General features: G+C 61.0%; 57 protein-coding genes, 3 pseudogenes and 1 other annotated feature (1 of these 61 cut by a window edge). Of the genes and pseudogenes, 21 read left to right on the top strand and 39 right to left on the bottom strand.

Features of this window, described 5'->3' with window-relative positions:
* On the top strand, positions 1-113 hold the final stretch of the coding sequence (locus tag L1F31_RS18915; protein ID WP_265420532.1) for a phosphonate dehydrogenase. Its footprint begins 922 nt before the window's first position; only the last 113 of its 1,035 coding nucleotides appear in the window; the start codon falls outside the window, past its left edge; the stop codon is at positions 111-113.
* Positions 110-865 (top strand): GntR family transcriptional regulator, encoded by a 756-nt coding sequence (locus L1F31_RS18910; RefSeq protein WP_265420531.1) that lies wholly within the window; start codon positions 110-112, stop codon positions 863-865. The genes L1F31_RS18915 and L1F31_RS18910 overlap by 4 nt, the downstream gene beginning before the upstream one ends.
* A 98-nt stretch (positions 866-963) precedes the next feature.
* On the opposite strand, the gene L1F31_RS18905 is transcribed toward L1F31_RS18910, so the two are convergent.
* Positions 964-1,692, bottom strand: coding sequence for a DUF6642 family protein (locus L1F31_RS18905; RefSeq protein ID WP_265420537.1), 729 nt, complete (start codon positions 1,690-1,692; stop codon positions 964-966).
* On the opposite strand from L1F31_RS18905, the pseudogene L1F31_RS18900 reads away from it, so the two are divergent.
* A pseudogene (locus tag L1F31_RS18900) lies at positions 1,594-2,909 on the top strand (ISL3 family transposase). The gene L1F31_RS18905 and the pseudogene L1F31_RS18900 overlap by 99 nt on opposite strands.
* 68 nt (positions 2,910-2,977) lie before the next feature.
* On the opposite strand, the gene L1F31_RS18895 reads toward L1F31_RS18900, so the two are convergent.
* From L1F31_RS18895 to L1F31_RS18775, 26 genes are all read right to left on the bottom strand, one after another.
* Positions 2,978-3,790: an abortive infection family protein gene (locus tag L1F31_RS18895; RefSeq protein ID WP_265420530.1), complete on the bottom strand. Its 813-nt coding sequence runs from the start codon at positions 3,788-3,790 to the stop codon at positions 2,978-2,980.
* 113 nt (positions 3,791-3,903) lie between these two features.
* Complete coding sequence (locus L1F31_RS18890; RefSeq protein WP_265420529.1) at positions 3,904-4,275, bottom strand: hypothetical protein; 372 nt, start codon at positions 4,273-4,275, stop codon at positions 3,904-3,906.
* 352 nt (positions 4,276-4,627) lie between these two features.
* Positions 4,628-5,149 carry a hypothetical protein gene (locus L1F31_RS18885; protein WP_265420528.1) on the bottom strand — a complete coding sequence of 174 codons (522 nt, stop codon included), beginning with the start codon at positions 5,147-5,149 and terminating at the stop codon, positions 4,628-4,630.
* Entirely contained in the window at positions 5,142-5,387 is a 246-nt protein-coding gene (locus L1F31_RS18880) for a hypothetical protein (RefSeq protein ID WP_265420527.1), read from the bottom strand. Before L1F31_RS18880 ends, L1F31_RS18885 begins: the two co-directional genes overlap by 8 nt.
* 14 nt (positions 5,388-5,401) lie before the next feature.
* Positions 5,402-5,632, bottom strand: a complete 231-nt coding sequence (locus L1F31_RS18875) for a hypothetical protein (protein WP_265420526.1) — start codon at positions 5,630-5,632, stop codon at positions 5,402-5,404.
* A gap of 56 nt (positions 5,633-5,688) precedes the next feature.
* Positions 5,689-5,958, bottom strand: coding sequence for a hypothetical protein (locus L1F31_RS18870; protein WP_265420525.1), 270 nt, complete (start codon positions 5,956-5,958; stop codon positions 5,689-5,691).
* Between the two features lie 89 nt (positions 5,959-6,047).
* Positions 6,048-6,641, bottom strand: a complete 594-nt coding sequence (locus tag L1F31_RS18865) for a DUF6349 family protein (protein WP_265420524.1) — start codon at positions 6,639-6,641, stop codon at positions 6,048-6,050.
* Positions 6,642-6,701: 60 nt separating this feature from the next.
* Positions 6,702-6,974 carry a hypothetical protein gene (locus tag L1F31_RS18860; protein WP_265420523.1) on the bottom strand — a complete coding sequence of 91 codons (273 nt, stop codon included), beginning with the start codon at positions 6,972-6,974 and terminating at the stop codon, positions 6,702-6,704.
* Positions 6,975-7,654: 680 nt separating this feature from the next.
* Positions 7,655-8,005 (bottom strand): hypothetical protein, encoded by a 351-nt coding sequence (locus tag L1F31_RS18855; protein ID WP_265420522.1) that lies wholly within the window; start codon positions 8,003-8,005, stop codon positions 7,655-7,657.
* A 28-nt stretch (positions 8,006-8,033) separates the two neighbouring features.
* Complete coding sequence (locus tag L1F31_RS18850) at positions 8,034-8,954, bottom strand: CPBP family intramembrane glutamic endopeptidase (RefSeq protein ID WP_265420521.1); 921 nt, start codon at positions 8,952-8,954, stop codon at positions 8,034-8,036.
* Positions 8,951-9,526 (bottom strand): hypothetical protein, encoded by a 576-nt coding sequence (locus tag L1F31_RS18845; protein ID WP_265420520.1) that lies wholly within the window; start codon positions 9,524-9,526, stop codon positions 8,951-8,953. Before L1F31_RS18845 ends, L1F31_RS18850 begins: the two co-directional genes overlap by 4 nt.
* Positions 9,527-9,538: 12 nt before the next feature.
* Positions 9,539-9,748, bottom strand: coding sequence for a hypothetical protein (locus L1F31_RS18840; protein WP_265420519.1), 210 nt, complete (start codon positions 9,746-9,748; stop codon positions 9,539-9,541).
* A 58-nt stretch (positions 9,749-9,806) separates the two neighbouring features.
* On the bottom strand, positions 9,807-15,398 hold the full coding sequence (locus L1F31_RS18835) for a helicase-related protein (RefSeq protein ID WP_265420518.1): 5,592 nt from the start codon (positions 15,396-15,398) through the stop codon (positions 9,807-9,809).
* 42 nt (positions 15,399-15,440) lie between these two features.
* Positions 15,441-16,160, bottom strand: coding sequence for a hypothetical protein (locus tag L1F31_RS18830; RefSeq protein WP_265420517.1), 720 nt, complete (start codon positions 16,158-16,160; stop codon positions 15,441-15,443).
* Positions 16,157-16,417 (bottom strand): glutaredoxin domain-containing protein, encoded by a 261-nt coding sequence (locus L1F31_RS18825; RefSeq protein ID WP_265420516.1) that lies wholly within the window; start codon positions 16,415-16,417, stop codon positions 16,157-16,159. The genes L1F31_RS18830 and L1F31_RS18825 overlap by 4 nt, the downstream gene beginning before the upstream one ends.
* A 35-nt stretch (positions 16,418-16,452) precedes the next feature.
* Positions 16,453-16,731, bottom strand: a complete 279-nt coding sequence (locus L1F31_RS18820; RefSeq protein ID WP_265420515.1) for a hypothetical protein — start codon at positions 16,729-16,731, stop codon at positions 16,453-16,455.
* Positions 16,724-17,524, bottom strand: a complete 801-nt coding sequence (locus L1F31_RS18815; RefSeq protein ID WP_265420514.1) for a ParA family protein — start codon at positions 17,522-17,524, stop codon at positions 16,724-16,726. Before L1F31_RS18815 ends, L1F31_RS18820 begins: the two co-directional genes overlap by 8 nt.
* Positions 17,525-17,657: 133 nt before the next feature.
* Positions 17,658-18,047 carry a hypothetical protein gene (locus L1F31_RS18810; RefSeq protein WP_265420513.1) on the bottom strand — a complete coding sequence of 130 codons (390 nt, stop codon included), beginning with the start codon at positions 18,045-18,047 and terminating at the stop codon, positions 17,658-17,660.
* A 204-nt stretch (positions 18,048-18,251) separates the two neighbouring features.
* A complete protein-coding gene (locus L1F31_RS18805; protein WP_265420512.1) occupies positions 18,252-19,289 on the bottom strand; it encodes a helix-turn-helix domain-containing protein in 1,038 nt (345 codons plus the stop codon).
* A 300-nt stretch (positions 19,290-19,589) separates the two neighbouring features.
* A complete protein-coding gene (locus L1F31_RS18800; RefSeq protein WP_265420511.1) occupies positions 19,590-19,850 on the bottom strand; it encodes a hypothetical protein in 261 nt (86 codons plus the stop codon).
* 76 nt (positions 19,851-19,926) lie between these two features.
* On the bottom strand, positions 19,927-20,250 hold the full coding sequence (locus tag L1F31_RS19065; protein WP_429860977.1) for an ArsR/SmtB family transcription factor: 324 nt from the start codon (positions 20,248-20,250) through the stop codon (positions 19,927-19,929).
* A gap of 170 nt (positions 20,251-20,420) precedes the next feature.
* Positions 20,421-20,765 carry an ArsR/SmtB family transcription factor gene (locus L1F31_RS18795; protein ID WP_265420510.1) on the bottom strand — a complete coding sequence of 115 codons (345 nt, stop codon included), beginning with the start codon at positions 20,763-20,765 and terminating at the stop codon, positions 20,421-20,423.
* Positions 20,755-22,182 carry a MinD/ParA family ATP-binding protein gene (locus L1F31_RS18790; protein WP_265420509.1) on the bottom strand — a complete coding sequence of 476 codons (1,428 nt, stop codon included), beginning with the start codon at positions 22,180-22,182 and terminating at the stop codon, positions 20,755-20,757. Before L1F31_RS18790 ends, L1F31_RS18795 begins: the two co-directional genes overlap by 11 nt.
* Positions 22,179-23,639 (bottom strand): hypothetical protein, encoded by a 1,461-nt coding sequence (locus tag L1F31_RS18785; RefSeq protein WP_265420508.1) that lies wholly within the window; start codon positions 23,637-23,639, stop codon positions 22,179-22,181. The genes L1F31_RS18790 and L1F31_RS18785 overlap by 4 nt, the downstream gene beginning before the upstream one ends.
* A complete protein-coding gene (locus L1F31_RS18780) occupies positions 23,636-25,246 on the bottom strand; it encodes a VldE C-terminal domain-containing protein (protein WP_265420507.1) in 1,611 nt (536 codons plus the stop codon). The genes L1F31_RS18785 and L1F31_RS18780 overlap by 4 nt, the downstream gene beginning before the upstream one ends.
* Positions 25,246-25,611, bottom strand: a complete 366-nt coding sequence (locus L1F31_RS18775) for a hypothetical protein (RefSeq protein ID WP_265420506.1) — start codon at positions 25,609-25,611, stop codon at positions 25,246-25,248. The genes L1F31_RS18780 and L1F31_RS18775 overlap by 1 nt, the downstream gene beginning before the upstream one ends.
* 269 nt (positions 25,612-25,880) lie before the next feature.
* Between L1F31_RS18775 and L1F31_RS18770 the strand changes: the two genes are divergently transcribed.
* From L1F31_RS18770 to L1F31_RS18735, 8 genes are all read left to right on the top strand, one after another.
* The gene (locus tag L1F31_RS18770; protein ID WP_265420505.1) at positions 25,881-26,501 is read left to right on the top strand and encodes a DUF6668 family protein; all 621 of its coding nucleotides are present in this window, start codon (positions 25,881-25,883) and stop codon (positions 26,499-26,501) included.
* Entirely contained in the window at positions 26,501-26,779 is a 279-nt protein-coding gene (locus L1F31_RS18765; protein ID WP_181276464.1) for a hypothetical protein, read from the top strand. Before L1F31_RS18770 ends, L1F31_RS18765 begins: the two co-directional genes overlap by 1 nt.
* A 30-nt stretch (positions 26,780-26,809) precedes the next feature.
* Positions 26,810-27,511 carry a DUF8175 domain-containg protein gene (locus tag L1F31_RS18760; RefSeq protein ID WP_265420504.1) on the top strand — a complete coding sequence of 234 codons (702 nt, stop codon included), beginning with the start codon at positions 26,810-26,812 and terminating at the stop codon, positions 27,509-27,511.
* Positions 27,504-29,009, top strand: a complete 1,506-nt coding sequence (locus L1F31_RS18755; RefSeq protein WP_265420503.1) for a hypothetical protein — start codon at positions 27,504-27,506, stop codon at positions 29,007-29,009. The genes L1F31_RS18760 and L1F31_RS18755 overlap by 8 nt, the downstream gene beginning before the upstream one ends.
* Positions 29,010-29,014: 5 nt before the next feature.
* Positions 29,015-30,532, top strand: a complete 1,518-nt coding sequence (locus L1F31_RS18750; protein ID WP_265420502.1) for an SCO6880 family protein — start codon at positions 29,015-29,017, stop codon at positions 30,530-30,532.
* 250 nt (positions 30,533-30,782) lie between these two features.
* Positions 30,783-32,171 carry a hypothetical protein gene (locus L1F31_RS18745; protein WP_265420501.1) on the top strand — a complete coding sequence of 463 codons (1,389 nt, stop codon included), beginning with the start codon at positions 30,783-30,785 and terminating at the stop codon, positions 32,169-32,171.
* A gap of 2 nt (positions 32,172-32,173) precedes the next feature.
* On the top strand, positions 32,174-33,901 hold the full coding sequence (locus L1F31_RS18740; protein ID WP_265420500.1) for a type IV secretory system conjugative DNA transfer family protein: 1,728 nt from the start codon (positions 32,174-32,176) through the stop codon (positions 33,899-33,901).
* Positions 33,894-34,307 carry a DUF4913 domain-containing protein gene (locus L1F31_RS18735; protein WP_265420499.1) on the top strand — a complete coding sequence of 138 codons (414 nt, stop codon included), beginning with the start codon at positions 33,894-33,896 and terminating at the stop codon, positions 34,305-34,307. The genes L1F31_RS18740 and L1F31_RS18735 overlap by 8 nt, the downstream gene beginning before the upstream one ends.
* Before the next feature lie 81 nt (positions 34,308-34,388).
* Here the strand turns inward: L1F31_RS18735 and L1F31_RS18730 are convergent.
* Positions 34,389-34,766, bottom strand: a pseudogene (locus L1F31_RS18730) (IS481 family transposase); the annotation flags it as partial.
* 231 nt (positions 34,767-34,997) lie between these two features.
* On the opposite strand from L1F31_RS18730, the gene istA reads away from it, so the two are divergent.
* Genes istA through L1F31_RS18715 form a run of 3 tightly spaced genes read left to right on the top strand, consistent with a single transcriptional unit; the run spans position 34,998 to position 37,620 of the window.
* Positions 34,998-36,536 carry an IS21 family transposase gene (gene istA, locus L1F31_RS18725; RefSeq protein ID WP_265420372.1) on the top strand — a complete coding sequence of 513 codons (1,539 nt, stop codon included), beginning with the start codon at positions 34,998-35,000 and terminating at the stop codon, positions 36,534-36,536.
* Positions 36,533-37,363 carry an IS21-like element helper ATPase IstB gene (gene istB, locus L1F31_RS18720; RefSeq protein ID WP_265417432.1) on the top strand — a complete coding sequence of 277 codons (831 nt, stop codon included), beginning with the start codon at positions 36,533-36,535 and terminating at the stop codon, positions 37,361-37,363. Before istA ends, istB begins: the two co-directional genes overlap by 4 nt.
* Positions 37,360-37,620 (top strand): hypothetical protein, encoded by a 261-nt coding sequence (locus tag L1F31_RS18715; RefSeq protein WP_265417433.1) that lies wholly within the window; start codon positions 37,360-37,362, stop codon positions 37,618-37,620. The genes istB and L1F31_RS18715 overlap by 4 nt, the downstream gene beginning before the upstream one ends.
* A 175-nt stretch (positions 37,621-37,795) precedes the next feature.
* Here L1F31_RS18715 and L1F31_RS18710 read toward each other — a convergent pair whose 3' ends face one another.
* From L1F31_RS18710 to L1F31_RS18695, 4 genes are read right to left on the bottom strand one after another with little or no spacing between them, the layout of a single operon-like run.
* The gene (locus L1F31_RS18710) at positions 37,796-39,448 is read right to left on the bottom strand and encodes a hypothetical protein (protein WP_265420498.1); all 1,653 of its coding nucleotides are present in this window, start codon (positions 39,446-39,448) and stop codon (positions 37,796-37,798) included.
* 54 nt (positions 39,449-39,502) lie between these two features.
* Positions 39,503-40,558: a hypothetical protein gene (locus L1F31_RS18705; protein ID WP_265420497.1), complete on the bottom strand. Its 1,056-nt coding sequence runs from the start codon at positions 40,556-40,558 to the stop codon at positions 39,503-39,505.
* A 15-nt stretch (positions 40,559-40,573) separates the two neighbouring features.
* Entirely contained in the window at positions 40,574-42,187 is a 1,614-nt protein-coding gene (locus L1F31_RS18700; protein WP_265420496.1) for a relaxase/mobilization nuclease domain-containing protein, read from the bottom strand.
* Entirely contained in the window at positions 42,184-42,567 is a 384-nt protein-coding gene (locus L1F31_RS18695; RefSeq protein WP_265420495.1) for a MobC family plasmid mobilization relaxosome protein, read from the bottom strand. Before L1F31_RS18695 ends, L1F31_RS18700 begins: the two co-directional genes overlap by 4 nt.
* A 248-nt stretch (positions 42,568-42,815) precedes the next feature.
* On the opposite strand from L1F31_RS18695, the gene L1F31_RS18690 reads away from it, so the two are divergent.
* Positions 42,816-43,112, top strand: coding sequence for a hypothetical protein (locus L1F31_RS18690; RefSeq protein ID WP_265420494.1), 297 nt, complete (start codon positions 42,816-42,818; stop codon positions 43,110-43,112).
* Positions 43,113-43,171: 59 nt separating this feature from the next.
* On the opposite strand, the gene L1F31_RS18685 is transcribed toward L1F31_RS18690, so the two are convergent.
* The 4 genes from L1F31_RS18685 to L1F31_RS18670 all read right to left on the bottom strand — a co-directional run bounded on the left by L1F31_RS18685 (position 43,172) and on the right by L1F31_RS18670 (position 47,408).
* Positions 43,172-43,396 (bottom strand): glutaredoxin domain-containing protein, encoded by a 225-nt coding sequence (locus tag L1F31_RS18685; protein ID WP_265420493.1) that lies wholly within the window; start codon positions 43,394-43,396, stop codon positions 43,172-43,174.
* 277 nt (positions 43,397-43,673) lie between these two features.
* Positions 43,674-44,273 carry a recombinase family protein gene (locus tag L1F31_RS18680; protein WP_265420535.1) on the bottom strand — a complete coding sequence of 200 codons (600 nt, stop codon included), beginning with the start codon at positions 44,271-44,273 and terminating at the stop codon, positions 43,674-43,676.
* A 200-nt stretch (positions 44,274-44,473) separates the two neighbouring features.
* Positions 44,474-45,952, bottom strand: a complete 1,479-nt coding sequence (locus tag L1F31_RS18675; RefSeq protein WP_265420492.1) for a hypothetical protein — start codon at positions 45,950-45,952, stop codon at positions 44,474-44,476.
* A 10-nt stretch (positions 45,953-45,962) separates the two neighbouring features.
* On the bottom strand, positions 45,963-47,408 hold the full coding sequence (locus L1F31_RS18670) for an ATP-binding protein (RefSeq protein ID WP_265420491.1): 1,446 nt from the start codon (positions 47,406-47,408) through the stop codon (positions 45,963-45,965).
* 399 nt (positions 47,409-47,807) lie between these two features.
* On the opposite strand from L1F31_RS18670, the gene L1F31_RS18665 reads away from it, so the two are divergent.
* The 3 genes and pseudogenes from L1F31_RS18665 to L1F31_RS18655 all read left to right on the top strand — a co-directional run bounded on the left by L1F31_RS18665 (position 47,808) and on the right by L1F31_RS18655 (position 51,163).
* Positions 47,808-49,124: an ISL3 family transposase gene (locus tag L1F31_RS18665; protein ID WP_265420490.1), complete on the top strand. Its 1,317-nt coding sequence runs from the start codon at positions 47,808-47,810 to the stop codon at positions 49,122-49,124.
* Positions 49,125-50,185, top strand: a pseudogene (locus L1F31_RS18660) (IS3 family transposase); the annotation flags it as partial.
* Positions 49,205-49,336 (top strand) — a sequence feature (AL1L pseudoknot). It overlaps the preceding pseudogene by 132 nt.
* Positions 50,186-50,293: 108 nt before the next feature.
* On the top strand, positions 50,294-51,163 hold the full coding sequence (locus tag L1F31_RS18655) for a cation diffusion facilitator family transporter (protein WP_265420489.1): 870 nt from the start codon (positions 50,294-50,296) through the stop codon (positions 51,161-51,163).
* Between the two features lie 160 nt (positions 51,164-51,323).
* Here L1F31_RS18655 and L1F31_RS18650 read toward each other — a convergent pair whose 3' ends face one another.
* The gene (locus L1F31_RS18650; RefSeq protein WP_265420488.1) at positions 51,324-51,746 is read right to left on the bottom strand and encodes a hypothetical protein; all 423 of its coding nucleotides are present in this window, start codon (positions 51,744-51,746) and stop codon (positions 51,324-51,326) included.
* 192 nt (positions 51,747-51,938) lie between these two features.
* Here L1F31_RS18650 and L1F31_RS18645 point away from each other — a divergent pair, with 192 nt between their 5' ends.
* A complete protein-coding gene (locus tag L1F31_RS18645; protein ID WP_137319270.1) occupies positions 51,939-52,133 on the top strand; it encodes an antitoxin in 195 nt (64 codons plus the stop codon).
* 463 nt (positions 52,134-52,596) lie between these two features.
* On the opposite strand, the gene L1F31_RS18635 is transcribed toward L1F31_RS18645, so the two are convergent.
* Positions 52,597-53,163, bottom strand: a complete 567-nt coding sequence (locus tag L1F31_RS18635; protein WP_346732509.1) for a flavin reductase family protein — start codon at positions 53,161-53,163, stop codon at positions 52,597-52,599.
* On the bottom strand, positions 53,153-54,340 hold the full coding sequence (locus L1F31_RS18630; RefSeq protein ID WP_137319272.1) for an alpha-D-ribose 1-methylphosphonate 5-triphosphate diphosphatase: 1,188 nt from the start codon (positions 54,338-54,340) through the stop codon (positions 53,153-53,155). Before L1F31_RS18630 ends, L1F31_RS18635 begins: the two co-directional genes overlap by 11 nt.
* Before the next feature lie 169 nt (positions 54,341-54,509).
* Between L1F31_RS18630 and phnC the strand changes: the two genes are divergently transcribed.
* A complete protein-coding gene (gene phnC / locus L1F31_RS18625) occupies positions 54,510-55,307 on the top strand; it encodes a phosphonate ABC transporter ATP-binding protein (protein ID WP_265420487.1) in 798 nt (265 codons plus the stop codon).
* A gap of 105 nt (positions 55,308-55,412) precedes the next feature.
* Positions 55,413-55,741, top strand: a 329-nt coding sequence (locus L1F31_RS18620) for a PhnD/SsuA/transferrin family substrate-binding protein (protein ID WP_265420486.1), incomplete at its 3' end; no start/stop codon positions are given.

Here is a 55,741-nt window from a genome sequence, read left to right as displayed (position 1 = left end):
GGATCGAGGAGCACGCCGCCCGGGCGATTCTGCAGGCACTCGACGGTCAAGTGCCCGACGGTGCGGTCAACCAACCTCAGAGGGACGTTCGTGTCACGATGAACGCACTATGATCGACCCCATCGCCCCCACGCCGCCGAAGAAGCCGCCCTCCCGAGTCCCGGTCTACCTGGCGGCCGCGGACACGCTCGCCGAGCAGATCGCGGACCAGCCGGTGGGAACCCGCCTGCCGTCCGAGGAGGAACTCGCGAAACAGCTCGGCATCAGCCGTCTGACCGCGAGGGCGGCACTGGCCGCATTGGAGCGGCGCTACCTGGTGCGCCGGCGGCAGGGCAGCGGAACCTTCGTGTCCCGCCGCGTCGACTACCTCATCAGCCGCCACCACCCGCCGTCCTGGAGTCAGAGCGTCCGCAGCGCCGGGCTAACCCCGGACGTGCGCACCACGGGATGGCGGCTGGCGTCGCCGTCGCCCGATGTGCGCCGCCGCATGAGAATCGGCCCGAGGCGCCAAGTGCTCGCGCTGTCGCGTGACCGGTTCATCGACAACGAGCTGGTGGGCTTCGCTGAGTCCTTCTTCGATACCGCGGTTGTCCCGGACCTGACCCAAGTCCTCGATCCGGCGGCTTCGCTCTACGGAGTACTCGCCGATCATTATGGACTGCAGCCGGTCCGCGGGTGGTTCGGGGTCGCGATCGATCCTGCACCGCCGGAAGTCGCCGAGCACCTAGGACTCACCGGCCGACCACCCGTCATCTCGATCCGGTCGCGAACAGATGCCGCAGCACGGGACCACCGGCCAGTGGAGCTGACGGTCTCCTGGCTGAGGGCGGATGTGTTCCGCGTGGAGATCGATTTCGACACGTGAGCGACAGTTCAGAGGGCTCCTGCAGTCGGTCGTGCCAGTCATTCCTATCGCGCATCACGAACCGCGGAAACAGGTGGAGGACCAGCGGAACGTTAAGATCATCGAATGACCGTAAATCCTAACCTCTCGGAGAGTTCGCCGTAGTTCTTGTTCATGGAGCGAACAAAATTGCCGAGCCGCTGGTAGCCAGCGAATGCGTTGAACATCAAAAGCTCAAAAGCCAGCGATTCGAGCCAATCGACATCTTTGGTGAACCCGGTGATCGCCTGCGCACCGCTGGTGTCCAGAAGCGCTTTGCAGGCGTCTTCGTCGTGTAGTACCGAGCACGCGCTCAGATGCAGAAGCTTCGACTCTAGAATCCCGGCCTTTGGTAGTCTGCCTGCCAACTCGTCAAGCGAAAATGAATCGCCGCTGAGTTCGATGACGCCTGACGAACCGTGGCAGGCTAAATACGCAATATTGTACTTGTCCTGTTTTCGTTGTCCGAGCAGAGTCAGCCCATTGATGAGGTCGTCGACGTCGTTGATATGACGGTGGACATAATTCGCGATCTTGGAGTCGGCGAGGGCCTGCGTCATTGGTCGGACTGTTCGCACGTCATTAACGGGCTCTTCGTAAATGAGGGTGTAGAGCCTGCTCTGTGAGTCCGCACGTGTCGTTGCCCGGGTAGACGTCGAGGCCTCCCTGAAGATGGAAGTTCCTACACTCTCCATCCGGAAGACCTCGACATGGACAAGCCTAGCTTCACGACCCCTGGTCTCGACGCGTTCTGCCTCCTCGATACCCTCAACCTGACTGTCACAGGGCAAGCTGTCGACGTCGATCACGCGGTCCTCGAATGCCGCACCAGTACCGAGTTCCAGGACTCCTGGTGCCACGAGTGCGGTGCGGAAGGCATTCCCCGCGGAACCGCGGTGCGCAGACTCGTCCACGTCCCCTCGGCTGGCGCCCCACGATCCTGCACGTGCGCGTCCGCCGCTACCGATGCCCGGACTGCGCACGCGTCTGGAGGGAAGACCTCACCCAGGTCGGGGCGCCACGGGCGAAGCTGTCACGGTCGGCGGTGCTGTGGGCGCTGAAATGCCTCGTCATCGACAGGATGTCCATCAGTCGAATCGCTGCAGGCCTCGGCGCGGCGTGGCACACCGTCAACACCGCGATCCTCGCCACCGGCCAACAGCTGCTGGTCGATGATCCCAGCAGGTTCGACGGCGTGAGGGTTCTCGGGGTCGATGAGCATGTGTGGCGGCATACCCCGTTCGGCAGCAAGTACGTCACCGTCATCATCGATCTCACCCCGATCCGCGATAAGACAGGCCCCTCCCGGTTGTTGGACATCGTCGAGGGACGGTCGAAGAAGGTGTTCAAGACCTGGCTGGCCGCCCAATCACAGGCATTCCGCGCTGGTGTCGAGGAGATCGCGATGGATGGGTTCGCCGGCTACAAGTCAGCCGCGACCGAAGAGCTGCCTGACGCGACCCCGGTGATGGATCCGTTCCACGTCGTCGCGCTGGCAGGTAGCGCTGTGGAGCGGTGCCGGCAGCGGATCCAGCAGGAGACGCTCGGGCACCGGGGCCGGTCCGGCGACCCGCTCTACGGCATCCGTCGTGTCCTACTCACGGGAGCGAACCTGCTCACCAAGAAACAGACCAGCAGGCTCGAGGCGGTGCTCGCTGCTGAGGAGCACACACAGGTGGATGTCACGTGGTGGGTCTATCAGCGGATCGTGGCCGCGTACCGCGACCCCGACCGCACGCGCGGCAGAGACCGACTGAAGAGTGTCATCGCGAGTCTTTCTGCAGGAGTGCCGACAGCACTGAAGGAGCTGACCACGCTGGGGAGAACGCTGAAACGCAGGGCTGCTGATGTGCTCGCCTACTTCGACCGGCCCGGGACGAGCAACGGGCCGACAGAGGCGATCAACGGCCGCCTCGAGCATTTGAGGGGCACGGCCCTGGGGTTCCGGAATCTGGGCCACTACCTCCTCCGGGCACTGCTGGACACCGGAGGATTCAGACCACTTCTACACTCTCATTTGCGATGAGCCGCTTTGTAAGCGTCAACCGCCGGCACGCTGCCATCGCACGACGAACTCTCCGTGACTGCGACGAGTCACCATCGAGGGTGTGCGTCGTGCTCCGAAAGCAGGAAGTTGACCACGCTGAGTGTCAAGTCTCGAATGAATGCAGCCTCGGGCATGCTCATAGTCGCCATAACTGTGCGCCCGTGCCCCGAACCTTGATCGTTGCGAACTTTCCGAACAGCCTCCGCTATCTTCGGGACGCTCTGATTGATAGTGGCCAGCGCCTTGGAAGCGTCACTGCTCACATCGGCGGGGCGCGTGCTGATCCCAGCCAACTTCATCGCTCTATTGAGGAGAGCTTCGAGCGACTCGTCGGGCTGGTATCTCTCTTGCCGCTCTTCGAGGACGAACTTAGCTCCCGCCTCTAATGAATCTTTTGCCGCGCCGAGAATCAACGAAACGTCGTCACCCGAATTCCGTAGACGCTTGATTTGGTGCTCTAACGCCTCGCGACCGCCTACCTGGACATCGATTACCCCCAGAGGGGAGAGGGAGCCTGCCGGGCTTAACCCCCACCCGACGCGCGCCAGGTTCCTGCGCAGCTCGTCCAGCAGATTCTGCGTAACTTCGTCGTACGTCTTTTCAAATACCCGCTTTGCAACGAGCGACGAAGTCAATGCACGGATCAGTCCGTCCACTTTTCCTTCGTCTGCCTGATCGAACGCATTGGTGATCCGGCGTGCTTTCGAAATCGAAAAGATGCCACTCCCTGGCGCGGATTGCGGGGAAAGAACTCCCGCTCGTCTAAAGGCAACATCCATATCGCTGTGGGTCGGAGGCGACTCCACCGCGAAGATTTCTCCGAACGATGCGGCTACGGCCCATATGTCCTCTGTGCTCATCCAGCAAGTATGCCCTGGTGTCGCGTACGATCGCGAAAACCACGAGTGCGCCCAGCGCGACGCCCACAAGGGGCGAAAGTGTTGTCAACAAGGTAGTAGTGATATCCACGCTGTTACTCATCGGCATCATCGGCAACGTAGATGATGGTGGCTGCTTCATTGGTGGCGAGTATCGCGCCTGCGAGTGCGTGCCAGTATGAACCTGGCATCACTCCCCCGGCCTCGAAGTACGGGGCTTGGCCCTCATCAGAGAAGTGCGGGATCACAACGGAGTTGCCCTCGTCAGTGGTGGCCTGCATGGTTGCGAGGTGTTCGTCAGCTAGTGCTTCGAGGCGTTCGATCATCTCTTGCGTTCGCGGCGAGACCGGCCGGACTCCGTTGGCGGTGCGGCGCAGTTCTCGGTAGTCCCACCCAGTGATGGTCGAGAGCTGCTTCAGACTCAAGCCGAGCAGAGTCAGGCGGGAACGCATTTCAGCGTTGTTCATGATGGATTCTCCACGGTCTAGTAGTCGTATGTGAAAGGAGCCTTGGTGCTGGGAACATGCTTGATGCACCGGATGATGGACAAAGAGGCTTCCATGTGAAATGCGAGCCACACGTCGGTCCCATCATTCTCGATCTTGATCCTCACCGAGACTTGTCGGTTCTCCAAGTCTCTACTAGATGCGGTGATCTCGTGCGATTCGCCGAGTGCGCCAATTTGTTCTAACCGGGCGGCTAGTTCTGGTTCGCGTTTGAGGTGGAAAGCGATTTGAGGATCATCGGGGTCTAGAACGAGACGGTCACAAGGCCGTATCCCCATTCCCTCTATTTGCATTGGTTCTTCTACCCACTGAATCATGCGTTTACCTCTTTCAGAGCGTTGTTGAGAATGGTGATGGTGGTTGTCCAGGCTTCCAGCCTGTCATTCCAGCCGGGGCGATTGTGGTCATCGTCGATCCAGGATTGGTGCGGTGCTGGCTCGGTCGAGAGCTCGTGTGGCCGGGTGAGAGAGAATGAGTGCTGCGCGAACGCGATGGACTTCTCGTGTGGCACGCTCCGGTAATAGTCGACCACGCCGGGTCGGGCCGGGTGGTTTTCGACTAGTTCTGCCAGTTCGTCCCAAGGCATATAAGCAGTGTCTCTGCCGGTGCTGACACGGAGTCCGTGCTGGTTCCATTCGCAATGGGTGCTGTCGGTGATTCCGTAGTGGCTGTAGTTGAGTTGCCAGTCGGGGCCGAGGGCGGCGACGAACTGTAGCGAGTTCGACATGTGGTCGCGGAGGGCGACGAGCACGGTCTGCTTGCGTGCGCGGTCTTGCGCGTCGGTGCCGCGCGTCTCTCCTGCAATTTGGTCGAGCAGGTCGAGCTGGTCATTCATCGTCTCCCCCTTTGCCTGCTCGGTGTGTGGTGCGTCCCCCGCAGTCTTCACAGTTGAAGTCGTAATGCTCCGCCACCTCGGGTGGGTGGTAGAGCCAGTCTTCAAGGGGTGTGAAGATGTGCGGACCTTTTCCCTTGACGATTGCGGCGGTGAGGTAGGAGCCTCCGTGGTCGCGGCAGACGATCCTGCCGCCCTCGTTGATCCAGACCGATCCCTCGGCGGTGTACTTCGCGCTCATGGTGTCAGCTCCGTTCAGTCGGTGTGGTCGGTCAGTGTGTCGATGATGGAGTCGAGTTCGTTGACGGCGTTCTCGAGGTCGCCGGCTGTCTCGCTGATTGCCTGACCGCGTTCGGATTCCTGCAGTCCCTCGGGCATGTTGTCGTATGCGTCTTGTTCTTCGGTATGCAGCTCATCGAGTGATTCGCGGGTCTCGGTGAGTGCGTCGAGGATCTGCGTCAGTTGCTTCCTGCGTTGCTTGTTCATGGCGGTGTCTCCGTTGGTGGGGCCGGGGGCCGAAGCCCCCGGCGAGAGGGTCGGGGTCAGACTGCGTTGAGTCCGTCGTAGACCAGGCGGTCGAAGTAGAGTTCCATGTCGCCGGTGAAGTGCGGCTCGCGGTCTTCGCTCGCGGCGGCTTTGACCTCCTGGTAGACCCGCTCATGGTGGATGCGATAGGTGCTCAGCGGGTCGGTGAGGCAGTCGCGGCGGAAGCGCGGGTCGTTCTGCACTGAATCCTCGAAGTCAGCGATTCCGGCCTTGACGATGCGAACGAGTTCCCGGCGTTCGCGGGTGATGGTGGCTGTTGCAAGCATTGCCTGTTCCTTTCGGTTGTGCCGGGGTCCGTCCCCCTGGCTACACCTCCAGTCTACACCCCCATAAGAGGGTGTAGCAAGAGGATGGGTCAGATCTTTTCAAGGCATTTCGGGTCGGCCATGTCATAGCCACCAAAGGGCGACCGGCCAGGGACATTCCGTGTGCCCGGCCATGTCCGATGGGTGAGGATCGGCGCACCCGTCACCTGCCATTCCTGCGGATAGTCGGCAGGGAGCTTCGGTGGCTTTTCAGGGTTCGGGTGCGTGCAGATCGGCAGGCTCCGCCATCCTGGCCAGCAGTGATCGTGGTAGGCGCGGATGGCCTCGTCCTCGTGCCCAGCGATAGGTGTCCACCACTGGCAGTCTGAGCAGTAGGCCCGGTAGACGCGATCCCCGACGCAGTAGCAGTCTGTGTTGAAGTGGCGGCATCCAAGGTCTGCGGCCATAACCCAGACAGAGTGGGCGGTGCCGGAGCCGAACGGCTGGCAGATGGAGTGCTCCCACATGCGCGGGGCCGGTGGCTGCTTCATGTGCCAGTGCTCGTCCCACCATGCTGTTTTTGCGTCTGCGAGTTCCTGCGGGGTGTACTCGTCGCTGGCGATGAATGTGCGGGGTAGGTGAGCGGAGCGTTCGGCGCGTTCATTGGCTTCAAGGGCGGCGAAGATGTCGAGCTGTTCAGTCATGGTGTCTGCCTCCTGCGGCGTAGCCGGGGGCCGAAGCCCCCGGCTGGGGTTTCGGGTGGCTCAGGCCGTGATGACGGTGGACTTGCTGACCAGTCCCGAGCAGGGCAGGAAGCGAATATCCCAGGCTCCGTCTGGCCCGTCCTCGGCAATGAAGGCTTCGTTGTAGTCATCGAAGAATGCCTGCGCGGAGTCCCATTCCTCCGGCTCGCCGACCTCGAAGAACGGGTTGCCTCGGTGGCGGGCGAGGTGCCGGCAGTTGGGTGCGTGAACCTCAACGCTCTCGTCGTTGTCGGTGTCGAGGTTGTCGGTGTTGATGAAGACGATGTTCGCCATGATTCTTTCCTTTCGGTTGTGCCGGGGTCCGTCCCCCTGGCTACACCTCCAGTCTACACCCTCATATGAGGGTGTGCAAGAAAAGAAGAAAGAAATATTGCAAGATTTATGGGTGCGCTGGGACGGCCCCCTCGTCCCCCTCTCCTGCTTGCTTGCCTCTGCCGTCATGTCACTGTTCTTGCGCTGGAATAACCGATTCTCTTGTCTTTGCAGTCTCAGCTACACGCAGGTCAGTCCTCGGTTGGTCACTGCTTTGTGAACGTCGTACAGACCGCAACCACTCCCCCAGTGCGGCAGTTGATCTTTTCAGGGCAACCGAAATGCCGGAGCGAAGCGGAGGGATTTTGGGCGGCAGCTTGATCACTCCCCCAGTCAACGCATAATAGAACGCATGAACGAATCTGGCGATTGGGGAACTGCCACCTGGCGGTACTGGCAGAAGATCCGCAATCAGGAGCCGGCACGGCCCTCGTTCCAAGACCGTCCCCCTGTTGCGGTGCGTGTTCGCCTCGAATGGGAGCACGACGGCGAGGAGTGGGTCGATGCGACTGCGACGCGGAAAGGATTCGATGGCTCGATCTACGTCCGGATACCGGATCGCCGGTGTTCGACCCTCGGTGCATGGCTCCAGCCTGGCGACGTTCGGATACGGCGGCAGTGACTGCCGACTCGTCCCGAGTTCAGTGCCGACGTTTCCAGCGGACTGATCGGGTGGCTGTCTCGGCGGCGGTGACAGCGTCTCGCGCGGCTGAGAGGAATCGGGAGGCGGCTAGGAGCTGCGCGGCGGCGTCTTCGATTCCAAGGTTCGCTCCCTCGTCTGGCGCGTAGTCACTGCCGTTGACGGCTCGGCTGTGCCACCAGCTCAGTTGAGCTGTGACCTGTTTGAGAGAGTCGAGGGTGTCGGCGATTTCGTGGGTCAGCGGAGGAATGTCGGACGGGTGCGTTCGTGACAGTTGAGCTTGGGAGAGGGCTTTCGCCTCGTGGGACACCTTGGTGGCTCGCTCGACGCTCTCCCCTGGCTGCTCGGTCACTACGTCATCCCCTCTGCTCCGCACCGGCTTAGTGCCTTGCGTAGGCCTGTCTGAGCCGCTTCCTTTGCCGGTGCAAGTATCCCAGAAGCACGGGCACTGCGAGGACGCAGACAATAATGTTGGTTTGCCAGATCCCCGGCACAAGAGGGTCGAGGCCGATGACGAAGTTGTGCAGCGCGTGGGAGAACACGATCGCTCCGATGGCACAGGTGCGGCGGTAGAGGAATACAGCGCCGATTGCCCAGAGCGCGAACAGGATGGATCCCCACCCGTAATACATGTGAAACGGTACTCGCAGGCAGGAGGCAACGATGCACACGACCGTCCAGGAGTAGCCGAGGCGGCGCAGTGCGATCACGGGCAGAGCCAGCAAGGCGAGTTCCTCACAGGGGCCGGCCATGGCCGAGTCGATCGCTCGCATCATCACAAGTGCATCAGTGGGGTACTCTCTCGGCGGATAGTCATAGGTCTCGAGGCCGACAATGGTCGAGACACCAGCAGCCGACAGCATCACCACCAGCGGTAAGGCGTGGTAGATGGGCACGGTGCGCAGTGATGTCTTCCAGGCGGCTGTCCGTGCGCTGGTGCGCGGAAGGAACCATATGATACCGAGCACCGCGGCTACGATCACGAGCGCATCGGGCACCAGGTTCGTCAGGAACACTCCGGCGGTGTATGGCCCTCTCGGGTAGTGCCCGTCATTGAGCAGCATGGTGAATGCCGCTTGTGTCGACGTCCCCCAGCCGAGTAGGTACACAAATACGATCAGTGCCCACGCAACCACGCGTTGCCTGGTGCGGCTCGGGCCTTTAGGCAGGGCCGTGATGCCGAGGCGGTCTGTGAGCAGATCCCGTTGGATCTCGGCGTCGACGCGTTTGGCCCACAGCTTCTTCCCGCGTCGACGCCGCGCCTTCTCACTGCCCGGCGATCGGGCCGCTACCTGGGTCACTGGGCTTCTTTGGGGTTCCAGTCGTGGGGGTTCTCTGGTTCGGCTCTTGCGGAGGGGGCGCGTTTGGCTTCTTCTTCGGCTCCGTCGATGATGAGTTCGACGAATTCTTCGGGACCGTATTCGTTGTCTTTGCGAGTCTTGAAGCCGAGATTGTTCGTCCACCAGCCGCCCCATGTCAGCGTCTGCGCGGCTTCGAGCACGGTGGGGAATTGATCGGCGTATTCTTCGTCGTTGGCGATCGTGTCGAGGACGGTGAAGCGGTCCTTGCGTGCCGACTCCACCAGCCCTGAGCTGATCTGCTTGTCGGTGCCGGTGAGTTCCGGTAGTCCGTGTTCGGCCTCAAAGGCTTCGGTGTCGAGCATGAGCTGTTTCAGAAAGGCTTCGGTGTCGTTCTCGCGCTCCGCATTGAAGCAGTTCTTGCAAACCAGGCCGTCATCGTTCTTCCCTGCCTTGGTTGCGAAGAAGTCTGACTCGGCCAATGACTTGCGCTTCGACGGGGCCACTCGTGACAGGTCACGCTTTTCGGTGTGGCCGCACTTGTACTTGACGGGAAAGACGGTCGGGATAGCCACTGGTGATCACTCCTATGGGTGGGCTGGCATTTCAGTGTCGTCGGGAGAGATGAGGTGTTGCGCGATGAACCAGTGCAGCCCACCGGGATAGTAGGCCGCAATCATCTCCTGCGCTGATTCCGGGTCAGCCGGCAACTTCCGCGCGGCCAGCCAGGATTGCGCACAGGTCAATGACTGTTGCGATAAATACTGTTCATCATCAGAACAATAATCAGCATTCATATAGGCCTCCCAACACTCATATGATACTGCAACTGTACATACTTTTATAGTGCTCTACTTAGTTTCTTTCGTGTTCGGGCACCCCGCGGCTTCTCTCCGTCGCGGAGGTGCGATCCCGGTACGATTCGGGCTTGTCCCACGTCGAAGTACCGTCATGGGCTAGTTCTTGTCCAGGAGTCGCACGGTTCTTACTGACCTGCTCGAGAACCGCCCGGGCCTGCGCATCGACTCCCCCGCGTTCCGGACTCCCACCGTCAGAGCCTGGTTGGTTGGTACTGAGGTTGAGTTTCGTGTTGACCTCTTCGAGCTTGGCTTTCAGTTCAGCAAGCTCACTCTCGTGTGCGAAAGGCTGCCCGACCTTGGGAGTCAGGGTAGCGATTTCGGCGGTACTCGTGGCTTCGAGCTGCTTGAGCTCGTCGCCGAGCTTCGGGAGAGCCTTGATGCGGTTTTCGAGGGAGACAACAACGTTCGGTGCCGATTCTTTGACAAGATCAGTCCAGGGATAGGCGACTTTCGTCTTATCCAAATCCGACCCGTCGAGCGTGAAGATCACTTGCGCATTCACCGCCGGTCCAGCGCTGACTCTCCACCCGATGTCGTGACCGTGCAGTTGCATGAGGCCGGCGCGTTCTTCGTTCGCCAGATGAAAAGCCGCTCGGCGGCCGTTTCCTGCGAGGTCAACGACGTCGCTGATGAGCGCAGCGGTCGCGTCGGTGCGCTTGTCGTAAGTCCGGCCATTGACGGTCGCGGTGAAGTCATCGGGAATGCGTGTGCGTTCGATCATCGAGGCAATCTCGGGTTGAGCTTCAACAGCGAATAGGTTCTGGTTCGTGGCGACATTGAGCTTGTGCTGGTTGGCCTGTTCCTGCCGGTCATGGGACCGCAACTGGCGCTGAAGTGTGTCCACTTCGGCTTCGAGTTCGACTTTCTCCAGGATCAGCGGGTTGCCTGAGGCCGCGCCCATGATGGTCTTGGCATCGAGTTCCATGTTGCCGGGGTCATCGAGTTCTCGAACGTCGATGCGTCCGCGCATGATCTGCTGGATGGGTGCCGCCTTGCGGGCAATGGTTCCCCACGCGGTGGAGTCGAACGAGTCGTCGGTGGCGTACCGGATGACGTGAACTTCGTCGTTGGCGTTGCCACGGCGGATGATGCGGCCCTCGCGCTGAGTGACCTCATCCGGTCGCCAGGGGCAGTCAACGTGATGGAGCGCCTTGGCGCGGAGCTGAATGTTCGCGCCTGTGCCCATGCGCTGCGTCGACCCGATGAGAACGTCGATCTCTCCGTTGCGGGCTTGACGGAACAGTTCGTTCTTCTGCCCGTCGTTCTTCGCTTCGTGAATGAAGCGGATCCGGTCGCGGTCCATTCCATGTTTGGCCGTCAGATCGGATTTGAGTTGATCGTAGAAGTTCCACTTCGTCGGGTTCGGAGTCGAGAGGTCACAGAACACGATTTGCAAGGCTCCGGGGTTCTCCGAATCGCCTGCCCCGGATTCGAGGGGGTAGATCGTGTCTTTGTTCTCGCGCCAGATTTCAGCGATGTTGGCTGCGACTTTGTCGACTTTGAGATATTCCCCTCCGGGGTCTTCGCCGACGAGTCGTGGGTCGAGGCCGGCTTTGCGGCCATCTCCGTAGACGGTCAGGTGATTGTCTTCGCCTTTCTCTGGGCGGCCGCCGGCGGCCGCGAGGCGGTCGAGGCGGGCCTCAAGCGATTCCATGTACCGTGCCAAGGTGTTCGACCGGGCAATGACTTCGATTTGAGGTCGGCGCTGCCCGTCGGAGTTGAGCACCATGTCGGGGACACCGAGGTTGAGATCTTCGGACATCTTCACGTCAGCGAATTGCTGCCAAGCTCCGAGCATTTCAGGCACGTTCTTGAACTTGGCGAACCGTTCTTTGAATACGAGCTGCCCGGCAGCATTACGTTCGGGCCGAGAGACTGTCTCCCCGAATGTCTTTGCCCAATCGTCGAACGCGCTCACGCCCGTCTTCTCCAACAGGTCAGGGCGGAGGTAGCGCATCATCACGTGCGCTTCGCTGATGGAGTTGGCGATCGGGGTTCCGGTAGCCATGGTCACGACTCGGGAGCCGTAGGTGTCACGGAGGTGCCCGATTTTCATCTCCATGTCAGTGGCTCGCTGAGAACCTTGGATGCTTGCACCGGGGATGGATGAGACGGTGTTGAGGTTCTTGAACAGGTGCGCCTCGTCGATTGCGAGATAGTCGATGCCCGTGTCGGTGATCGTCAGGCCGTCGACGTCTCTGCCGTCGAGAGCCTTTTCCAAGCGGGCTTCTTGCTTGGCGATGCGGTTCTCGATCTGCTTGACGGTGCCGGTGAATTTGGCTTCCGGGTCATCGCGCATGATCTCGTAGGCGTCGCGCAGCTCGGAGATGTTCTTATTCATGTAGGCCGTCAGGGTGGCATCGGTGACGTCGAGCTTCTCGAAGGCCGAATGCGTCATGATGATGCCGTCCCAGTTGTTGGCAGCTGCCTGGGCGACGAACTGGCGGCGAGCCGTCTTGTCACCTTTGACGACTTTCATGTCGTCAGCTCCGGCAGAGAGCAGCTTGGCCTGCGGATAGAGTTGCTGCCATTCGCGGGTGAACTGAGCGAGCATGTGTCCGGGCACCAAAACGGCAGGCTTGTTGATCAGGCCTCGGCGTTTGAGTTCCATGGCTCCCATGACCGTCGCGGCGGTTTTGCCGGCTCCGACTTGGTGGAAGAGTCCGACGGCTTGTTCGTTGACCATCCGGGCCACGGCGGTGCGCTGGTGTGGGTCTGGGGTGAAATCCGCGGCGAGACCCGGCAGGGTCAGACGTTCGCCTTCTTCGGTGTAGTCGCGGGCGACGAGGGAGTTGAACTGCCGGTTATAGGCGGCCGAGAGGCGTTCGGCTCGGTCGGTGTCTTCCCACACCCATTCGGAGAAGCGTTCGGCGATCGCGTCAGCTTTGTCTTTAGCTGCTTGGGTTTCAGTCTCGTTGGGAACGCGGCTCTTGTTGCCAAAGCCGTCATGGACGGTGTCTTCAACCTTGATTTCCGATGCAGAGACCAGGGACTCGAACAGGTCATGAGCTGGTCGCCGGTCTGTTCCCCATTCGGCGGTGGCTCGTGCTCCGGCCCGTCCGTTACGAGAGCCTTTGACCGTCCAATAGCCGGCGCCATGGTTTTCGACGGTGGCGTGAACGTCTCCGGTAAGTTCCTGGAGGAACTGTTCGTGATCTGCAGCCGGAATCCACACGGCCCCGACCTGCGCTTCGATATCCCCGATGGGGACGTCTTCGGGGATAACCGCTTCGAGGGCAGCGACGTTGACGTCCCAGCCAGCGTCGGGTTCTTCCTCCGCTTTGGCCAAGGCACGGTCGAGCTTGTCGCGGACATGCCCTGACAGGTACTCAGCACGGGTGATGATTTCTTCGGAGTCGGGATCGTCGAAGACGAGTGTGCCCAACTGGGTACGCGCGTCAGCGGGATCGGTGCCCAGACGAGCGGCGACCTGGTCGATGTCGGCACGGCCGGTGTCGTCGAGGACGAGAGCCAGCGCTTCTTCTGGAGTGTCAGCGCCGAGCAGGGGCCGATGGACCGAGACCGTGCGACGGGTGAGGATATCCGCTGGTGTGGCCTCTTGGGTGTCTTCATTGAAGTTCTCAGTAGCGGCCACCAGCGACCACATCGGGTCACGACGAGCAAACCGATTGACCGGGGGCGGTGTGCGCTTCTCAACGCGCACCGTCTCCCGCTCGCCGGTGAGCGGGTTGTCCTGTTCTTTCTCGACCCACTTGCTTGTGAACCGGTTGATCGGCCCGTATTTCTCGACGTGAGCTTCCCAGAGGGCACGGGCGTTTTCGCGCAGCTCGATCGAGGCGTCGGTGTCGGCGACGGTTGAGGCCTGGTCTTGGATGACCGCGCTCATGGCGTCGCGGATCCCCAGCAGGGATTTCAGTTCCGCCTGCCGTGACTTGGGAACATCGAACGGGCGCAGGGTCTGGGTCGGCGAGACCTGCTTGATCTCTCCGTTCTCAACGGTGAGTGTGCCAGCGGTGAGCTTCGTGGCGTGGGCGAGTTCTTCGCGACGTTCTGCTTGCGCTTCGGTGCTCAGCGGGACGTAGCCTCTGCCTTGAGCGTTGGCGTGGCCGATGATGGAGTCGAGGCGATCGCGCAGCTGGTCGGGAACGTCATCCAGTGAGGGCGCGGTGACCGTGAGCTGGTTGGAGAACTGTCCGCCGATGCCGTACTCGCCGAGGACATTCTCTGGGTGGGCGATGAAGTAGTCATTCGTCCGGGGACTCTTCACGATGCCTTGTGAGTCGGTGACCTCGATGTGGCTGGTCTTGACCCATTGCCTGGTCTCAGCGGTGGGTTCTTCGCCCTGGAGTCGTTTGCGGAAGACGAGAACGTCGGTGACCACGTCGGTGCCGGCGGTCCGTCGATGTGATCCCGACGGAAGCCGGACGGCCCCGAGGAAGTCAGTGTCTTTCGACATCTCGGCCCGGAATGCCGGGTTCTGTGTGTCCATCGAGTAGGAGCTGGTGAGCATCACCATGACGCCGCCCTCGTGGAGGCCGCCGGCGGCTTTACGCATGAAGTGGTTGTGCATGGAGAACCGGCGGTCGGGGTTCCATGTCGGGTCAGTGAGCTTGATGTCACCAAACGGGACGTTGCCGATCGCGGCGTCGTACTCCCCCGGGCGGATGAGCGTATGAGCGAATGACTCGGTGCGGACGTCAGCTTGAGGGTAAAGGTGACGGGCGATGGAGGCTGTCAGCGGGTCGAGTTCGACCCCGACCATAGTCATTGCTTCAGGCGCTGTGCCGATGTAGTTACCGGAGCCGGAGCCTGGCTCGAGGACACGGCCCTCGGAGATGCCCAACTTCTCAAGGCTGTCCCACATGGCCGTGACCAGGCGGGGGTCGGTGTAGTGGGCGTTGATCGTGGTGCGTTGCGCAGCGTCGTATTCCTCGTCGGTGAGGAGGTCGCGCAACTCTGCGCGCTCTGCGGCCCAATTGTCTTTCCGGGAGTCGAAGACGTCGGCCACCGCTCCCCAGGACGACCACGCGGCCAGGGTTTCCTGCTCAGGGCGTGTGGCCGGACGGGCTTCGGCTTCGAGGGTCCGGACGGTGCGGATGGCCTCAATATTGGCCCTGTAGCGGCTTTTCGCCCCCGAGGGTGCGTACTGGTCGCTGGACTGCAGGCGGAACGCTTCTGCGGTCTCCTGTGGCCTTTCAGCGAATGTTTCTGTGGCTTCTGGGGTCAGTTCTCCAGGGGCTGGCCGGTCTCGTCGACCTCCGCCGGGAATCTGTCGAGCACGATCTCCTGCCACGCGATCTCGGCTGCCCGGTTCACGTTCGCTCGGTGCTGACCGATGATCGTCAGCGGATCCTCGCTCTTGGGTTCCGGTGGCATTGCCTCGATCAGATCCAGTTCCGCGTTCTGCAGCTCCTGGAGCAAGGAATGAAAATAGGTCTCCGGGTCCTGAATCGTGCTGTACTTCTTCGGAGCGAACTTCTGCACGTACTCCTGCACGTCGTTCGTCGTTCTCATTGGACTGGTCCTCTCCTGGTGTGAGCTCACGGTCCTCGGATTCGATGTCCATGAGCGCGTCGAAAATGTCTAGCTGGCCCTCTGTGGGGGTATTTTTACGTCCGCGTGCCATGCCCCCACGTTAGCGAGAAACAGGGAACCATGGCGGTATGCGTCACATCTCTGTGGCGTCTGAGGGAACAGCCGGCATCCCAACACTTGCCAAAGCCGTGGACCATAGGTGCCACGCGAGGCCATCCCCCTCGTACTCAATGGGGTTAGTGACATGCCCATTCTCCAAGCTGTAGTCGGGGTCAGCTTCAACCTGAACACTCACCAGTTCACTCCGCAGTCCGGGAACGTTCAACGTGGCGGCGAGAACAGCGGCGGCGAACCGTTCAGCATACGCGCGGTAGCTTTCGGCATACCTGCGATACACGCTTTCACGCTGTTCGTCACTGTCTTCCGCACCCATAGTGGCTTCACTGTAGGGAAGCAGACTGCCCTCGCCCCGGGAGTCTTGCCAGGCATCGTCGACAAGCTGCTCGATGTTGAGCGGCACGATAACTCGTTCAGTACGGAACTGGACGAGATCGGCACGGTAATGCTCGAAGTGGAAAGGGTCGGGGTCAATAGGGTCGGTGCCGACGCAGCTGCGCAGAAGACCATCGAGTTGGTCCGCTTCCGGCGATTCGGAGAGAGCCGACAGGGTGTCATCAACGGACCCAACATTGGCCAGGGTTGCCCGTAGTGCCGAGTACACGAAACCGGCAAAATCGAGCTGCCTACGTTCGGGGTGGTCGAGGCGCACGGCAGCGGTAAGAGCATCAACGGTCTGGTTCCAGAGTCGCTCGTACTCGGTCCAGTATGCGTCAACTGCGGGGTTGTCCGTCATGTGTCTGCGCCTTTCGATTGGAGCTTGACGATCTTGTCGGGTCTGAATCCAGACCAGTGATTGTCCTCATCAATAATGACAATGGGAGCCTGCCTATAACCCAGGTCTTCCATCACCCACGCGCGAGCCGACTCGTTCTCAGGCAAGGACAGGTCGTGTTCGACCCAGTCCTCTCCTTCGACCAGTCCCCTCCCGGCTATGGCGGTCTTCGTCGACCGGCACTGAGCGCAATTGGGAAGACTGTAGATGTCAATCATGGTCCCGGCCTTTCAATACTGCAGTATTGCAAGCTTTATTGCTTGTTGAATGTCTTCTCGAGTGCGTACCAGATGGCTTCCTGGATCTTGAGCCCATGCCGGAACTTCAACTCGTTGAGAAGTTCCTCGTGGTCTCGCGTCATCCGTGTCGTCTTCGTCTGGGTCCACTCGAGGTCATGAGGAATGTCGTAGGTGGGCTTAGCGCTTGGTCGGGGGCTGCTCGTCTGCTGAGCTGGGGCATCAGCGACTGCGCCGACCGGAGGTTCGGCAGGTGCTGGGCGTGCTTTGCGGGAGCGGGGCGGGAGGTCAGTCATCGTGGTGTGGCGTCCTTTCCAGGATCGTGGTGAGCAATTGATCGTATGCGTTGACGACGATATCGGCGCGCTCGTAACCGGCACTGCCGTACCACTCACCTTTGAAGCGTGATTGGCGGACGGCTTCTCTCTTAGGAACGAACGGGGTGAGGCCGATGCCTTGCTCGAGCACGTAGTCGATAGAGCGTTTCTCAACTTTCGGTTGGATTGTGTCGGAGACTGAAGTCAGGATGACTCCCAGCTCCAGAGGAATCAGAGAACTGCCGCGAAGCTGCTGTGATCGCGCAAAAGCCGCAAGCGTCTCGGATGCCCCGTCAATGCCGTCAACGCCGTCCTCGCTGGCCGTGGCAGCGTAAATCACGGCGTCGGAGGCCATCAGCGCGTTCATGGGCAGTAGACCTCCCTGCCGGTTGGGTGCGTCGATGACGACGAAATCGGCAGTGGTGCCACGGAGGGCAGCGCGCAGGCGCACCTCACCACCGTCTGGTCGCTCGGCTTCTCTGTGGGCAACGGATCGGTCCGAGGGGATGATCCGGAGATTGTCGTGCCACGTAGTGGGGAGTGCGAGTTCTTCTCCCCAGCCTTCCGGGGCGGGGTCGGCGAGGATCGCGCCGACGTGCATTCCCTCGTCCTTGGGAGCTGCGCCGATCCACTTGGTGCTTGCGGCTCGCGGATCGAGGTCGACAAGGATCGTGTTCAGTCCTCGGATTGCGCCGAGCATGGCGAGCGAGACTGCCGAGGTGGTCTTGCCGACCCCTCCGGTCTCGTTCCACAGCGTGATTGTTTGTGTCATGCTGTCACCTTCCTATGTATGTAAATAATACAATACAGCAATACGCCAATATTGCAAGCAATATTTCCAGGTGGACTGAGGATCTTTCCCGTCGTCGCTTTTGGTCTCTTGGCTAACGCATCCTGTGCAATGGTCACGAAGCCGGCGCAGGAACGATGTTCAAGCGGCTAAGGATCACTTCCCGCACTTCGTCATGCATCTCCTCGACGAACTTTGGCTTAAGCACGCGGCCGAGGCTTCCCATCTCGGCGATCGTGAACCCGACACCAATCAGAGTCAGCACACCGATGAGGACAAGGCCGAGCTGCGTCTGCCCATCTGTAACGTCCCAGACGCTCATGACTTCGGTGATGATGCCGGATGCGAACAGCAACAGGAGAGGCATGTAGGAATCCGTGAAGCGGTGCAGCCAGGTCCGACGGATGCCGGCGAGCCACTTATCCTGCATCGCGTTGTCTAAGAATGTGAAAAGAAGCAGTGCCCCAGCAGCTGCAAAAGCCCAGTACGGGTTCGAATCTTTCATCAGTAAGCCGGTCAGACTTGCACAGACTGGAGTCAGAAGGATTGGAATTGGTGCCACCCAAAGCCACTTCCGATAGGGATTCTTCGTTCGGGCTGGGACCGAAGCAGAAATAATGCACCGTGGAGGACTCGGAGACGGTGGGGGAGTGCTGGTCAGTGTGTAGGTCGGCATGGATGCCTCTCGGTTTCGAGGATACGAAATGGTCTACTTACAGAATTTACGTTGCCTTCTCAGCCGGCGGATCTTCTCCAATGCGGCTTGCTTCTCGGCCTGACCCTCGGGTGTGGCAAGTTCGGCCTTCTTCCGCTGCCATTCTTCCTCTCTGGCACGCTGTTGCGCGGCCAGCAGGGCCTTTGCAGTCTTCGCTCGGCGCTGTCGTTTCTGAGTAGGCGACTCAATGACTGTGCCGTTGTCTCGCCAAGCGTTGAGTCGCCAGTTCACCCAATGCCCGAGGCGAGCCGCTGGGATGCCGTCGGCTCCCGAATAGGGCACCCAACGACCATCGACCAGCTGCCCTTGCGCTCGACCGTCCGGCAGGGCATCGAGCGCTGCAATGAGGTCTCGGACCGTCCATCCGACAGCGAAGAAGTCTTTCGCGAGGAACCTCAGATGCCTGTCTGAGAGCTTTCCGAGGGCTGGGACTCGACGTGCCCACTCACGGGCGGCGAGAACACTCTCGTCTTTGCTGCCTGGCGTTACGTGACCAGGCCAGGGAGGCAACGTCCGATCTGCTGGAACGGTGTACGGGCGGCCGTTGGCCGCCTCGGTTGATTTGGGCCGCGAAGCGGCTCCTGTAGGAGTTCTTGCCTCGCGTGCGCGTGCAGGGAATTCCTTATAGCCACTTACGGTGGGAGGGGTCTCATTTATATCCACAATGGTGTTGTCGACGGGTTGGGTGAGTGCGTAGACCGGGGCGTCGTTGATGAAAGCATCGTCGCCTCTCCAGCCGGCGGCCTGTTTGGCTGCGGCGCTCCGGCCGGCGGCGACTCGGCCGATCCAGCCGGCTTCGTGGAGGGCGAGCAGGTGGCGGGCGACGGTGGCGCGGGACATGCCTGTGCGTTCGGAGATTGTGGCCCAGGTGAGTGTGTTCGTCGTCAGTGTTTTCCAGTCGGCGTTGAAGCCGATGATACGCGCGAGCCGGCGGCGGTTCTCGCGACCGTCTGAGCGCATATCGAGGTCGTTGATCCACTCGTCGACGGCACGTAACCATGTTGCCTGTGAGGTCGCGAGGGTGGCCTGCATGTGCAGGAGAGCGCGACCGCGATGGAGCGCGGAGGTCTCCTGTGTGCGGGAGGGACGCCGGACCCTCATGGAGGGGTTCGTGCGCCAGTCTGGACGAATCTGCAGGGCTGTTGCACCCTCAGTGGTGTGAGTTTTATCAGGACACGCGCCGACACCATTGCTTCTGGTTTCGGGTGTGGGGTATCCTGAACTCGTCTTTTGGATCAAGAACGAGTCCTTTCGGATTCAATCGAGCGCCAACTCGATCGGTTATTTACTTAGAAAAAGCCGCCCGCGCCAACGGGTGGCTTTTTTTGTGTGTCAGGCGATGTTGTCTAGGGGAAACGCCTCCTCCGCCGGGTGCTCTTGCTCGACCCACGTCGGTACACCGTCAACGGTGAGTTCGATGTGGTCAAGAATGAGGTTCAAGGCAACGGCCTGTGAGCAGTCCAGCCGCGTGGCTGTGCGCTCGATGATCGCCTTGAGGTCGGGGTCAACTCGATGGCTCGCTACGGGCCAGTGCTTTGCAACACCACGTTCGTTGCGCAGTGCGGGCATTTTCTGATTCCGCAAGGTTCCCATAACGATCACAGTAGTATCTAGCGCTAGCGCGAGCGGTGTGACACGCCGAGCCTCGGAATGGGTCTGGAAACCCGGATCAGTTCGCTTGTCCTCGCACAGCCGCCACGAGGACTTCCAGGCGTACGTCGATTTCGGGGCTGTTGGCGGAGTAGCGCACGCGTTGGCCACTTTTACGCGTTTCTGGGGGTGGGTCAGAACGGACGAGACCGAGCCGTTCGAGGGTCCGCAGATGCGTTTGGACTGTCTTTTCTGCTGAGTCGATTCGAGCGGCAAGCTCTCCGCGCGTGGCGGGGCCGTGCTGACGCAACTCGCCAAGAATCGCGACACGGACGCGGTTTCCGAATGCTTCAATGGCAGCCTCCACTGACTCTGAGTGTGCGGGGCGCGCATATTTTGGCATGTGTCCCATCTTGCCTGAATCTGTGCGCCGTTTCTCCTTGATCAACTCTAGCGGATCATTAACTGATCCGCTAGAGTTGATTGTGTTGCGTGGTGGCAACGAGCAAAATGAGCGGGGTCGGACACATTGGCAGATGTGTCCGACCCCGCTCTAGTGCGTCCGCCTTGCGCCTACAGCTTCACGTTGAGGTGCTTCGCGGTGTCTTTGAGGACCGTGCGGATCCGTGCCGGGTTGAGCGTGTACCGGACTGCGCGGCCGCGTCGCTCTGTTGGGGCGAGGTCACCGTGGATGAATCCGAGGTCTTCGAGGTCTCGGAGCATCCGGGAGAGCGTGGTTGCTTTGATTCCAGTCTTCTCAGCGATCGTCGATGAGAACACACCGGCATCTTGTTGGCTGAGGAACTGCATGATGATGAGGCGTTCCTTGGATGAGGTGAGGCTGCGGACGGAATGTAGCCATTCGTCGGTGGGCATTAATCCTGCTTTCGTGGTGGCGGACGGGGGTTCAGAGAGCATCCACGATGGATGCTCCGATTTCCAGGAAGGCCTGGCGCGTAGCGGGGCGGAGTTCGTCGAGTGAGATGAGATCGCCCTTGCCGATTTCAGCGTCGAAAGGGACGATGTGGACGTCGCGGCATAGGTGCTGCAGCGTTTCGATGATGGCGTCTCTATCCACGTCCTTGCTGGTGGCTCCGGTATCGGTGAGGACTACGATAGCGTTCTCGGCCAGGTTCTTGTAGGCACCGTCGTGGGCTTCGTGGAGCCAGGTCAGGGTGCGTTGTGCTCGCTTGGCTCCAGTCACGGCCCACCCTGAAGCCACGACGATCTGATCGGCTCGTTCAAGGATGCCTTTCATCGCCGGATGGGTGACTCCGGTGCCACAGTCGGTGAGCGTGATCGGGTAGAACCGGTCGACGGTGTCGCGGACGGCATGGTATTGATCGGCGGTGAGTGATTCCGACACGTCGGGATCTTGCTCTCCAGCGATGAAGTGCAGCCGCCCTGATGTCTGCGTGTAGCGGTTGAGGTCGGTGAGGTTGTCGATCTGGTTAGCGTCGAGGGCAGAGACCAGATCGGTGATGGTCCGGGGACTGGTTGATTCGACCTGGTCATGGCCGAGCAGTCGGTCAGCGAGATCCCCGGCATCGGGGTTGGTATCAATCGCAAGGACCGAGTCAGGACGGTATTCAGCCAGCGTGAGTCCGACCCCGCTTGTCGTCGACGTCTTCGAGATTCCACCTTTAAGACACATATAAACGATGTTGCGAGTGCCTGAGATTGGTTTCGCGACTCGACCGTGAAGCTCTCGTCGGTGGATTTCGCGGCGGCTGGGACCGGTGTTGAGGAGTCCTCCGGTGGCTTTGTAAACGACGCCGCGGAATCCTTCGGCAGGCACGTCTTTTGCCTCTTTGACAAAGCTGCGCCCAATTGGGGCCTCAACGGCACGAGCGCCTGCGGCGGCCGGGCTACCGTCGCCAAGAATGAGTCCAGAACTCGGAGAGTGGTCGGCCGGCGCCTGGAAAACAGTCTCCTGCAGGGGTTGTTCAACGGGTTCGTGTGAGGGCATTACAGATGCCGCCTGCGGCGGCGGTGCTGACGGCCTCGGGGGAGTGGCGGACACGGTCTGCGGGGCCGTGTCCACGGTGCTGTCAGTTGCGGGGGCATCTTCAGCACGGTGCATGATCGGTTCCTCCTGTGGTGGTGCATCGAGTTCGTTGATGGTCCCGTTGGGCTGGACCTCGAGGATCACGGTTCCCTCGGTGGCCGTCGTGACCGAGGCGTTCAGGATCCGCCCGTTCGTTTGAGCATGGTTGGTGAGAATGGTGATGACCTGGCTGCGGGCCTCGGACAGAGAGTCCGCAGTGATCCTGCGCGTCCCGGTCGGGAGCTGGATGTGCCCGTTACCGTCGGTGTCGAGCTCGATGGCGATCATGGTGTTGTTTCCTCTTCCTGGCGGGGTGCGCGGTAAAGAATGGATTGGTCGACTTTCTCTGCAAGAACATAGGCCGCGTCGGTGGCCACAGCAGCCGGAGGTGGATCGTCCGGGGCAAGTGGCTCCCACGCGGATGGAACGACTTTGTTGCCGCTGACTTTCAGGTCAAGTGGTCCGTCCTGGTTGGTGGTGTAGACGTGGTTTCCGTCGAGAACAGCGTCCCTGGATGCCACGTCAAGGTCGACGATCTTGGGCTTGTCCCCGTCGTAGCGAATGAAGTAGGAACCAGCGAGTGCGGTGCCAGCCGTCTCGTCGACCTGCGGGAGTTCTTCGACGCGGGGGGCACGCCCGTCGATCGTGGCGAGGACCTTGCCCTTCTCGGTATCGACTAAGGCCGTCGTCTCTTTTTTGTCAGCCTTCCACGTCACGACCGCGCGTGTCGGAGTCAGACCAATGGCCGAGGTGGGAGCACCTTTGGTGCCTTTCGGTCGCTCGAAATCGGTCGTGGTCGAGGTCGCCTTGGACGTGAACGCTGTCTTAGCGATGCTGTTGTCACCCACGGAGACGATGATGTCGTTTCCTGCAGCCACAGGGTGCGTGCCAGGTGGAACGGAGACGCGTTGGACCCCGTTCTCGGCAGGCACGGCGACGGTGTAGTCGCCGAGGTCGATGAGCGGAGCTGAGCCTGCATAGGTGACGTCGGCCTGCGCGTTGAGGTCGACCTCGACGGCCGGAACGTTGCTCTTGTCATCGAGGTCAAGGGGCCACAGGGTCAGCGCACGGCCGGTTGCCGACGCGAGGACTGGCCGGTCAGTCCACGTGGTCTCGACAATCGGTGTGGTTCCATTCGGCACCGTCGAGGATGACCACACGGTTTGAGCGCGCTTCGTCTCATGAATCTCGAGGCGATCGTCGGGTGTCGTCAGAAGCACCTGGCCGTTGTTCATGACGACGGGCGGTCGGCCATCGGCGACAGGGAGGGACCAGTCGGCGGTGCTGCCGAAACCAGGTGGGAGCCCGATGGGGATAGCGGCATGTTCGCCAGGGATCGGCGGAGGTGCCGCCGCCACAGGTTCAGTGTTGGCGGCCTTGATGGCCTTGCCGACAGCGACGCCGCCTCCGGCGAGAAGAACGAGAGTGAGAACGGCGGCCCCAATAATGAGACCGCGTTTGCGCCTTGACGGCTTGGTCGGCTCGTCTGAGGGCGTGATGTCCTCTGCGTCGCCCTCGGAGTTGACGATCATCAGGTGAGTGTCGTCCGGGGTCACCACTCGGACACGTACCGCGTCCAGGCCGGCGTCGCTCGCTTTGCGAGCGACTGCCTGTAAGCCTGCCTCGGTCAGCTCCTGACCGACGGCGGGTTCGACGATGACTTTGTCCAGCAGAACCGTGTCCCCGTCGTATTCGAGTGCGTAGACGGGGAACGGGGGGACGTCTTCAGGATTCAGTGTGCTCATTTGTCCAGTCCGTAGTATTCCCAGTGCCAGGCTTCAGCGTTCTTCTGCCCCTCACGTGCCCATTCCGGGTGCTGCCACCCGTACTTACCGGCATTGTCTTTCATCCACTTGTGCTGAGGCGTGCCGAAACGGTTGATTCCGGTTCCGTAGTCAACGGCCAGCGCCCAACCATGGTTTGATTTACCGGGTGTGGCCGCCATGCCCGGCGGTTTGGTCTTGTAGAGGTATTCCTGTTCCTCATAGTCACGGTAGGCATCGGTAATGCCCATGTCGGTACCGAACTTCTTTTTGAAGTCGTTGTTCATTTTGATCAATGAGTCCGTGGCATCGGAACGCAGATACTCATCCTTAGCCCAAGGGATTGCTTTGAGCTCGTCGGTGGGGATGCGGCCGTTGTCGTGTCCACCCCACGGTCCGGGCTTGTTCTTCCCGCCCTTGGGCGCATCGTCACCGCCGCCTGCGGGGCATTCGTCGGGCAGGTCAACGCTTCCGCCGCCCTTGGCCTCACCGGGGTCGCCATCGTCACTAGCGTTGAAGGAAATGTGCACGTGGTCCTTGTGGTTCTGAGTGTCGGACCCACGGTCATCCATGCCTCGCCACTTCGTCTCTCCACGGTCGACGTTCATGATCCGCTGGTACCAGATGAGGTACTTAACGTTGAGTTCCTTGTGGTTGTCGATGACGTACTTGGCGACCTCATCGCCTTGCTTCTTACCTTTACCGTCGAGGGGGACCATGACGTCGATCGCCAGGCCAGCAGGGTGACCGTTCGGGTCTCGTGAGCCACTGGAGCGGTATCCTCCAATGTCGGTGATCCCGAATTCTTCCGAGATGACCTCGGCGGCTTCCTGCACGTGCGGTTTGACCGGTCCGAGGTTGAGATCGCTGTTCTTCTGCGGTCGGACGACATCACCGCCGGCCTGTGCGTCGACGCCTTTCGGCTGTCCGCCGACGTTGGTCTTCTTAATATCGAGGCCGCCCCACCGTTTCGCCCACTTCGTGATCTTGGGAATGTATGTATTGCGGGTGGAGTCCGGAATGTCCGGGTAGCTCTCCACTCGCCCGAAGCCGGCGTTGTGCGCGACCAGCAGTAGCTCGAGGTCCGAGGCTTCCGCCGCACCGGAATCGGGGTTGTCCTTCTTGAACTTGTGAATCTGGTCGATCTGCTCGTCCCAGAGCTTCGCCGCGTACTCGGCGTGAATCAGTGGATCTTCAATATCCGGCGTGCCGTTGCCGTCTTCGTCAGCGTTCCAATCGTGCCCATAGATGTGCTTCCAATTGGCGTTGTTGATCTGCGTCAGACCCTTTGTGCCGCCGTTGGAGTCACCCACTGCCGCTGCCGGGTCGAATCCAGACTCCGCGAACATGTCTGCCGCGACGAACGCGACAGAGTAGCGATACTTACCCGAGTTCGCGGCCTTCTCCGCCCATGGGACTGCCTTTTCCGGGATCTGATCGGCACCGTTGCCGATGGCATCGTCTTTGAGTCCAGGGTCGGACGGTCCAGGCTCGGCCCCGTCTGCGCAGCCGCCACCGCTGAAGAGGATGACGACGAGCAGGGGGATGACGAGGATGATCGCGATGACTCCGACGACGGCTTTCTTCATCAGTCGTACTTTCCCGATCCTGGGGACTGTATTTCGTCGACGACGTATGCCCCGCCGGAATCGCCCTCGAGGACAAGGATCACCGTAAACTGGCCGATGCTCGTGTCGACGAAGTAACGCAGCCCCTTGGCATCGTCAGACACCAGCTGTGGGGTGCCGGTCACGTTCCCATCAGGAATGTTCTTGATATTTGCATCCTCATAAAGGTACTGAGCCTCCAAGCTCAGATGCGGTTCGAGTGCCGCGAACCATTCGTCAGATGAACGTTTGGTGTCGAAATATTCTGTCATCACCGTTGTCACAGTCTTCGCGGCATCGTCATACGCACTCTGACGTGCGGCGGGAGTCGTGGGCGGCTCAGTCACAGAGACGGTGGGTGTCGACGATGCGGGATCCTGTGATTTCCCTGCGTCAGTGCATCCCGTTATCGTAAGTCCGAGTGTGAGGATAACCACAACAGTGGTTGCCTGCCTGTTCCAGTATGTGCGCATGGTGCAACAGTACGCGGAAAGCGCCTCAACCGTCAATAGTTTAAACATGAATGAACGTACCAAAAGAACGCGCAGTATCTATTGACACTAGGCCGCGTTCCCGTAGACTGGGACTGGAAGTCGACTAGAGAAATCAGGTTCGAATGACCAGCAATCCGTTCATTCCGCAGCCGGCGGAAGCGCCACCGCAGGAGGTGGATGTCGCCGACGATCTGTTCGGTGACCGCATCACCATGAGTGGACCGGAAACCCCTGAGGCCATCAACGCGACTGCTCCTGCAACGGAGCCGTGGACTCGTCAAGAGGTCACCGATTGGGCACCGGTTGTTGTCATGGGCCTCCACGGCGGGGCCGGAACTTCGACGGTGGCGAGCTTCTTCGGAGACCAGGCCACAGACGTGGGACTCGGTTGGCCGATCGCGGGAGGTTGGACACGACCGAGGCCCGAACTCAACGTGGTGGCCGTCTGCCGTAATCACCGCGCAGGCATTGAAGCGGGGATGGAATTCGCCAAACAGTGGGCGAGTGGGTCACTGCAAGATTCACGCCTCCTCGGGATCGTGATCGTCGATGACGGCCCGAAACTGCTGGAGGCACAGAAGAAGGCGACGAAACGACTTGGGCAGATGACTCCACACGGTTGGCATGTGCCCTGGATCGAGGAATGGCGGATCAGCCCTCCCGATACTCAGCGGCTCCCGCGCCGCATCAAGCAGACCATGAAGAAGATCCTGTCGCTGACAGAAACTAAGGAGAAGAAGTAATGTTCGACCTCATCGCCTCGAGCGCTGACACGATTGCAGCTCTGCCAAACCCCAACCCGGAGCAGCCTCCCGGCACAGATGGGTTCACAACACTGCTGAACTGGATTGCCTGGGGCGTGATCGTCCTCGGTTTGGCAGGGTTCCTCGCCTCCGCCGGCTACCTGGCGTTCGCCTCGTTCACCGGCCGCGAGATCAACGGATTCAAGGGCCTGGTCATCTGCATCATCGTCTGTATTCTCGCCACGGCCGCCGGAACGATCATCGCAGTATTCGTATAAGCAGAGCCCCTGGGAACGAGGAAGTAGATCATGGCAAGGGAAGAACCATTCAGTACGAAATTCAACGTGTGGTGGGTTCTATCCGCCGCGCTGGTAGCCCTCGTATTAGTCGGTGGAATCGCTCTCGGTTTCTTCGCTGGACGCAACCATGAGGATGACCAGGGAGAATCACAGCCAGAGTCCTCCGAAGCGGCAGATACCGATACGTCCCAAGCAGGCGGTGCTTGCGGGGTGCCGGCAGACGACCAGGACTACCCGGTCGAGGCACCAGAGTCAAAGTGGGAAGCCTACAAGAATGGCATTACCGTACCGACCTCTCAGACATATGGCCCGACCAAACGTGACGGCAATTTTTGGAAATGCTATGCGCATTCCCCCACGGGGGCGCTCTTTGCGGCGTTCAACCTGTCACAGGCGTTCCTGAATGGCGGTGTCTATGAAGCGGCAGTCGACTCGCCGGAAGCCAAAGAGTTCTTCGATGAGGAGAGCTCGGTTTCGTCCGAGGACAAGACGATGGTAGAGCTTGCAGGATTCCAAATCGTCTCGTACGAAGAGGACACGGCCAGTGTGGATCTGTTGCTTCGCGGCTCCGACGCCAACGCAAGCCTGGTCGTCGATCTGGTGTGGGATGAAGCAGAGGACGATTGGCGCTGGGACGCTGGAACCGTCTCTCCGCCAGAGGCTGTGGAAGACACGTCCGCTTACACTTCCTGGAGCCCCCGCAATGGCTGACAAAGACTGCGATTTCCTCTCTGATCCGCTGGGATTTGCCGGGTGCAAGGCCGGAGAGGGAATCAAGGACCTCGCCAATGACGCAGTGGCGACAGCGGCAAAATCGATCAGCGACGCGGCAGCGGCAATGATGAAGTGGCTGAACACCTGGTGGATGGAAGCTCCTCAACCGGACCTCAAAGCTGACCCAGTCAACCAGGTCATCGGCGACTTGACGTGGTACACAGCCGCTTTCGCGATTCTGGGTTTCCTGTTCGCGCTGGGGAAAATGGTGTTATCGCAGGACTTCAAAACCATGATTGGTGGAGTCCAACCCGTCGTTAACTTGATCATGGTCACCGCATGTTATGCAACAGGCATCACACTGCTTCTAACTGCAGGCGACGAACTGTCAACGTGGTTGCTGGATCGAGCCGCCTCGGCGGGAAACAGTGAAGGCGACATTTCCGCGCTGGCTGTAGTGACAACGTTCGGCAGCGTGCTCGGCAGTGGCGGATGGCTGATATTTGCGCTGATTGAGTTGCTCGGGTCAGTAGTCAACTTCGCATTCATGTTGTTCCGAAATATTCTCCTGCCCGTGTTGATGGTTTTCCTTCCGACACTGGCTGCAGCAAGCGGCACCGAGGCAGGTAAACAAGCGTTCACAAAGGCGAACGGTTATCTCATCGCCTTCATCTGTTTCAAACCTGTTGCCGCAGTCATCTACGCGTTGGGCTTGTGGTTCATGAACACCCCTGTGGTCAGTGGTGTCGGCAAGGAGGGGGCTAAGGTCGAGGATCTTGCCGAGGCGGTAGTTGGAGTGTGCATGGGCACCGGGATCATGATCCTCGCAGCTCTAGCCCTCCCGGCCCTCATCAAATTCGTTGTGCCTGTTGCTTCGAAAGGGGCAGGCGCATTCAGCGGAGGTGCGGCCATGGCTGGTGCCGCGACAGTAGCGGCGGGCGCAGCAGTGATCGCCGCTACGGGCGGAGCGGGCGCTGCCGCTGGAGGCGGCGCAGTCGCTTCGGGTAGCGGTGCGGCAGCGGGTGGCGGCGGTGCGGCAGCCGCTGGCGGCGGCGGTTCGGCTGCGGGCGCGTCGTCGGCCCCGGCAGGTGGCGGTGCGGCAGCGGCTGGTTCCTCAGGAAGCGCTGGCGCCGCCAGTGGCGGCGGCACATCGGGCGGTGCTGGAGAATCTGCGGGTTCAGGTGGATCGGAGCCCCAGACCGGCGGCCAGCCGAACGGGGCAGAGTCATCGTCGGACAAGTCTTCTCAGGGGTCTGGAAGCTCCGAAGGAGCCTCGTCGTCGGGCGATAGCGGAGGCGGTTCTGCCGGTTCGAGTGGAGCGGCGGCAGGTGCCGAATCTGCTGGGGCTGAGCCGAGCGGTGGTAGCAGTGCATCCGGCGCAGGTTCGTCGGGTGGCTCATCGTCCATCGGTGATGCCGCGAACGTCGCTGGCCTGATCTCGGATGGCACGAGCGGTGCCGGAGCGAACGTCGAAAAGGCAATTGAGGACGAGTGAGCAGTATGAGCACAGAGACGAAGCCACAGCCTGGAACGTTCGGAAATATCTCTAAGCCTGGTCGTTCGGGGATTCTCGGACTCCCGCTAGGAGTTTCTTTCGCTGGTGTTCCTTTCATCATCATCATCGTGCTCATGATGACCCGCCAGTGGTTCTGGCAAGCGCTGATTGTGGCGCTCGTGGGCATCGTGTCCGCAGTACTTATGGTTGTGACCCGCAAACACGGGCGGTCACTCTATGGACGGAGAATGTTGAAAATCGCACAACGTCGCAAAGAGAAAGCAGGCAAGCACGTCTACTTGGCCGGCCCTGCTGGCAAAACGCGAGATGGTCGCTGCCGCCTGCCAGGCCTACTAGCACCCTCAGAGCTGAGTGAGCACACAGACGCATACGACAACCCATTCGGACTCATCCGAGTGGTCGGGCAGGGCGTGAAGAACTACTCGATCGTGCTCATTGCTCATGCGGACGGAGACGAGCTCCAGGCCAAAGAGCGTGTGGACTCCATGGTCGCCCACTGGGGAGCATGGCTGGCGCAACGAGGAACGGACGAGGGCGTGCGGGGTGCCCAGGTCACAGTCGAGATTGCCCCCGATTCCGGTCTGAGGCTGCGCCGGATGATGCGGCGGAATCACGTCGATTCTGCTCCCGAGTTTTCTTCTCAGGTCGCAGAAGCAATCGAGTCAGAGTACTCACACGGATCCCCGCAGATCTCGACATACATCTCCGTGACTTTTGACGGGCGCGCGATCGACGGGTCCGGCAAAGACCGGGGCACGGCCGAGATGGCTGAAGAGATCGGTAACCGTTTGGGCATGATCATCGGAGGTCTGTCCGACACAGGTGCCGGTACGGCGGTGCGGCCGGCTACGGCCCAGGACATTATCGACTACACGCGAACGGCTTACGACCCTACAGTCGCGTCCCAGATCGAGGAGGCCCGAGCTGAGGAGGGAACGGGACTCGATTGGGAGGATGCCGGCCCGACGTTCGCTCTCGACGCCTTTGATCACTACCGTCACGATCGTGCGTTCTCGAAGTCCTGGACGATGTATGAAGGACCGCGAGGACTGTTCTACAAGGAGTCGCTGCGGCGGGCGATGGAGCCACCGAAAGACGGGATGCTGCGTAAGCGCATCACGATGCTCTACCGCCCGATCCCGTCAGACAAGACCACGAACGTGGTCGAGCAGGACATCAACGATGCTCAGTTCGCTGGTTCCCAGCAGCGGCGTGTGACGGCACGGGCGAAGATGCGCCGTGCGGCGGCCCAGAAATCAGCCGACGAAGAAGCAGCCGGTGCCGGTGTGACACGGTTCGGGATGATCGTGACCGTCAGCTGTGCGGACACCAGCCGGTTCAAGCAGCTCGAGAAGCGCATCCCTGGTCTGCTGACTCCGGCTCGGTTGAAGATCCGCGAAGCGTTGGGCAACCAGGCAGTGACGTTCCAGGCAGGACTGCCGCTGGGCTTAGTGGTTCCCGATCACATGATGCTGCCCGACCAGCTGCGCGATTGGATGTGAGGCAACCATGATGCGACAGATCATGAACCGAAGCGACAAGGCCCGAGTTGAAGCAGCTCACGACGATCTGAAACTGACGCTCTCTCGCAGGGAACTGCGGGCAATGAACCGGCAGGCAGCGAAAGAGCAGAAGAACGCGGACAAAGGCCAGGGGCCACTGCGGCAATGGCTGAACAATGTTCGCGACGCCAGGTCGACAACCCGTGAACGGCCAGGGCCGCGTGGATGGAACACGGCTGGTGGTGGCCACGTGAACTACATTGAAGCCCCGGTCGAGTACCAGGGCACCTCGGTGCAGGTGTGTGGACTGTGGCCATTCATCGCAGGCTCGTCCAACCCGGTCGTGGGGGTGCCACTGGGCTACCATCTCGAGCGGCAGACGATTGTGTGTGCCGACCCGATCTTCTGGTTCCTCGCGAACCTCATCCTCAACCCCTCCGGCTTCGTCCTCGGTCGCCCGGGGCTGGGGAAGTCCTCGCTCATGCGGCGCATGGTCACGATCCTCGCGGACTGGGGAGTCATCCCCATGGTGCTCTCGGACACGAAACCTGACTATGCCGAGCTGATCGAAGCCCAGGATGGTCAGGTCATCAAGATGGCACGCGGCCGTGGCCACCGGAATCCGTTGGATCTGGGCCCGGTCATCACTCGTCTGCGTGGAATCGAGGATCCCGAGCGCCGCCGGCAGGCGCTCGAAGAAATGCGGGGTCGCCGGTTGACCACGATTTCGGGACTCCTGGAACTCGTACTCGACCGCAAGATGAAAGCGCACGAGAGCACGATCCTGTCAGAGACACTGCGCCAACTCGACCCAGATTTCACCGAGACTCGTCGGGTCGATGATCTGCGCGAATACATTGCCTCCCGCCCCGCTGCGCTGCGGTCGATCGCACTGGCCACGGACAGTGATGAGAAGTACGACGAGCGTGTTGGTGGGCTGCTCGATGGTCTCATTGCCCTGTCGGCCAATGGACAGTTCGGTGATCTGTTCTCCGAGCACACGGATGAGCACATTGAGACCGGTCGCCCAATGTGCTTCGACATTTCCGGCATTGATGACGCCGACGCGAAGCTCGGCGCAGCTGTGCAGTCCGTGTGCTGGGCACACGGATCCGCGGTTGTCTCGGCCGAGAAGCACCTGGCTGATGCCGAAGGCCGAGAACAGACTCACTACCTGCTCATCATGGATGAGCTGTGGAGAATGCTCAAAGCCGCCGAGGTCATGGTCCACTTCCTCGACTCGCTGACCCGCCTGAACCGTCAGCGTGGTCTGGCGCAGATGATGTGCACTCACACGATGAGCGACTTGAAACTGTCGTCTCCGCACCTGACAGAGATCGCGTGGGGCTTCGTCGAGCGTTCCGCTCAAGTATTCCTCGGTGGTCTCGCCGAGCGCGAGATGGGCAACCTCGAGGAGGTGTTCGCGATGACGGCCAAGGAGAAGTCGATGATCACCGACTGGTCGGCAGAGGCCATGATCAACCCGGACACCGGCACAGCAGCCGAACCGCCCGGATTGGGCAAGTTCCTGCTCAAGATCGGTAAGAAGCCGGGAGTGCCATTCCGCACGGTGATGACAAGTGTGGAGCTGCACAGTGGTGTTGGCGATACCAATAAGGCGTGGAAGAAGGCGGCCTGATTATGGCTCAGCAAGCAGGACGGAAGACACAGCCACTCGACGCCGATACCGGGTGGTTGATCATCGGGGCACTCATCGCCCTCGGCGTCATGGTCTTCGGCATGTACTGGGTCTCGGTCGTTGTCGATCCCACGATCCGCGAGTCCGCTGCATCGGCGAATCCTTTCGTCGTGCTCATTGCCCAGGTGACCGGGGACGTCCCGGTCACCGGTCTACAGATTCTTGTCTTCCTCGCACAGGTGCTGATCCTTGGCGCAGTCGCTGCTCTCATCGTGCTCGCGTGGAGGAAGAACCGCCGTACCGGCAGCCGCGTCGATGACCGAGCACGGGACATGACCCGCATCAAGGACGTCGACGAGCTCACAGAGAAGCAAGCAAGCAAGGATGCCGAACGCCTCGGTGCCACAGGCGCGAGCCTGGGCGTGCCGCTGGGCAAGCTAGTCAACAACATGAAGCCGTTGTTCGCCTCCTGGGAGTGGGTGCAGATTTGGATCATGGGACCACGCGCGGGTAAGACCTCGTGCGTGTGTGTACCGCAGATCCTCGAAACCGAGGGTCCGGTGCTGGCGACGTCGAACAAGCGAGACATTGTCGATCTCACTCGTGGGCCGAGGTCGATGAAGGGCACCGTGTGGGTCCACGATGTGCAGGGCATCATCGGTGAGGAACCGTCGTGGTTCTGGAACCCGCTGACGTTCGTGCGCGATATGGAGACGGCGGAGAAACTCGCCGACGTCTTCCGCACCTCGGCAACAGCCAAGGACGCACGTGAAGACGCCTACTTCGGGCCGACCGCGAAGACGGCCCTGTCACGCTACATCTACGCCTGCGCCCTCGGTGAGCGACCGATCACTGATGTGTACCGGTGGGTCAATGACGAAAAGGACTTCACGGCTGAGCGAATCCTCCGTGAGGCCGGCGAGGGCACGATCGCGCAGGCACTTGAGAAAGACCAGATGGTCACCGAGAAGCAGCGCGACGGTGTGTATGGGCAGATCCGCACGTGGGTGGGAATCCTCGGTAACCCGAAGGTCGCCGCGTGGGTGCGCCCGAACGCACGCAAGCGGCCCGAACTCGACCTCGAGAGGTTCGTGGCCTCCACAGACACGCTCTACCTCATCTCCCGCGAGGGAGGCGGCAGTGCACGCGCGATCACAGCAGCACTGGTCATGGCTCTGCTCACAACGGCTGAGGAGATCGCCGCTCGTCAACGTGGCGGACGGCTCTCGACTCCTCTCATGGCTGTTCTCGACGAGGCAGCGAACGTCGTGCGCTGGCATGAGCTTCCGGATGTGTACTCGCACTATGGGTCACGCGGCATCGTGGTCTCGACGTTCTTCCAGTCCTATTCCCAGGGCATCGAAGCCTACGGGGAATCGGGGATGAACAAACTGTGGTCGGCGGCGAATGTGCGTGTGGCCGGCAGTGGTCTGTCCGAAGATAAGTTCCTGCCGTTCCTGGCCTCCTTGGTCGGTGATCGCGACGTCACGAAACGCTCCACGTCGACGCAGCGCGGCGGTCGGTCGACGACGACGTCGATTCAGCGAGAGCGGATCTTCGACACGTCTGATATTGCGCAGTTGCCGCGCGGGCGGGCGATCATGACCGCCTCAGGTCAGCCGGCCCTGCTGTTGGCCTTGCAGCATTTCTCGACGAAACCCTACGGAGACGATGCGAAAGCCTCCCAGGAGTACTACGAGTCAGTGATTGGAGAGACCACTCATGGATGAAGCCGACTACGCCGCCGGCCTCGAGGATGACGCCTCGGCCGAGCCGGAGACTGTGTACGACAACGTCGGAGAATGGGTCACCGATTGGTTGCTCCCCACGTACTCGCGGCCCTTGGATGATGTGGCGAAATTCCGGTGGGATCCTCAGTGGTGGCGGTATCCCGAGGTGGTGATGCGCCTGGAGGCTCTGTGGATCTCGTGGGAGAAGATGCGCCTTGAGGGTGGACCGGCGATCGTCGTGTTCTACCGTGACTATCTTGATCCAATGATGCGCACCATCCTTGACCCGGACGGGCCTTTCCACACATACAACCCCCACAAAGAGGATCGCGATGGTCCAAGAGAACACCTGCCTGAACCCTTGCCGCACTCTCAGATGCCCCCCGGACTGATGGAACTGCTCTGATGTGGGAGAGCTTCCAGTTCACGGCTACAGTCCTTGGTCTCATTGCAGGGTTGGAACGATAAGATCTTGGTTCGTAGCAGGGAGAAACATGTAGCCCGTTTTCCCGCCTCGCTTCTTCGTCCGACCAACTTCTTTGCTTCGAGGCTGCTCTTGCCGTGCACGCGCACATTCGCCGCCGTCCGGAATGCGCCCGGGCTTCTTCACGTCGCCGTGCACCATGTGGCCGGGGCGCTCAGCCACTATCTTCCGTGGTTCCCGGTTCGTTGCGCCGGTCGGGTCGATCATCATCCGGCGATTCAGCCCGAGGTGTGCGAGTAGGCGCGTGACCGTACGGCGGCTGATACTCCTACCACTCTGTCCCAACTCGAACGCGATTCGCGAAGCAGACCATTTGTGGTGACGTCGCATGGTTTCGATCATCACCACGACATCGGTTCGCGTTGCCGTAACAACTTCATGGCCAGCAACATCTAGATCATCAACGAAGGTTTGGAGGTTCGCTCGAGTAGCTGACCCTGCGGTTACGGGTCGTGAACAAGTGCGTGCCGTCAGATCCTGAGTGTGACAGTCTGAAATGGCCCCACTTGGAGCAAAAATGATCCTCTGATTTGGCCCCACCCCCGACCTACCAGCCGTACCGTTCGTGATGTCGACCAAGACGTTCACGAAGAGGTGGGGCATATGAAGGAGATGTCGAGAGTGGAGCAATTCGAGAATATCCGACGAGACCACAGAGACCATGAGATGTCGATTCGACAGTTAGCCCAAAAGTACAAGGTCCACCGCAGGACGGTACGTCAGGCGTTGGCGGATGCGGTACCACCGCGGCGGAAGACTCCGGAGAGGGTAGCACCAGTCCTCGGTGAGCACGTTGCCACCGTCCGGGCTTGGTTAGTTGCTGACAAAGAGGTCCCTCGGAAGCAGCGTCATACCGCCCGGCGGGTCTGGCAGCGCCTCGTCGAGGAGGAAGGAGTCGAGGTTGCGGAGTCGAGTGTGCGAACCCTGGTCGCGAAGCTGCGCCGGGACATTTTCGATCAGTCGTTGGAGGTCAAGGTTCCTCAAACCCATGCCCCGGCGGCTGAAGCCGAGGTCGACTTCGGGGAGTTCTACGCCCTCATCGGTGGGGTGTGGTTGAAGCTGTGGATGTTCATTCTGCGCCTATCGCATTCGGGTAAAGCCGTGCACATTGCTTACGCCAACCAGGCTCAGGAGTCGTTTCTCGACGGTCATGTGAAGGCCTTCGACCGGCTCGGTGGAGTCCCGACGGGCATGATCCGGTATGACAACCTGACTCCGGCGGTGGTGCGGGTGCTGCTGGGTCGGGAACGGGAGGAGAATCCCCGGTTTGTCGCCCTGAGGTCGCATTACGGGTTCGATAGCTTCTTCTGCCAGCCCGGGATCAAGGGTGCTCATGAGAAGGGTGGCGTCGAGGGGGAGGTCGGTCGGTTCCGGCGCCGTCATCTGGTGCCGGTGCCCGAGTTCGCCTCCTTAGCCGAGCTCAACGCTTTCATGGTCGCTGCCGATGCTGGTGATGACGACCGAAAGATCACCGGCCGGGTCGAGACGGTCGGGGCCGCGGCGGCCCGGGAGCTGCCTGGCCTGCGGGGTTTGCCCGATGAGGTCTTCGATGCCGCGCAGACCCTGTCGTGTCGGGTCGATGCGAGAGCCAGAGTGTGCGTACGTCAGTCCTATTACTCGGTGCCGGCCCGGTTGGCTGGCAGACGCCTCCAGGTGCGTTTGGGGGCCACGACGGTGACCGTGATCGCTGAGTCGGGGGTGGTCGCTGTCCATACCCGGTCGCTGCATAAGTACACCGAAGATTTGGTCCTCGATCACTACCTGGAAGTCCTCATACGCAAGCCCGGAGCATTCGCCGGGGCCACCGCGCTGGCGGCTGCCCGGAAGTCCGGGATGTTCACGAACGCTCATCAACGGTTCTGGGATGCTGCGCGTGGGCAACTCGGCGACACGGCCGGGACCCGGGCGCTCATCGGTGTGCTGCTACTGCACCGCAGCCTGCCCAACGGTGACATTGTCACCGCATTGACAACCGCGACCGGGTTGGGATGCTTCGATGCTGATGTGGTCGCGGTCGAGGCCCGCCGGGCCGGTCAGGCGATGACTGCGCCACCGGCGGTGGTCGTCCCGGCCCACGTCGGACCAGTCGGGGAGAGGCCGGTGCCGGGCCTGGGCGCCTATGACGAACTGGTCTCGGTGGTGGGAGCATGAACGCGAAAACCATCCCGGCATCGACGCCGGCAGTGACTGCTCTGGGTGATCAGGCGGCTGAGGCCGCGATCGCCACGGCTTGTCGGACCCTGTTCATGCCCACGATCCGTGACCAGGCCTCACCGATGGCCGAGGCAGCAGCCCGAGAACGGCTCTCGCACAAGGCCTACCTGGCTGAGGTGTTGGCCGCGGAGTGTGATGATCGTGATGCCCGCCGTCGGATCCGGCGGATCAAGGAAGCGAAGTTTCCTCGCACCAAGCACCTGTCCGACTTCGATACCGCCGCCATCGAGGATTTGCCGCCGGCCCGGTTGGCGACTCTGGCCACCGGAGCGTGGATCGATGCCGGTGAGCCGTTGGTGCTACTCGGTGATTCCGGGACAGGGAAGACGCATCTGCTGATCGGTCTGGGGACCGCCGCGGCCGAGCAGGGCCGCAGAGTCCGCTACGTCACGACGGCGGCCCTGGTCAACGAGCTCACCGAGGCCGCCGATGCCAAGCAGCTCTCCCGGGTAGTGGGCCGCTATGCTCGCCTGGACCTGCTGTGCCTGGATGAGTTGGGGTATGTCAGCCTCGATTCTCGTGGAGCTGAGTTACTCTTCCAGATCATCACCGAACGTGAGGAACGAGCCTCGATTGCGACAGCCTCGAACGCCTCGTTCAGCGAGTGGGGGCAGACATTCACCGACCCGCGGCTGGCCGCGGCCGTTGTCGATCGGTTGACGTTTAACGCCCACATCATCAACACCGGCACCAGCTCTTACCGGCTGCGCACCACCCGGGCCAGGAGCGAAGAGGCCACTTTGCAGGAAGGAGATCAACCATGATCACCACCGAGGATCAGGAACCAGCCAGCGGAAATGCCATCGATGCCACCGAGGACTGGGTCGCCTACATCAGCCAACGCCTCAATGACGCCCAGGATCTCCTGGACGGGATCAGTGTCACCATCGAGTCTGTTCAGCCCAGTGGCCGCGAGCATGCCGCCGATCTGATCGATTCGGCTATTGAGGACCTTCAGCGACTGCGTCGCCGATTCGGACCAACCGAACCCGACTACGGCCCTGGCGATCCGCCGTTCTGACCACACTGGAACCTGAGAGGCCCGGCCACTCCTGTGGCCGGAGAAAGGCTCGCAACACAACACCGCCCGACCCCGCTGGGCCGCGACTGTTACCAACGCGCGGCGAGCACGACCACACATGCTGGGGTGGGGCCAAATCAAAGCATCACAGTGGGGCCAAATGGGGTTGACACACTCAAGATCCGCTAGAACCGCGGCCCTCCAACTCAACAGGGTCCTCGTAGGTAGCAAACATTCTGCCAAGATCCACAGTGGTGGTACCGACAGAGACTTTATTCGGTTGCTCCACAGTAAAAGTACCCGTGGGGAACTCTGGCGTATCACCAAAATCGAGCGTAAAAGCGCAACCTTCTTTCAAAGTTGCCACAGCCGTTTCACCCTCCGCGACGCGAACCGCCAATTCCCACGCACTCATGCTTTTACTAATGGTGTCGGGATCAGGCATGCTAATCGGCTGAGCAGAGTACTTCTGAAGCTTGGATAGAAGTTTTAGAACTCTCGCCTGCAACTCCATTCCTTTAATTGCCTCATCGTTTTCATCTTGCCTTGGAATCGGTGTAGTCACTCCGAGTTCCGCAGGAGCATGCCCGGAGCTGGTTCTCAATTTGAATGGGTATCGAAACATCGAGACAAACTCGATCGCCCCTTGAACTGCGACAACTGGCATGCCTACCGGCAGTTCCGAAGAAATTTTCATCGTTGATTCCGAGTTGTTTAAGTCGAATAGCGTGGTAAGAACAAACACGCCATTCACTTCGTAGTGAACCGCTCTCAAGCCTGCGTTACCTGTCGACGTCTCCTTTCGATCAACCTGCGCAGTGGCTAGAACAGCCTCACTGTCATCCAAGATTTCTAGTCGGAGTCGGCGGTCAGCTCCCGGCTCAGTATCAACAGGAGAGATTATGCTGATAGAAGCGTCAACAAGGGGTCCACCCAGCCCTCCTGGAGCTGTGATCGATCCAGTGTATTTTCCGACAGGGCTCACGACTGGTGTGCCGTAGTCAAAAAACTCCTGCAGCGACCGAGCGTCCTCGCTTCCCGCCTCGACTTCCAATTTTCCGCTGACCGTAATGGGCCGCTCTTGCTGCGAGTGAGCACAGCGGGCGATTACATCGATCCTTTGCCATGTTTGCTCACTCGAGTGCGTTCTCGTCGCGCTCATTGCCAAACACGGGCGTTCCGAGGGGGGAGGCGGCTCCGCGTGACCGAAATGCAGTTCGTACTTGTAGTGGGGATCATGATCAAGCACTGCTCGGGCCGCGTTAAAACGATCGGCGACCTCGTTGGCTGTTGGAACGCTATCCGAGGTCGAGTTCGTAGAATAAAAACTCATGAGTTCTGACATCGCTTCAAGAACGGCAGATTTGCCATCGCGAAGATAGTAGTCGACCACATCGTCATACTTCGCCGCAAGCTCGTCGACAACCACCAAGCCGTCCCAAACGGCCTGGACCGTGTAATCAGCCACCAATGTCTCGTGGAACCAGTTGTAGATTTCTGGAGTTGGGTCATACGGTAGCACCAGCCTCCATTGGGTTACCCGCAAATGTTTCCACCGGGCGTCTCTCTTTTTGGGATGGAGAAGCGTTTCCAAAGAAGTCTTGATTTTTGTTTTCTGGCCTTGAGTCAGAGGCCCTGAGTACTTCTTGATCTGATAAACGACGTCTCCCCCCTCGGGACCAGCACCTCGGTCCAGGACATCGATGCCGCCATCTCCACGCGAAGGGCGAATGCGGACAGAGTTGGGGTGTTCTCGGTTGATCATCATTGCGATCACCGATTCCACGTCGTCGCCCTCATAGCGACTCCACTCGATACGGCCCGTCATACGCACAACCACCCTGTAATTGTTGTCGGAATAGAATCGATTTCCGGCCCCAAACTATCTCTGGTGAACGTGCTCGCGGGCAGCGTTCTGCTTCTGCCCCGCGGCCTTGCGCGGTGTGGCCGTGGAGTCCATGGACTGCTTCACGTAGTCTTTCCCGGATCCGGGCACGTTCTTCAACGCCTGGCCCCTCGCGTTCGCGGCCTGAGGGTCCTTCTTCGCCACGTTAGCGAGGTGCTTGTCCATCGCCTGCTGGTGATCGGACTCCGGCAGAGCCTGCGCGGCACGAGTGAGGTTTTCGCCCTCTGACTTCTGGGCCAAGGCAGCGTCGTCTTTCGCGACCTCCGCCTGGGTGTCATAACTCCGCTCCGGAACCTCGGAGGCCTCAACCTGGGTCTTCGCGTGGTCGATGCGTTCGTCGCGCTCGGGTGAGTCCTCGATGCCTTTGTCGGCTTCGCTCGACAGAGTCTCCCGCTGCTCATCGGTCAGCGCATCCAAGTAGTGCTCAACGGGCATGTCAGCGGCCTGTGCCTCAGACGCGGCAGCGGTGCGCAGATGCTCGGAGTACTTCTCTTCCTCAGCCGGTGTGGAGTTCTCCACGTCCTGCTTCGACTTCGCGGCCGCAAGATCGGCTTCCTCGGATTCCTCCCGCAGACGGCCTGCCGCGTTGTGGTCATCGAGAGCGGCCAGGAGTGCATCGTGGCGCTCGGTGCCGTTGCCCGGACCGTTCATGATGGAATCAAGCTTGATGCCGTACTTATCGCGCAGCACATCTGCCGCCCCCATGTAGGCGGCATCTGCTTGGGGGTGTTTGCCGGCGAGCTCCTGGGACACACTCACGAGGTCAGCGACCCGCTTGTTATCGGCGTGATTCCAAAACATCGGTGACTGCACTTCACGCTGCACAGCACTGGCGACCTTGTCGTTGCGCTGGAACAGCTCACGTTCCTTGGCCTGCCGCTCCCCAGCTGCTTTCTCGGCTGCACGCTCAACCTGCTGCTTGCGCCGCTCCATGCCCTCACGGACCTGCATACTGCCCATCATTGCGGTGCGCAGTACACGGGTGAAGCCCTCAGCGACTTCGGATTCGTCTTCGTTCATGTTGACACTCATGGTGCTCATCCTTCCCTATCTCTCGCGGCCTTCATCCTGTCCACGCTCCTGCTCAGGTGCGCGGTGAGGTTTCGCAGTCGGAGGTTGCAACGGAGTTCGATCTGGTGTCGGTCCCCGTCCACGCTGACTGCGCAGCAGAGATTGCATCCGCTCGGCTTCCTGCCGACTCATTCCCGTATCTGGTGACAGAGTCCCACCATCGTGCGTCTGAGACTGGGTGGCTGCCATAGCTTCACGCCTGGCGGCACCTCGCGCGGCGGCCTCGTCCAGCCTGGTCTGAGCCTCTGCCACGACCATGGCTCCCAGAGCAACGCTCGCGGCCGCCAACTGGGGACGGTTCCCGCCGAAGTTGGTGTCGGCCATGACACGTGAGAGACGAGCAGCCTGCATGAGGATGGCGTTCCAGCCCTCAGCCGCGTTCTTCGACGCGGCACGGTCCATCTGCCTCGACATGTACCCATAGGCCGGAGGATTCATGGCCACCTGGGCATGAGCTTCACTCATCTGTGCCAGTGGCCCAGGCTTGTTGATCTCGTACTTCATCGACCCAGCCGCGAAGATCCTTGCGAGATCAGCGTGTGTGACGCGACCCTGCTGCACGCGTTCCCGCAGACCTCGATCCACCGCACCCATACGTGGCTTGGCTGCAGCTCGGGTAGACCGATGGTGTTCTTGCCACACGCCCAAAGCCTGCGGGTCACCATTGGAATACGTGCCCAGCGCCTCGCGGACCTTCGGCAGGGACAGTGACTTATCGAGCTTCGAGGGCGCGTAGAAGATCGGGGAACGGTCACTGCCGGCCGGGGCCGGCAAGGCCACACTGTAGCCGGTGACTTCGTTCGTCCGGCCCTCAGCGAATCGGGGTCGAATGATCACCCCGGCCTCATACACTCGGGCCACGAAGTTCGCTTCCGACTTCGACCCAGCCAGTGCCGCACGCAAACGTCGACGCAGCTCAATCTTCTCCACCCACGGTGCCTGCTCACGATCAGCGCGACGTTTCTCACCTGGCTTCTCTGCCGAAAGCGCCTGCCCGGTCTCGCGACCCTCGGTAATCGCCAGACCGTGTTCCTTCTCCAACTCGCTGCAGATCTGCTGTGCGCGCTTGAAGTCGTTGTGGGTTCGGGCCTTGGAGCCATCCTCAGTGACCATCTGGGCAACGAAGTGGATGTGGTCATTGCCGTTCTTCGATGCCCCGTGGTGGATGGCCACCCACCGAGATGATTTCGCCCCGTCGGGGTCGATGAAACCCATTCGGGTCGCGAACTCATTCGCGATCGTCTCCCACGCGGCGTCGGTAAGCTTGCCCTCATCCGAACGCAAAGACAGGGAACAGTGCCACACGTGTGAATCTTTGCGGCCGACGGTCTCCCGCTTCCCCTTCTCCTCGTTCCATTCCTTGACAGGAGAGGTGACCTTGGTGCCGAACGCCTTGCGCGGTTGGTCGAGAGCACGAGCAATGTCGAGCGCATCATCGTGGGACAGCTCTACCCCGGCATCGACCATGACGGCGACGTGATCGGATCCGGCGACGATGTGGGGATTGGTGTGTTCGTTCGCTCGACCGGGGCCAGCGAGGTACATGATTAGGCCGGGCATCTTTCCGCCACGGGTGATGTTGGGCATCATGTTTCGTCACGCTCCGCAGCGAACAGTTCGACCACATCGTCGACCATCGCGATCCTCTCGCGCACCGCCGACAGCGTCGCGAGCAGATCGGCGTGCACTTCACCCTCGGCGTTGAGCAGCTTCGCCATCTGGTTGACGTTGTTACCGATGCGAGCCAGCTGCTCGCGCAGCTGAAACAGAGCGAAGATGCCTTCGCGCCGTTCGGTCTCTGTCTGGTAGCCGCCGGCCTTGAGTCCGGCTTCAACCAGAAACGCCGGCACCGTCCGGCCAGCACGCTCGGCGGCCACAACGAGCTGCCCGTCCTGGACGGGAGTCAATGTCACTTCACGTCGAACAGGGCGACCGCCCTCGACGTTAGCTTGGCGCTTGCGCTCTGACATTGACTTCACCTCCAGCCTAGTGCACCGACACACTCTCAGTGTGACAGCGGCCCAAGCGCAGCGCAAGGGTCCGAGCCACTTATCCCGGGATAAGTGTATAGCTCGCTCCGCCCGGGGCACCTTTCGGTGTAGAGGCGGAGCGTCCGCGTAGCCGGGTTAATCGAGTATTCGCAACGGCGAATTCCGTTGAAACGCAGCTGGCCACGTGAGAGACTAATTGCACTGACAGGAGACCGAAGGAGTTGATCATGAGTACCGAGACGAATGATCCATTGGCCGTTGCAGAAGCAATGATGAAAGAACGCCGAGACACGGTGAAGTCGCTCGCGAAGCTCGGCGATGAAAAGGCCACGCTTCAGGAGAAGATCACCCAAATCGAGCAGCAGGAGTCCGATGCCTACGAGCTGGCATTAGCGTCCGGCTGGTCGCAGTCGGAGTTGAAGAAGATGGGATTCACTCGTAAGAGTGGACCTCGGAAGTCCAAGAAATCGAAAGATCAGTCAGCGACGGTGACACCGCTCAACGGTCAAGAAGTGTCGGCGTAGTCGACACCCACACGCAAGTGAGGCCCGTACCATCTGGTGCGGGCCTCACTGTTGCCGAATCACTTCGGCAACCCGATCAGCTTGTCGGGTCGGTATCCCGACCAAGCGTCATCTGGAGTGATGACCACGGGTGCCTCGGAGAATCCGAGCGCCTTTGCTTCGTCGACGAGACCAGGCTCGTCATCGAAACTGCGGTATGTGATCGTCACGTCACGGTCGTCGAGAACTCGTGCTGTTGAGCGGCACCTGGGGCAGTTAGTTTTGGTCCAGAATTCGATGTTCATGATGTCCTCCTGTGCTTCAAAGTGGGTGATTGCACGAAGCGCCCGGAGGTGGCCGTGAGGGCAGTGTCACCGAGGGAACCCGACGGAGGCGAAAAGTTTTCTATAGCGAGGAACGAGCGTTAAGGAGACAAGTTTTCGCCGCAGGAGGGCACGTAGTGCCGACATTGACACTGCCCTCACGGCCACCTCAGCATCGTGGAAGAAATCACCCGCAGCACAGGAGAGTCAGCCACGTCGATACCAAGACGCCGATGACCCCGTTGCATCATCACGAACACTAGGCGGAACGTTTCTTCTTCCCAAGATCGGGATTCGGCTCGATCTCTCCACGAAGCAAACGACTCACAGCCGACGGACTCACGCGCACAACTTTCGCAATCTGTCGGACCGTCCAATTGTCATCGCGCAGCTTCCGAATGTGTGCGGCAGCCTCTGGACTGATGTTGGACTTGCGGCCACCATGACGGCCATTCGCACGCGCGGCTTCAAGTCCGGCCTGCGTGCGCTCGACGATAAGTGCACGCTCGAACTCTGCCAGAGCTGCAAAAATCTGGAACACCAGATTGCCAGCCGGCGTCGTCGTGTCCACCGGGTCAGTCACGGATCGGAATGCCACTCCCCTGGTCTTGAACAACTCGATGGTCTCGATGAGATGTTGGGTCGATCGACCCAGGCGATCGAGCTTCCATACAACCACTTCGTCTCCCTCGACGAGAGTGGCCATGAGTCGATCGAGTGCCGGACGGTTCTTGGTCGAACCGGAAATGTGGTCGATGAACATGTGGTCATCGTCGATGCCTAACGCGCGCAGCGCGTCGAACTGCAAGCCAGGATTCTGATCCACTGTGGAGACACGAACGTACCCATAGGCCGTCACCGGCACACTTCCTCTCGTAACAATCTGCCGCCTGGATTCGCTTCGCTAGAATCCAGTTGCCCTCAAAAAATCAGTTACCACACTCGGTCACGGGGTGCGTCGCCTCTGCAGTGACATACTCCGTGACCTGCACTTGTGGTGGCCTGGTTGGACTCCTTTGGAATGACACCATTTCGATCAGCAACCGTGGAGTGCTGATCTTAAAATGGCGGAGATCCCGCCAATCCCCAGTCTTGGCTCTTCGACTCCGATGGGCCATCGGTTCGAGCGAATGCACGGTCGGAATGGGGCTCACGCGCATTCAGGCCGGCTTTGGGACCCGCCTGAGGACGGTTTTTCAACACCTGTTCGAACGAACTCAACGCCTGCGCATCGACCGATTTTGAAGCAGCCGAGGGACTAGTTGAGTTTGCCGGGGCTTGGTGTTCCTCAGCGACTCCCGCTTTTACAAAACGGGCTTTCACCTGCTCGACTGCTTCGGCGACATGGGTACGATCGTCTTCGCCTGGCTGCCAAAATTCATACCTGCCGCCAGCTTCGTCACTGACAAAATATTCGTGTGCCGCCCGTCCCAGAAGACGCTGTACCGCAGGGCTGAAGTCCTCTGAATGCACTGTCGCATTCAGATCCCCACCGTTTGCAATCACCAACCGGTCGAGTACAGGTTCAGGGCCGACATATGGCTCTTGCGTCGACGACGGTGCGTCGGCATAGGCCCGTGCCTCACGTCGCTCATACTCGGCGACCACTTCGGTTGCATGAGCAAGCCGAGCAGCGTTCGCTTCTTCCCCCGTGCCTGAGCTGGCAGTGAGAAGCTGCTCGGCGAAAGCATCACCGTCGTGGCGTGCTTGACCGTAATCGCGTGATTCCTCGACGCGCGCCCGTCGATCGACGGACTCAGCATGTGTCTCAAAGGCAGCCGAAACTTCGAGGGGAACATAGTCACCCTTGATTGGTCCAACATCCTTAAGTGTGTGGCTTGCCTCCGCATCAGTATGGCCAAGCTCCCACTCCCCATACGAATTGAAGCTGGCTGTAAACACTGCCCCAAGATCTTCGCGGCCAGTCTCTACGGTGATGCTTTGTCCTTCAGCAACCGCCACGGCGCGGAACGCGTCCAGGACATGATCCGCGACCACAGCACCACTTGGGTCAAGCAGAAGTGGAGAGTCGTTGTCAGCACGCAGTGGGCCGTCGGGGTCGAATCCAGCGTGGTGTTTCGGGGGTATCCACGCAAGATCAGTCTGCTCACGTAGAACGGTTTCAAGCGCCTGGGTCAGAGTCGAATGCACCGAATCCTTCCCACGATGACTGAGACGAATACTTGCCGTATCCGGCCAGTCATCCTGGACCGGCGAGAATTCCAAAGGAGTGCGCTGCCCGTAGAACCCATGGGCACGTTCCGGCGTGAACTGCTCCACCGACACAGATCCACCCATTGCGTCTTCCGACTCGTGGATTCCCTCATCGAACGCAACCACTTCGTCAGGTTCGAGGAACCGCAACGAATGAGTGAGGGCCACCTCGTCTCCCACATCATTGCTGACTTTCTGGGTCAGCTCAGCAGCGTAGCCAGCTTCGACGGCCTCCTGCGCCAAATCTCGGTGCGCTGTCCAATCACCTACCGGCAACTCAGCTGCTTCAACCTCAAACGTGTGCAGCGTGCGTGGATTGATCATGATCGTGCTCCTATCGTTCAATGCCTTGATCGGTTGAGCGTTGCTGTGGTGGTCTATATGCCGACTGCGATGACGCCCCCGAAGTGGGCGGTCCCGTCGGTCGGTCGGTGCCGGCCGCATGGTTCTTCCGAGCCTGAGCGATGGATTCGGCTGCCTGGGCATCGTTCAGGCCGGTAGCCATCGGTGACCGGCCACCGCGCGTGTTTTCCCTGCCTGGTGCCGCCGTTTCAGCGGTCGAGGAAGCTCGCTCAGACTGGGTCGAGTACCATAACCCGCGCGTCGACGTCGCCTCCGCTTTCGACTGCTCTGAGCGCAGGAAGTCCGCGGTGTAGGGAATGCTGAACTCGACCTGCCCGCGACGCGGTGAGGTGATGACGCCGCGATTGATGAGGCTGTCGCGGAACACACCGGCATGAGAGGTAGGCACACCCATCTGGTCAGCCACCGACGCGGTACGCGCTGGCCCATCACTGGCGCCCATGGCCGCCACGTACTGCCGCTCACGTTCCGGGAGATTCGCAAGCGTCGGCTCATGAATCTGGCGAAACATCGTCTCTTTCGCCGATTCCGCTGCCTCGCGGACATGGTCGAGCGTGATCTCCTCGGCCGGTCCAGCAGCCCTCCACGAGTTATCACCGATCAACTGCACCAGATACGGGTAGTTCGACGACGACTCCACAGCCGCAGACAAGGCTTCGTCACCAATGTGTTTGCCGGCTGCCTCGATCGGAGCTCGCAGACCTGCAGCTGAGCCATCGGGCGAAAGATTGCCAAGGTTGACGCGCTCGGCACGTCGTAGGAATGTCGAGACTTCTTCGTTGACCAAGCCGTTGATCGTCTCGGGCAGTCCGGCGGCCGCGAATGCGAACGGTGCGCCATCAGCGACCGCCGTCGAGAGTGCGTCGGTCACCTCCTGCAGCTCCCCCAGCTGTGACCGGTGCACCTCGTCCAAGGTCAACAACAGGCCGGTCCCGTGCTCATCGAGGACCTCGAGCGTGCGCATGAGCTGGTGCTGGAAGTCCGGTGTGACCGGAGCTGTATTCTCCGTTTCGGTATTGACGCTGCCACCAAATCCCAGCGCCGAGAAGCTGCCACCTTTCACGCGCGTCTGCCGGGTGTTCGCGGTGTCCATCTTCGACAGAGCCTCTGGCAGGCGGGCCGTGGTCAATCGATCGACGAACCCCGGCGTTGCCTGTGCACTGACTGTCAGCCATTGCCGAGAGTCCGCGACCTCGCGGAAGACTCTGAGCATGACTGACTTTCCCACACCACGAGTCCCGGTCACCAGGGTTGCTCTCCCCCGCGCCCCGGGGCCACTATCAAGGGCGTAGGCGAAATCATTGATCAGATTCTGCCGATCAGCCAACAGCGGCGGGATCGCACCGAACGTGGGGGTGAACGGTGACTGCTTGGCAGACTCGTCAGGAACCGGAGGAATCTCGAACGGTAGACTCATCAATGACCACTTTCCCTAAACTCACAAAGACTCTTTATAGAAGTTTATAGAGTTTATAGACGGAATATAAGTACTCCCGGCGACTACCTCGATGCACCGTCGACGGCGCTGGTCGTGACCACTCTACGCCTCATGTCCCGCAAATGGGACCGCAGACGGGAATTCGGCACAGATCAATCGGGACACACATTTCGGCACAGGGACGGGCGGCGCGATCCGCCCGTCCCGTATACGACCGTTTGCGATTCGACTGCTCGTATCACGACGTAGCTTTGTAGGCTCTTCGTAAATGAGGGTGTAGAGCCTGCTCTGTGAGTCCGCACGTGTCGTTGCCCGGGTAGACGTCGAGGCCTCCCTGAAGATGGAAGTTCCTACACTCTCCATCCGGAAGACCTCGACATGGACAAGCCTAGCTTCACGACCCCTGGTCTCGACGCGTTCTGCCTCCTCGATACCCTCAACCTGACTGTCACAGGGCAAGCTGTCGACGTCGATCACGCGGTCCTCGAATGCCGCACCAGTACCGAGTTCCAGGACTCCTGGTGCCACGAGTGCGGTGCGGAAGGCATTCCCCGCGGAACCGCGGTGCGCAGACTCGTCCACGTCCCCCTCGGCTGGCGCCCCACGATCCTGCACGTGCGCGTCCGCCGCTACCGATGCCCGGACTGCGCACGCGTCTGGAGGGAAGACCTCACCCAGGTCGGGGCGCCACGGGCGAAGCTGTCACGGTCGGCGGTGCTGTGGGCGCTGAAATGCCTCGTCATCGACAGGATGTCCATCAGTCGAATCGCTGCAGGCCTCGGCGCGGCGTGGCACACCGTCAACACCGCGATCCTCGCCACCGGCCAACAGCTGCTGGTCGATGATCCCAGCAGGTTCGACGGCGTGAGGGTTCTCGGGGTCGATGAGCATGTGTGGCGGCATACCCCGTTCGGCAGCAAGTACGTCACCGTCATCATCGATCTCACCCCGATCCGCGATAAGACAGGCCCCTCCCGGTTGTTGGACATCGTCGAGGGACGGTCGAAGAAGGTGTTCAAGACCTGGCTGGCCGCCCAATCACAGGCATTCCGCGCTGGTGTCGAGGAGATCGCGATGGATGGGTTCGCCGGCTACAAGTCAGCCGCGACCGAAGAGCTGCCTGACGCGACCCCGGTGATGGATCCGTTCCACGTCGTCGCGCTGGCAGGTAGCGCTGTGGAGCGGTGCCGGCAGCGGATCCAGCAGGAGACGCTCGGGCACCGGGGCCGGTCCGGCGACCCGCTCTACGGCATCCGTCGTGTCCTACTCACGGGAGCGAACCTGCTCACCAAGAAACAGACCAGCAGGCTCGAGGCGGTGCTCGCTGCTGAGGAGCACACACAGGTGGATGTCACGTGGTGGGTCTATCAGCGGATCGTGGCCGCGTACCGCGACCCCGACCGCACGCGCGGCAGAGACCGACTGAAGAGTGTCATCGCGAGTCTTTCTGCAGGAGTGCCGACAGCACTGAAGGAGCTGACCACGCTGGGGAGAACGCTGAAACGCAGGGCTGCTGATGTGCTCGCCTACTTCGACCGGCCCGGGACGAGCAACGGGCCGACAGAGGCGATCAACGGCCGCCTCGAGCATTTGAGGGGCACGGCCCTGGGGTTCCGGAATCTGGGCCACTACCTCCTCCGGGCACTGCTGGACACCGGAGGATTCAGACCACTTCTACACTCTCATTTGCGATGAGCCGAGAAACAACGCGTTCTCGAACTCGAGAAAGAGAACCGCGAACTGCGCCGCGCGAATGAGATCCTGCGGAAAGCGAGCGCGTATTTCGCGCAGGCGGAGCTCGACCGCCGCTGACAGACATCGATGCTTTCATCGACGAGCACAAAGACGAGCTGGGAGTCGAGCCGATCTGCCGCATTCTGAGCGATGCAGGAGTGCAGGTCGCTGCCAGTTCGTATTACGCGCGAAAGAACCGCGCGGAATCCGCAAGAAGCATCGCGGACAGGAAATGGGATACCCGCATTGTCGAGACCCATGAGGCTAATCGCGGGCTCTACGGAGCGCGAAAGATGTGGAAAGTGCTGGGCGCGATGTACCCGGAGGACCGGGTGGCTCGCTGCACAGTCGAGCGGCGGATGGCCGCCCTGGGTCTGTCGGGAGTCGGGAACTCCCGCACGACACGCACGACACGGCCCGCCCCGCAGGGAGCCTCGCACCCCGGCGACAAGTTGGAGCGGAACTTCACCTCTTCTGCCCCGAACATGAAATGGGTCGCCGATATCACGTATGTGCCGACGTGGTCGGGTTTCGTGTATGTCGCGTTCATCATGGATTTGTTCTCACGAGCGATTGTCGGGTGGAGTGTTGATACAACTTTGCGCGCCGATCTTGCATTGAATGCTTTGGAGCATGCAATGTGGGAACGAGGGCGCCGCAAGCACGACGTACGTGGAGTCATTCACCACAGCGACAAAGGGGCACAATACACATCAATCGCCTACACGAGTCGTCTTGTTGAAGCCGAGATTGAGGCGTCTGTCGGATCGACTGGCGATTCATATGATAACGCAGCAGCTGAAGCGCTGATGAAGCTTTTCAAGAAGGAGGTGGTGTGGAGAGACGGGCCATGGTCAGGTCGTGATTCTGTCGAATACGCGGTGATGGAATGGGCTCATTGGTACAACAACTCGCGGATTCATTCCCGATGCAGTGACATGGCCCCGATGGCGTTCGAGGCTCTGCACTACACTCGGTCCCGCTGGCCTGTTGAGGCTCGCGTACTAGAACCAGCTCTCTAGCAAACCCGGGGCGATCCAGAGCTCGATCATCAGCACGACCTCCACGACCACGGGTTCTGGGGGAGGGTCCGGCATGCTCTGGTTCCGCACAGTCATGACCACTCCGAGGTGATCCGGACCGCCGATGAGGCCAGCGCCTACGGGATCCGGGCGGCGTGGTTCAGTCTGGCCGGGATGGGTGCGACCGCCCTGCTGCAGATCGTCATCGTCGTCCTCAGCGGCTCGATCGCCCTGCTGGCCGATACGGTTCACAACCTGGGGCATCTGGCCACCACCATCCCCTTGATCATCGCCTTCCGGTTGGGGCGCCGGCCGGCGACGCGGCGCTACTCCTACGGCTACAAGCGGGCCGAGGATCTGGTGGGGCTCTTCATCGGTCTGATCATCGCCGTCTCCGCAGCACTCATCATCTGGGAATCGATCCGCGGGCTGATCGAGCCCCGGCCCCTGAGCCACCTGGGCTGGGTACTCGCTGCCGCCCTTGTCGGGGCGGCCGGTAACGAAGCTGTCGCGATCTACCGCATCCGGGCCGGCAAACGCATCGGATCCGCCGCCCTGGTCGCCGAAGGACAGCACGCCCGCACCGACGCCCTGACCTCGCTGGCGGTGGTCGCCGGCGTGATCGGTGCTTGGTTCGGTCTTCCTCAGCTCGACGCGATCATCGGACTGCTGATCGCAGCGGTGATCATCGCAGTGCTGGTCAACTCGATGCGCACCGTCGTCCACCGCCTCATGGACGGCACCGAGACCGACACTATCGACACGATCGAACACACCGCCGCGGCAATCAACGGCGTGAGGGCCGTGGACGGCGTCCGCGCCCGCTGGCTGGGTCACCGACTCGAATGCGAACTCACTCTCACCCTCGACCCCGACACAAACCTCGCCGCTGCCGACACGGTCGCACACGCGGTCCGCGACCGGCTGCACCACGAACTCCCATACCTCAACCGCACGGTCATCCAATTCGCTGCTTGAAGTCGACACGACGCACTGGACGCGAAGTCGAGGCTTCATCGCTGGATCAACAAGATCCACCCTCAACCTGGGCCACCGGAAGGCCAGACGTTACCACGCGAATCCCTGCCCGGCGATCGTGGAGAAAGTCCCGGACGCGCGCCCGCCCAACTGAATCTCGTCAAGAGTGACGCCACCGAATCACAACTGCTCGCCCGGGAAGGTGCGTCACCGCGAGCATCAAAGCAACGACGAACAGGGCGACCGCGCCGAGAATAGTTCCGCTGACGGCCGGGATGACCTTTGACGCTCGACCGGATTCGTGGCGGGAGATTCCGATGAAACCGAGCACGATGGCGAGAGCAGCGGTTGGGGCAGCGATGAAGTCGCCAATCACGGGGATGAACGCGCAGACCACCGAGATGATACTGAAGGTGAGCGCATAGGCCCCTGCGTTGTCACCCTCTCGCTGGGGCGGCGGCTTTCCTCGCATGTAGAGATCCTGTCTGAAACGTCGAGCGGCTATAGCCGCCGCGGGCGGCATCGAACAAGACCGGCAGCGCAGGGACTGAAGCAGCGCGATTAACCTGGCCAGCTCCGACAACGCCAGCGATTTGATTATAGTTGCGCTCGGCACAGCGGATAGGCCGCGTAGAGGCGAAGAAGGCATCTCGACACTGCCCCGTGACCTCTGTGGCGGCGGGGCCATTCGTTACTTCACCTCAGGGAACTCACGACCGTCGTCAACGTTCCATCGCTATGATTGGCCTTACTACTTGACCAGAGGAGAACCCCCGTGGGATTGAACGACTACCTGAAAAGGGCCAAGGATGCCCTGCGGGGCGAAAAGGGGCAACAGCTCTTGGACAAGGCTGGAAACGCAGCGAGCAAAGCGACTGGCGGACGCCACGACGACAAGATTCAGAAGGCGCGTGGTGCCGCTGACCGTGCCATTGGCAACGACGACAAGCCGGACGATCCGCGAGTCTGAGTTTCACTGACGTGGTCTCGACCTCCTCCGTGGAGGTCGAGACCATTTGTTGGGTCCTCCTCTGGCCCTGCACTCACCTGGATGTTGTGCGTCCCACCTTTCCCTTGTCGTCCGCCGACAGTGATCCGGGAGCTCACTGTTCATGCGGGAGCAGCGGTTCGGTCCTCAGTGAACCGGGAACGTACTCTTCCACGAGTTCTATCCATCAATCTGGTGGTTATGGTGTGAAGCGGTAGCCCATGCCCAGTTCGGTGCGGAAGTAGCGGAGGCGCGCTGGTTCGGGTTCTTTCTGGCCCGGAGCTGGGAGATGTAGACCCGCAGCTAGTTTGCTTCCTCGCCGTAATCGGGTCCCCAGAGGTGCTGGGCGGGAGACGGCCTGGTGCCGCCATCAACGACGTCTCGGTCGGTGCTGACCTGCCTTAATCGCTGGGTGCGGCCGAAGCGCCCGAGGCAGCAGCTACGGTCAGGGCTGGATCGTTCGTTCCTCGCTGGCGTGGCCTGGGTCGAAGTGGCTTGCCTCGGAGACGCGCAAGGGCACGAAAGACTCCACTGATTCGGCTGAGAGAGCTCGGGTCGTGATGCAGACGTGGTCTCCGCCGTCGTCGAGCATGGCGAGACGCTCAAGCACGATCCGGTTCGGACACGCGCCGAGCAGTGGCACCCCAGTGTCATCGCGCTCGACGTCGATTCCGGCGAACTTGTCCGTGTCGTCGCCGGAACGGGTGCCGAACCGCTCCGCGATGGCACGGTTGTCCGCGCTTAGGAAGTGAACTGCGAAGTGCGTAGCGCGGAGGCCCACACGATAGGTGTGGTTGGCCTTCGACAGCCATAGGCAGTACCGCTGCGGGCTGATTCCCGACTGCGTATGAAACCCGACCACGCAGCCGGCCAGTTCGCCCTCCGCCACGGTTGTCACCACGATCAGGGGCTGGTCGACCGAGGCCATGAGGGTTTCGAAAGCGTCGTCACTCATCGTGGACGCACTCCTTTCATACGACCTGCCGGAAGGCTTGCCGTCGTCATTCATCATCCATGGCTCTGCTTGTGAAGGCGAGAGCGGAGGGCCAGCTCTTGCTGAAATCTGCGAGCACCAGGTCGGCCCGAAGCCCTTCGACCAGAGAGCCACGGTCGTCCAGACCCACACAGGCGGCAGCACCTGAGGTGACGAGTCGAACCGCCTGTGGAAGCGCCGCGACTCCGTCACGCACCAGTCGAAGTATGGCCGGAAGCATTGACGTCGGGATGTAGTCGCTGGCGAGCGCATCGGTCAGGCCCGCAGAAACGAGTTCAGCTGCGGATACGTTGCCGGTGTGCGATTCTCCGCGGACAATGTTGGGCGTGCCCGCGATGATGAGCATTCCAAGGTCCCGGGCCGCGCGAGCGGCCGAAACGGTCGTTGGGAACTCCGCGACAGCGCAACCGCGAGCAGCTGCCGCTGACACCTCCTCCGGCGTCGTCAGGTCGTGGGCGAAAAGCCGGATGGCACCTTCCTGGGCCAGGCCTTCCAACCACGACAGGGTGCTGTCGCGCACGGCAAGACGCTCGTCACGACTGCTGCGCCACCATTCGACATGATCAGCAGCGTCTTCGTCAGACATTCCTTCACCATGAACCAGCCACTTCTGCATCTTCGCCGGGTCGGAGAATTGTCCTTGCCCCGGCGTGTGGTCTTCATGAGATACGACTGGCACACGCGGCGCAGACACCCGTGACTCGAAATCCTTCTCGAGAAGCGCCCGCCCGTGCGCGCAGCGAATGTCTAGTCGGTGCAGCACTTGATGATCAACCTGAGAGTCGTCGGTGTCGCGGAGTGCCTCCGAAAGCTCGGAGGCTGCAGGCGAATCGATCGGCGTCCCCACGATCGAGCTCTCTTGGAAGGCCAGCCCGTGGAAGGCCGTCGTGATGCCCGCAGCGCGCAGCCGAGCGCCGGCAGATGCGACGGCGAACGATGGATCGAGCGCGGCACCAGGTCGTGGACGCACCTCCCGCGAGAGCAGGTCGCTGTGCACATCGACGAGCCCCGGCAACACGAAGGCTCCACGAGCATCAAGGTCACACTCGGCCCCACGAGGATGCGTCCCGACCTCGGTGATGCGGCCACCGCGGACAACGACCCTGGCGTCATCTACCACTCTGTCGGGCAGCACTGCAGCGGCGTGACCGATCACAATGTCGGAGATCGTTCCGTCCGAGGTCAAAGATGCCATCCACAGAGCCTGTCACCCGCTCTTGACTGCGAAGTGTACGCCTCGTGAACGCCCATCCACCTCCGCCGTTCCACCGGCGTTCACCAACGGTTATCCCAGATCCGACCGCGCGTTCTCAATTCATCTATACGTTTGATCGCGTAACCAGTAGTCGTATAGAGGACTCGCAATGATTGAACTCACGGATGTCAGCAAGACCTACCAGGGCGGAGTGCAAGCCCTCGGGACCACCGACCTGTCGATCGAGAGCGGAAAGGTCACCGTACTCCTCGGCCCGTCGGGGGCCGGGAAATCCACTCTGCTGCGGTGCATGAACCTGCTCGTGACCCCCAGCACCGGAACAGTGCGGGTCGAGGGCGTCCCGGCACTCGAATCACGCAAAGACCTGCGCCACCACCGCAGACGCACCGGAATGGTCTTCCAGCACCACCAGCTCATCCCCCGGTACACGGCGCTGCGGAATGTGCTCCTCGGCAGGGTCGGTTACTACAGCTTCTGGCGCAGCCTTCTGCCCTTCAGCCGGAGCGACGAACGCATCGCCCTCGAATCGCTCGACCGAGTCGGGCTGCTGGACAAGGCCCTGACCCGCGTCGACAACCTCAGCGGCGGTATGCAGCAGCGCGTGGGCATCGCCCGCGCTTTGGCCCAGCAGCCGGACCTGATCCTGGCCGACGAACCGGTCGCCAGCCTCGATCCCGCCTCGGCGCGTCGCGTCATGGACCTGTTGCGCCGCGTCTGCCAGGAGAGCGGAATCACCCTGATCGCCAGCCTTCACCAGGTCGACCTCGCGCTCGAGCACGCCGACCGCATCGTGGGCCTCGCCCGCGGGCGGATCGTCTATGACGGTCCCGCTGCCGGCATCACCGACGCAGACCTCCGCCTGATCTACGAAGGCGCGCCGGACGATTCCCGATCCGACGCCCCTGTAAGAGCCGGTCAGGACACGCTTGCGGCCGAGCGCTCCTGACCAGAGCCGCTCAACCGAACTCAGTCGCACCCACCACGACATCGAACGACCCATTGCACGACCCGACTCACCAAGCGACACGACTCACCCCAGGAGTGAATCACCATGATCGGACGCCCCCGTTTCACCGCTGCTGCGGCAGCCCTGCTGACTTCCGCCCTCCTTCTCTCCGGCTGCGGTGCCGCCGGAGAGGCGAGCGCCGCACCCGACACGCTCCGGGTTGCCCTGCTGCCCGACGAGAACGCCTCGGACGTCATCAAGAACAATGAACCGCTCAAGAAGCACCTCGAAGAGGAGCTGGAGATGGACGTCGAGCTCGTCGTGACGACCGACTATTCCTCGATGATCGAGGCGATGTCGCGCGGCCGCCTCGAACTGGCCTATTTCGGTCCTCTCTCGTTCGTCCTCGCACAGGAAAAGGCCGATATCGAGCC

Source organism: Brevibacterium spongiae, from assembly GCF_026168515.1.
GTDB classification, from domain to species: Bacteria; Actinomycetota; Actinomycetes; order Actinomycetales; family Brevibacteriaceae; genus Brevibacterium; species Brevibacterium spongiae.
The sequence above is the reverse complement of the archived record's forward strand: the minus strand, read 5'-3'. Positions and strand labels throughout refer to the sequence as shown.

Bases quoted from the DNA above. Each gene is read 5' to 3' on its own strand.
- L1F31_RS18735 (WP_265420499.1), top strand. From the start codon at position 33,894: ATGGATGAAGCCGACTACGCCGCCGGCCTCGAGGATGACGCCTCGGCC.
- L1F31_RS18635 (WP_346732509.1), bottom strand. From the start codon at position 53,163: ATGATGAATGACGACGGCAAGCCTTCCGGCAGGTCGTATGAAAGGAGT.
- L1F31_RS18795 (WP_265420510.1), bottom strand. From the start codon at position 20,765: ATGCTCTCTGAACCCCCGTCCGCCACCACGAAAGCAGGATTAATGCCC.
- L1F31_RS18830 (WP_265420517.1), bottom strand. From the start codon at position 16,160: ATGACGGACAACCCCGCAGTTGACGCATACTGGACCGAGTACGAGCGA.
- L1F31_RS18825 (WP_265420516.1), bottom strand. From the start codon at position 16,417: ATGATTGACATCTACAGTCTTCCCAATTGCGCTCAGTGCCGGTCGACG.
- L1F31_RS18895 (WP_265420530.1), bottom strand. From the start codon at position 3,790: ATGAGCACAGAGGACATATGGGCCGTAGCCGCATCGTTCGGAGAAATC.
- L1F31_RS18760 (WP_265420504.1), top strand. From the start codon at position 26,810: ATGGCAAGGGAAGAACCATTCAGTACGAAATTCAACGTGTGGTGGGTT.
- L1F31_RS18875 (WP_265420526.1), bottom strand. From the start codon at position 5,632: ATGAACAAGCAACGCAGGAAGCAACTGACGCAGATCCTCGACGCACTC.
- L1F31_RS18710 (WP_265420498.1), bottom strand. From the start codon at position 39,448: ATGACGGGCCGTATCGAGTGGAGTCGCTATGAGGGCGACGACGTGGAA.
- L1F31_RS18885 (WP_265420528.1), bottom strand. From the start codon at position 5,149: ATGAATGACCAGCTCGACCTGCTCGACCAAATTGCAGGAGAGACGCGC.
- L1F31_RS18880 (WP_265420527.1), bottom strand. From the start codon at position 5,387: ATGAGCGCGAAGTACACCGCCGAGGGATCGGTCTGGATCAACGAGGGC.
- L1F31_RS18665 (WP_265420490.1), top strand. From the start codon at position 47,808: ATGGACAAGCCTAGCTTCACGACCCCTGGTCTCGACGCGTTCTGCCTC.
- L1F31_RS18810 (WP_265420513.1), bottom strand. From the start codon at position 18,047: ATGAAAGATTCGAACCCGTACTGGGCTTTTGCAGCTGCTGGGGCACTG.
- L1F31_RS18860 (WP_265420523.1), bottom strand. From the start codon at position 6,974: ATGGCGAACATCGTCTTCATCAACACCGACAACCTCGACACCGACAAC.
- L1F31_RS18750 (WP_265420502.1), top strand. From the start codon at position 29,015: ATGAGCACAGAGACGAAGCCACAGCCTGGAACGTTCGGAAATATCTCT.
- L1F31_RS18695 (WP_265420495.1), bottom strand. From the start codon at position 42,567: ATGTCAGAGCGCAAGCGCCAAGCTAACGTCGAGGGCGGTCGCCCTGTT.
- istA (WP_265420372.1), top strand. From the start codon at position 34,998: ATGTCGAGAGTGGAGCAATTCGAGAATATCCGACGAGACCACAGAGAC.
- L1F31_RS18685 (WP_265420493.1), bottom strand. From the start codon at position 43,396: ATGAACATCGAATTCTGGACCAAAACTAACTGCCCCAGGTGCCGCTCA.
- L1F31_RS18670 (WP_265420491.1), bottom strand. From the start codon at position 47,408: ATGAGTCTACCGTTCGAGATTCCTCCGGTTCCTGACGAGTCTGCCAAG.
- L1F31_RS18910 (WP_265420531.1), top strand. From the start codon at position 110: ATGATCGACCCCATCGCCCCCACGCCGCCGAAGAAGCCGCCCTCCCGA.
- phnC (WP_265420487.1), top strand. From the start codon at position 54,510: ATGATTGAACTCACGGATGTCAGCAAGACCTACCAGGGCGGAGTGCAA.
- istB (WP_265417432.1), top strand. From the start codon at position 36,533: ATGAACGCGAAAACCATCCCGGCATCGACGCCGGCAGTGACTGCTCTG.
- L1F31_RS18870 (WP_265420525.1), bottom strand. From the start codon at position 5,958: ATGCTTGCAACAGCCACCATCACCCGCGAACGCCGGGAACTCGTTCGC.
- L1F31_RS18815 (WP_265420514.1), bottom strand. From the start codon at position 17,524: ATGACACAAACAATCACGCTGTGGAACGAGACCGGAGGGGTCGGCAAG.
- L1F31_RS18890 (WP_265420529.1), bottom strand. From the start codon at position 4,275: ATGAACAACGCTGAAATGCGTTCCCGCCTGACTCTGCTCGGCTTGAGT.
- L1F31_RS18865 (WP_265420524.1), bottom strand. From the start codon at position 6,641: ATGACTGAACAGCTCGACATCTTCGCCGCCCTTGAAGCCAATGAACGC.
- L1F31_RS18755 (WP_265420503.1), top strand. From the start codon at position 27,504: ATGGCTGACAAAGACTGCGATTTCCTCTCTGATCCGCTGGGATTTGCC.
- L1F31_RS18690 (WP_265420494.1), top strand. From the start codon at position 42,816: ATGAGTACCGAGACGAATGATCCATTGGCCGTTGCAGAAGCAATGATG.
- L1F31_RS18700 (WP_265420496.1), bottom strand. From the start codon at position 42,187: ATGATGCCCAACATCACCCGTGGCGGAAAGATGCCCGGCCTAATCATG.
- L1F31_RS18840 (WP_265420519.1), bottom strand. From the start codon at position 9,748: ATGAATGCTGATTATTGTTCTGATGATGAACAGTATTTATCGCAACAG.
- L1F31_RS18765 (WP_181276464.1), top strand. From the start codon at position 26,501: ATGTTCGACCTCATCGCCTCGAGCGCTGACACGATTGCAGCTCTGCCA.
- L1F31_RS18630 (WP_137319272.1), bottom strand. From the start codon at position 54,340: ATGGCATCTTTGACCTCGGACGGAACGATCTCCGACATTGTGATCGGT.
- L1F31_RS18780 (WP_265420507.1), bottom strand. From the start codon at position 25,246: ATGAAGAAAGCCGTCGTCGGAGTCATCGCGATCATCCTCGTCATCCCC.
- L1F31_RS18675 (WP_265420492.1), bottom strand. From the start codon at position 45,952: ATGATCAATCCACGCACGCTGCACACGTTTGAGGTTGAAGCAGCTGAG.
- L1F31_RS19065 (WP_429860977.1), bottom strand. From the start codon at position 20,250: ATGCCAAAATATGCGCGCCCCGCACACTCAGAGTCAGTGGAGGCTGCC.
- L1F31_RS18800 (WP_265420511.1), bottom strand. From the start codon at position 19,850: ATGGGAACCTTGCGGAATCAGAAAATGCCCGCACTGCGCAACGAACGT.
- L1F31_RS18770 (WP_265420505.1), top strand. From the start codon at position 25,881: ATGACCAGCAATCCGTTCATTCCGCAGCCGGCGGAAGCGCCACCGCAG.
- L1F31_RS18705 (WP_265420497.1), bottom strand. From the start codon at position 40,558: ATGAGTGTCAACATGAACGAAGACGAATCCGAAGTCGCTGAGGGCTTC.
- L1F31_RS18715 (WP_265417433.1), top strand. From the start codon at position 37,360: ATGATCACCACCGAGGATCAGGAACCAGCCAGCGGAAATGCCATCGAT.
- L1F31_RS18785 (WP_265420508.1), bottom strand. From the start codon at position 23,639: ATGAGCACACTGAATCCTGAAGACGTCCCCCCGTTCCCCGTCTACGCA.
- L1F31_RS18805 (WP_265420512.1), bottom strand. From the start codon at position 19,289: ATGCAGGCCACCCTCGCGACCTCACAGGCAACATGGTTACGTGCCGTC.
- L1F31_RS18790 (WP_265420509.1), bottom strand. From the start codon at position 22,182: ATGATCGCCATCGAGCTCGACACCGACGGTAACGGGCACATCCAGCTC.
- L1F31_RS18835 (WP_265420518.1), bottom strand. From the start codon at position 15,398: ATGGCACGCGGACGTAAAAATACCCCCACAGAGGGCCAGCTAGACATT.
- L1F31_RS18820 (WP_265420515.1), bottom strand. From the start codon at position 16,731: ATGACTGACCTCCCGCCCCGCTCCCGCAAAGCACGCCCAGCACCTGCC.
- L1F31_RS18740 (WP_265420500.1), top strand. From the start codon at position 32,174: ATGGCTCAGCAAGCAGGACGGAAGACACAGCCACTCGACGCCGATACC.